The 54026-nt window shown below is 69.7% G+C and carries 60 protein-coding genes and 18 pseudogenes (2 of these 78 cut by a window edge); 33 read left to right on the top strand and 45 right to left on the bottom strand.

Annotation, left to right across the window (positions count from 1 at the left end; all coding sequences use genetic code 11):
• Positions 1 to 824, bottom strand: the 5' portion of a protein-coding gene (locus tag OED01_RS03040) for a cation:proton antiporter (RefSeq protein WP_264156920.1). Its footprint begins 385 nt before the window's first position; only the first 824 of its 1209 coding nucleotides appear in the window; it begins with the start codon at positions 822 to 824; its stop codon lies beyond the left edge, outside the window.
• Between the two features lie 119 nt (positions 825 to 943).
• On the opposite strand from OED01_RS03040, the gene purU reads away from it, so the two are divergent.
• Positions 944 to 1795 (top strand): formyltetrahydrofolate deformylase, encoded by an 852-nt coding sequence (purU, locus tag OED01_RS03035; protein ID WP_264156919.1) that lies wholly within the window; start codon positions 944 to 946, stop codon positions 1793 to 1795.
• 85 nt (positions 1796 to 1880) lie between these two features.
• On the opposite strand, the gene OED01_RS03030 is transcribed toward purU, so the two are convergent.
• Entirely contained in the window at positions 1881 to 2924 is a 1044-nt protein-coding gene (locus OED01_RS03030; protein ID WP_264156918.1) for an NAD(P)H-dependent flavin oxidoreductase, read from the bottom strand.
• 109 nt (positions 2925 to 3033) lie between these two features.
• On the opposite strand from OED01_RS03030, the gene OED01_RS03025 reads away from it, so the two are divergent.
• The 3 genes from OED01_RS03025 (at position 3034) to OED01_RS03015 (ending at position 5265) form a co-directional block, all read left to right on the top strand.
• On the top strand, positions 3034 to 3654 hold the full coding sequence (locus OED01_RS03025) for an FHA domain-containing protein (protein ID WP_264156917.1): 621 nt from the start codon (positions 3034 to 3036) through the stop codon (positions 3652 to 3654).
• 103 nt (positions 3655 to 3757) lie between these two features.
• Positions 3758 to 4261 (top strand): type 2 periplasmic-binding domain-containing protein, encoded by a 504-nt coding sequence (locus tag OED01_RS03020; RefSeq protein ID WP_264156916.1) that lies wholly within the window; start codon positions 3758 to 3760, stop codon positions 4259 to 4261.
• Positions 4258 to 5265, top strand: coding sequence for a cation diffusion facilitator family transporter (locus OED01_RS03015; RefSeq protein ID WP_264156915.1), 1008 nt, complete (start codon positions 4258 to 4260; stop codon positions 5263 to 5265). The genes OED01_RS03020 and OED01_RS03015 overlap by 4 nt, the downstream gene beginning before the upstream one ends.
• A gap of 53 nt (positions 5266 to 5318) precedes the next feature.
• On the opposite strand, the gene OED01_RS03010 is transcribed toward OED01_RS03015, so the two are convergent.
• Both OED01_RS03010 and OED01_RS03005 read right to left on the bottom strand, forming a co-directional pair.
• Complete coding sequence (locus OED01_RS03010) at positions 5319 to 5588, bottom strand: hypothetical protein (protein WP_264158003.1); 270 nt, start codon at positions 5586 to 5588, stop codon at positions 5319 to 5321.
• A 51-nt stretch (positions 5589 to 5639) separates the two neighbouring features.
• Positions 5640 to 6518, bottom strand: a pseudogene (locus tag OED01_RS03005) (SDR family oxidoreductase); the annotation flags it as partial.
• 192 nt (positions 6519 to 6710) lie between these two features.
• Between OED01_RS03005 and OED01_RS03000 the strand changes: the two are divergent.
• On the top strand, positions 6711 to 7199 hold the full coding sequence (locus OED01_RS03000) for a hypothetical protein (protein ID WP_264156914.1): 489 nt from the start codon (positions 6711 to 6713) through the stop codon (positions 7197 to 7199).
• Here the strand turns inward: OED01_RS03000 and OED01_RS02995 are convergent.
• From OED01_RS02995 to OED01_RS02985, 5 genes and pseudogenes are all read right to left on the bottom strand, one after another.
• On the bottom strand, positions 7148 to 8800 hold the full coding sequence (locus tag OED01_RS02995; RefSeq protein WP_264156913.1) for an alpha-amylase family protein: 1653 nt from the start codon (positions 8798 to 8800) through the stop codon (positions 7148 to 7150). The genes OED01_RS03000 and OED01_RS02995 overlap by 52 nt on opposite strands.
• On the bottom strand, positions 8797 to 9414 hold the full coding sequence (locus OED01_RS16430) for an LLM class flavin-dependent oxidoreductase (protein WP_318841127.1): 618 nt from the start codon (positions 9412 to 9414) through the stop codon (positions 8797 to 8799). The genes OED01_RS02995 and OED01_RS16430 overlap by 4 nt, the downstream gene beginning before the upstream one ends.
• Positions 9415 to 9455: 41 nt before the next feature.
• A pseudogene (locus tag OED01_RS16425) lies at positions 9456 to 9560 on the bottom strand (LLM class F420-dependent oxidoreductase); the annotation flags it as partial.
• Positions 9561 to 9571: 11 nt separating this feature from the next.
• Positions 9572 to 9757, bottom strand: a complete 186-nt coding sequence (locus OED01_RS16420) for a hypothetical protein (RefSeq protein WP_318841126.1) — start codon at positions 9755 to 9757, stop codon at positions 9572 to 9574.
• An 11-nt stretch (positions 9758 to 9768) separates the two neighbouring features.
• Positions 9769 to 10227: an SRPBCC family protein gene (locus OED01_RS02985; protein ID WP_264156912.1), complete on the bottom strand. Its 459-nt coding sequence runs from the start codon at positions 10225 to 10227 to the stop codon at positions 9769 to 9771.
• 217 nt (positions 10228 to 10444) lie between these two features.
• Here OED01_RS02985 and OED01_RS02980 point away from each other — a divergent pair, with 217 nt between their 5' ends.
• The 4 genes from OED01_RS02980 to OED01_RS02965 are packed head-to-tail and all read left to right on the top strand — an operon-like array spanning position 10445 to position 12280.
• Positions 10445 to 10843: a carbohydrate kinase family protein gene (locus OED01_RS02980; protein ID WP_264156911.1), complete on the top strand. Its 399-nt coding sequence runs from the start codon at positions 10445 to 10447 to the stop codon at positions 10841 to 10843.
• A gap of 23 nt (positions 10844 to 10866) precedes the next feature.
• Positions 10867 to 11445, top strand: a complete 579-nt coding sequence (locus tag OED01_RS02975; RefSeq protein ID WP_264156910.1) for a 1-phosphofructokinase family hexose kinase — start codon at positions 10867 to 10869, stop codon at positions 11443 to 11445.
• Positions 11442 to 11948 carry a 5'/3'-nucleotidase SurE gene (locus tag OED01_RS02970; protein WP_264156909.1) on the top strand — a complete coding sequence of 169 codons (507 nt, stop codon included), beginning with the start codon at positions 11442 to 11444 and terminating at the stop codon, positions 11946 to 11948. Before OED01_RS02975 ends, OED01_RS02970 begins: the two co-directional genes overlap by 4 nt.
• Entirely contained in the window at positions 11921 to 12280 is a 360-nt protein-coding gene (locus OED01_RS02965; protein WP_264156908.1) for a hypothetical protein, read from the top strand. The genes OED01_RS02970 and OED01_RS02965 overlap by 28 nt, the downstream gene beginning before the upstream one ends.
• Here OED01_RS02965 and OED01_RS02960 read toward each other — a convergent pair.
• Positions 12216 to 12526: pseudogene (locus OED01_RS02960) on the bottom strand (DUF7882 family protein). The gene OED01_RS02965 and the pseudogene OED01_RS02960 overlap by 65 nt on opposite strands.
• A 176-nt stretch (positions 12527 to 12702) precedes the next feature.
• Between OED01_RS02960 and OED01_RS02955 the strand changes: the two are divergent.
• The 3 genes from OED01_RS02955 to OED01_RS02950 are packed head-to-tail and all read left to right on the top strand — an operon-like array spanning position 12703 to position 13413.
• Complete coding sequence (locus tag OED01_RS02955) at positions 12703 to 13020, top strand: CBS domain-containing protein (RefSeq protein WP_318841125.1); 318 nt, start codon at positions 12703 to 12705, stop codon at positions 13018 to 13020.
• Positions 12987 to 13121, top strand: a complete 135-nt coding sequence (locus tag OED01_RS16415) for a CBS domain-containing protein (protein WP_318841124.1) — start codon at positions 12987 to 12989, stop codon at positions 13119 to 13121. The genes OED01_RS02955 and OED01_RS16415 overlap by 34 nt, the downstream gene beginning before the upstream one ends.
• Positions 13122 to 13140: 19 nt before the next feature.
• The gene (locus OED01_RS02950; RefSeq protein ID WP_264156907.1) at positions 13141 to 13413 is read left to right on the top strand and encodes a DUF7218 family protein; all 273 of its coding nucleotides are present in this window, start codon (positions 13141 to 13143) and stop codon (positions 13411 to 13413) included.
• On the opposite strand, the gene OED01_RS02945 is transcribed toward OED01_RS02950, so the two are convergent.
• The 13 genes and pseudogenes from OED01_RS02945 to phnD all read right to left on the bottom strand — a co-directional run bounded on the left by OED01_RS02945 (position 13391) and on the right by phnD (position 20805).
• Positions 13391 to 13753, bottom strand: coding sequence for an EamA family transporter (locus OED01_RS02945; protein ID WP_264156906.1), 363 nt, complete (start codon positions 13751 to 13753; stop codon positions 13391 to 13393). The genes OED01_RS02950 and OED01_RS02945 overlap by 23 nt on opposite strands.
• Positions 13753 to 14001: a DMT family transporter gene (locus OED01_RS02940; RefSeq protein ID WP_264156905.1), complete on the bottom strand. Its 249-nt coding sequence runs from the start codon at positions 13999 to 14001 to the stop codon at positions 13753 to 13755. The genes OED01_RS02945 and OED01_RS02940 overlap by 1 nt, the downstream gene beginning before the upstream one ends.
• Positions 14002 to 14074: 73 nt before the next feature.
• Entirely contained in the window at positions 14075 to 14332 is a 258-nt protein-coding gene (locus OED01_RS02935; protein ID WP_264156904.1) for a DMT family transporter, read from the bottom strand.
• A gap of 51 nt (positions 14333 to 14383) precedes the next feature.
• Positions 14384 to 14797: a hypothetical protein gene (locus OED01_RS02930; protein ID WP_264156903.1), complete on the bottom strand. Its 414-nt coding sequence runs from the start codon at positions 14795 to 14797 to the stop codon at positions 14384 to 14386.
• A 251-nt stretch (positions 14798 to 15048) separates the two neighbouring features.
• Positions 15049 to 15378 (bottom strand): annotated as a pseudogene (locus OED01_RS02925) (alcohol dehydrogenase catalytic domain-containing protein); the annotation flags it as partial.
• An 85-nt stretch (positions 15379 to 15463) separates the two neighbouring features.
• Positions 15464 to 15595: a hypothetical protein gene (locus OED01_RS02920; protein ID WP_264156902.1), complete on the bottom strand. Its 132-nt coding sequence runs from the start codon at positions 15593 to 15595 to the stop codon at positions 15464 to 15466.
• Complete coding sequence (locus OED01_RS02915; RefSeq protein ID WP_264156901.1) at positions 15589 to 16170, bottom strand: HAD family hydrolase; 582 nt, start codon at positions 16168 to 16170, stop codon at positions 15589 to 15591. The genes OED01_RS02920 and OED01_RS02915 overlap by 7 nt, the downstream gene beginning before the upstream one ends.
• Positions 16167 to 17303 carry a TIGR03364 family FAD-dependent oxidoreductase gene (locus tag OED01_RS02910; RefSeq protein WP_264156900.1) on the bottom strand — a complete coding sequence of 379 codons (1137 nt, stop codon included), beginning with the start codon at positions 17301 to 17303 and terminating at the stop codon, positions 16167 to 16169. The genes OED01_RS02915 and OED01_RS02910 overlap by 4 nt, the downstream gene beginning before the upstream one ends.
• The gene (locus OED01_RS02905) at positions 17300 to 18616 is read right to left on the bottom strand and encodes a PhnE/PtxC family ABC transporter permease (RefSeq protein ID WP_413231623.1); all 1317 of its coding nucleotides are present in this window, start codon (positions 18614 to 18616) and stop codon (positions 17300 to 17302) included. Before OED01_RS02905 ends, OED01_RS02910 begins: the two co-directional genes overlap by 4 nt.
• Positions 18580 to 19026, bottom strand: coding sequence for an ABC transporter permease family protein (locus OED01_RS02900; RefSeq protein WP_264156898.1), 447 nt, complete (start codon positions 19024 to 19026; stop codon positions 18580 to 18582). The genes OED01_RS02905 and OED01_RS02900 overlap by 37 nt, the downstream gene beginning before the upstream one ends.
• Entirely contained in the window at positions 19023 to 19838 is an 816-nt protein-coding gene (phnC, locus tag OED01_RS02895) for a phosphonate ABC transporter ATP-binding protein (protein WP_264156896.1), read from the bottom strand. The genes OED01_RS02900 and phnC overlap by 4 nt, the downstream gene beginning before the upstream one ends.
• 38 nt (positions 19839 to 19876) lie before the next feature.
• Entirely contained in the window at positions 19877 to 20128 is a 252-nt protein-coding gene (locus tag OED01_RS02890) for a type 2 periplasmic-binding domain-containing protein (RefSeq protein ID WP_264156895.1), read from the bottom strand.
• The gene (phnD, locus tag OED01_RS02885; protein ID WP_264156894.1) at positions 20125 to 20805 is read right to left on the bottom strand and encodes a phosphate/phosphite/phosphonate ABC transporter substrate-binding protein; all 681 of its coding nucleotides are present in this window, start codon (positions 20803 to 20805) and stop codon (positions 20125 to 20127) included. The genes OED01_RS02890 and phnD overlap by 4 nt, the downstream gene beginning before the upstream one ends.
• Before the next feature lie 173 nt (positions 20806 to 20978).
• Here phnD and OED01_RS02880 point away from each other — a divergent pair, with 173 nt between their 5' ends.
• Positions 20979 to 21722, top strand: coding sequence for a GntR family transcriptional regulator (locus tag OED01_RS02880; protein ID WP_264156893.1), 744 nt, complete (start codon positions 20979 to 20981; stop codon positions 21720 to 21722).
• Between the two features lie 170 nt (positions 21723 to 21892).
• Here OED01_RS02880 and OED01_RS02875 read toward each other — a convergent pair whose 3' ends face one another.
• The 3 genes from OED01_RS02875 to OED01_RS02865 are packed head-to-tail and all read right to left on the bottom strand — an operon-like array spanning position 21893 to position 23085.
• Positions 21893 to 22141, bottom strand: coding sequence for a sensor histidine kinase (locus OED01_RS02875; protein ID WP_264156892.1), 249 nt, complete (start codon positions 22139 to 22141; stop codon positions 21893 to 21895).
• Positions 22122 to 22475: a sensor histidine kinase gene (locus OED01_RS02870; protein ID WP_264156891.1), complete on the bottom strand. Its 354-nt coding sequence runs from the start codon at positions 22473 to 22475 to the stop codon at positions 22122 to 22124. Before OED01_RS02870 ends, OED01_RS02875 begins: the two co-directional genes overlap by 20 nt.
• A 25-nt stretch (positions 22476 to 22500) precedes the next feature.
• On the bottom strand, positions 22501 to 23085 hold the full coding sequence (locus OED01_RS02865; RefSeq protein WP_264156890.1) for a hypothetical protein: 585 nt from the start codon (positions 23083 to 23085) through the stop codon (positions 22501 to 22503).
• A gap of 226 nt (positions 23086 to 23311) precedes the next feature.
• Between OED01_RS02865 and OED01_RS02860 the strand changes: the two are divergent.
• A pseudogene (locus tag OED01_RS02860) lies at positions 23312 to 23542 on the top strand (response regulator); the annotation flags it as partial.
• Between the two features lie 170 nt (positions 23543 to 23712).
• Entirely contained in the window at positions 23713 to 23970 is a 258-nt protein-coding gene (locus tag OED01_RS02855; RefSeq protein ID WP_264156889.1) for a response regulator transcription factor, read from the top strand.
• Between the two features lie 13 nt (positions 23971 to 23983).
• On the opposite strand, the gene OED01_RS02850 is transcribed toward OED01_RS02855, so the two are convergent.
• From OED01_RS02850 to OED01_RS02810, 11 genes and pseudogenes are all read right to left on the bottom strand, one after another.
• The gene (locus OED01_RS02850; protein WP_264157904.1) at positions 23984 to 24364 is read right to left on the bottom strand and encodes an EamA family transporter; all 381 of its coding nucleotides are present in this window, start codon (positions 24362 to 24364) and stop codon (positions 23984 to 23986) included.
• Positions 24365 to 24372: 8 nt separating this feature from the next.
• Complete coding sequence (locus tag OED01_RS02845; RefSeq protein ID WP_264156888.1) at positions 24373 to 24843, bottom strand: EamA family transporter; 471 nt, start codon at positions 24841 to 24843, stop codon at positions 24373 to 24375.
• 337 nt (positions 24844 to 25180) lie between these two features.
• Positions 25181 to 25537 (bottom strand): hypothetical protein, encoded by a 357-nt coding sequence (locus OED01_RS02840; RefSeq protein ID WP_264156887.1) that lies wholly within the window; start codon positions 25535 to 25537, stop codon positions 25181 to 25183.
• 272 nt (positions 25538 to 25809) lie between these two features.
• Entirely contained in the window at positions 25810 to 26226 is a 417-nt protein-coding gene (locus OED01_RS02835) for a DUF11 domain-containing protein (protein ID WP_264156886.1), read from the bottom strand.
• Positions 26163 to 26597 (bottom strand): annotated as a pseudogene (locus OED01_RS16510) (DUF7507 domain-containing protein); the annotation flags it as partial. The pseudogene OED01_RS16510 and the gene OED01_RS02835, both read right to left, overlap by 64 nt.
• A 112-nt stretch (positions 26598 to 26709) precedes the next feature.
• Positions 26710 to 26799, bottom strand: a pseudogene (locus OED01_RS16505) (hypothetical protein); the annotation flags it as partial.
• Positions 26793 to 27950 (bottom strand): annotated as a pseudogene (locus OED01_RS16500) (DUF7507 domain-containing protein); the annotation flags it as partial. The pseudogenes OED01_RS16505 and OED01_RS16500, both read right to left, overlap by 7 nt.
• A 17-nt stretch (positions 27951 to 27967) precedes the next feature.
• Positions 27968 to 28597 carry a DUF7507 domain-containing protein gene (locus OED01_RS16495; RefSeq protein ID WP_462937629.1) on the bottom strand — a complete coding sequence of 210 codons (630 nt, stop codon included), beginning with the start codon at positions 28595 to 28597 and terminating at the stop codon, positions 27968 to 27970.
• Positions 28598 to 28947: 350 nt separating this feature from the next.
• Positions 28948 to 29127 (bottom strand): annotated as a pseudogene (locus tag OED01_RS16490) (DUF7507 domain-containing protein); the annotation flags it as partial.
• 71 nt (positions 29128 to 29198) lie between these two features.
• Complete coding sequence (locus tag OED01_RS02815; RefSeq protein WP_264157903.1) at positions 29199 to 31217, bottom strand: COG1361 S-layer family protein; 2019 nt, start codon at positions 31215 to 31217, stop codon at positions 29199 to 29201.
• A complete protein-coding gene (locus OED01_RS02810; protein WP_264156882.1) occupies positions 31202 to 32761 on the bottom strand; it encodes an isopeptide-forming domain-containing fimbrial protein in 1560 nt (519 codons plus the stop codon). The genes OED01_RS02815 and OED01_RS02810 overlap by 16 nt, the downstream gene beginning before the upstream one ends.
• A gap of 104 nt (positions 32762 to 32865) precedes the next feature.
• Here OED01_RS02810 and OED01_RS16485 point away from each other — a divergent pair, with 104 nt between their 5' ends.
• The 7 genes and pseudogenes from OED01_RS16485 to OED01_RS02775 all read left to right on the top strand — a co-directional run.
• Positions 32866 to 34155 (top strand): zinc-binding metallopeptidase family protein, encoded by a 1290-nt coding sequence (locus OED01_RS16485; protein ID WP_462937628.1) that lies wholly within the window; start codon positions 32866 to 32868, stop codon positions 34153 to 34155.
• A gap of 97 nt (positions 34156 to 34252) precedes the next feature.
• Positions 34253 to 34720, top strand: a complete 468-nt coding sequence (locus OED01_RS02800; protein ID WP_264156881.1) for a hypothetical protein — start codon at positions 34253 to 34255, stop codon at positions 34718 to 34720.
• 18 nt (positions 34721 to 34738) lie between these two features.
• Positions 34739 to 35440, top strand: a complete 702-nt coding sequence (locus OED01_RS02795; protein WP_264156880.1) for a carboxypeptidase regulatory-like domain-containing protein — start codon at positions 34739 to 34741, stop codon at positions 35438 to 35440.
• Positions 35437 to 36111, top strand: coding sequence for a carboxypeptidase-like regulatory domain-containing protein (locus OED01_RS02790; protein ID WP_264156879.1), 675 nt, complete (start codon positions 35437 to 35439; stop codon positions 36109 to 36111). Before OED01_RS02795 ends, OED01_RS02790 begins: the two co-directional genes overlap by 4 nt.
• Positions 36112 to 36169: 58 nt before the next feature.
• Positions 36170 to 36325, top strand: coding sequence for a hypothetical protein (locus tag OED01_RS02785; RefSeq protein WP_264156878.1), 156 nt, complete (start codon positions 36170 to 36172; stop codon positions 36323 to 36325).
• Positions 36326 to 36401: 76 nt separating this feature from the next.
• A complete protein-coding gene (locus OED01_RS02780; protein ID WP_264156877.1) occupies positions 36402 to 37859 on the top strand; it encodes a purine-cytosine permease family protein in 1458 nt (485 codons plus the stop codon).
• Positions 37856 to 38386 (top strand): annotated as a pseudogene (locus OED01_RS02775) (cysteine hydrolase family protein); the annotation flags it as partial. The gene OED01_RS02780 and the pseudogene OED01_RS02775, both read left to right, overlap by 4 nt.
• A 209-nt stretch (positions 38387 to 38595) precedes the next feature.
• Here the strand turns inward: OED01_RS02775 and OED01_RS02770 are convergent.
• Together OED01_RS02770 and OED01_RS16465 are read right to left on the bottom strand one after the other, a co-directional pair.
• A complete protein-coding gene (locus OED01_RS02770) occupies positions 38596 to 38988 on the bottom strand; it encodes an MBL fold metallo-hydrolase (RefSeq protein ID WP_413231622.1) in 393 nt (130 codons plus the stop codon).
• Positions 38989 to 39059: 71 nt separating this feature from the next.
• Positions 39060 to 39305 (bottom strand): annotated as a pseudogene (locus tag OED01_RS16465) (MBL fold metallo-hydrolase); the annotation flags it as partial.
• 454 nt (positions 39306 to 39759) lie between these two features.
• Here OED01_RS16465 and OED01_RS02760 point away from each other — a divergent pair.
• The 8 genes and pseudogenes from OED01_RS02760 (at position 39760) to OED01_RS02720 (ending at position 45686) form a co-directional block, all read left to right on the top strand.
• Entirely contained in the window at positions 39760 to 39900 is a 141-nt protein-coding gene (locus OED01_RS02760; protein ID WP_264156874.1) for a hypothetical protein, read from the top strand.
• A 52-nt stretch (positions 39901 to 39952) separates the two neighbouring features.
• On the top strand, positions 39953 to 40549 hold the full coding sequence (locus OED01_RS02755) for an alpha/beta hydrolase (protein WP_264156873.1): 597 nt from the start codon (positions 39953 to 39955) through the stop codon (positions 40547 to 40549).
• Positions 40550 to 40762: 213 nt separating this feature from the next.
• Positions 40763 to 41017, top strand: coding sequence for an alpha/beta hydrolase family protein (locus OED01_RS02750; protein WP_264156872.1), 255 nt, complete (start codon positions 40763 to 40765; stop codon positions 41015 to 41017).
• 49 nt (positions 41018 to 41066) lie between these two features.
• Positions 41067 to 41922 (top strand): annotated as a pseudogene (gene kynA / locus OED01_RS02745) (tryptophan 2,3-dioxygenase).
• Between the two features lies 1 nt (position 41923).
• Entirely contained in the window at positions 41924 to 42895 is a 972-nt protein-coding gene (locus OED01_RS02740) for an amidohydrolase family protein (protein ID WP_264156871.1), read from the top strand.
• Position 42896: 1 nt separating this feature from the next.
• Positions 42897 to 44110: pseudogene (locus tag OED01_RS02735) on the top strand (kynureninase).
• On the top strand, positions 44107 to 45351 hold the full coding sequence (locus OED01_RS16395; RefSeq protein WP_318841122.1) for a PaaX family transcriptional regulator C-terminal domain-containing protein: 1245 nt from the start codon (positions 44107 to 44109) through the stop codon (positions 45349 to 45351). The pseudogene OED01_RS02735 and the gene OED01_RS16395 overlap by 4 nt, the downstream one beginning before the upstream one ends.
• Positions 45348 to 45686 carry a DUF202 domain-containing protein gene (locus OED01_RS02720; RefSeq protein WP_264156870.1) on the top strand — a complete coding sequence of 113 codons (339 nt, stop codon included), beginning with the start codon at positions 45348 to 45350 and terminating at the stop codon, positions 45684 to 45686. The genes OED01_RS16395 and OED01_RS02720 overlap by 4 nt, the downstream gene beginning before the upstream one ends.
• A 158-nt stretch (positions 45687 to 45844) precedes the next feature.
• Here OED01_RS02720 and OED01_RS02715 read toward each other — a convergent pair.
• The 3 genes and pseudogenes from OED01_RS02715 to OED01_RS02705 form a co-directional block, all read right to left on the bottom strand.
• Positions 45845 to 46231 (bottom strand): annotated as a pseudogene (locus OED01_RS02715) (FBP domain-containing protein); the annotation flags it as partial.
• Positions 46232 to 46246: 15 nt separating this feature from the next.
• Positions 46247 to 46459: a hypothetical protein gene (locus tag OED01_RS02710; protein ID WP_264156869.1), complete on the bottom strand. Its 213-nt coding sequence runs from the start codon at positions 46457 to 46459 to the stop codon at positions 46247 to 46249.
• 241 nt (positions 46460 to 46700) lie between these two features.
• Positions 46701 to 50065: pseudogene (locus OED01_RS02705) on the bottom strand (bifunctional proline dehydrogenase/L-glutamate gamma-semialdehyde dehydrogenase).
• A 166-nt stretch (positions 50066 to 50231) separates the two neighbouring features.
• Between OED01_RS02705 and OED01_RS16460 the strand changes: the two are divergent.
• Together OED01_RS16460 and OED01_RS02695 are read left to right on the top strand one after the other, a co-directional pair.
• Positions 50232 to 51123, top strand: a pseudogene (locus OED01_RS16460) (LysR substrate-binding domain-containing protein).
• 244 nt (positions 51124 to 51367) lie between these two features.
• Positions 51368 to 51715, top strand: a complete 348-nt coding sequence (locus OED01_RS02695; protein WP_264156868.1) for a hypothetical protein — start codon at positions 51368 to 51370, stop codon at positions 51713 to 51715.
• A gap of 15 nt (positions 51716 to 51730) precedes the next feature.
• On the opposite strand, the gene OED01_RS02690 is transcribed toward OED01_RS02695, so the two are convergent.
• Positions 51731 to 52132 (bottom strand): hypothetical protein, encoded by a 402-nt coding sequence (locus OED01_RS02690; RefSeq protein ID WP_264156867.1) that lies wholly within the window; start codon positions 52130 to 52132, stop codon positions 51731 to 51733.
• 149 nt (positions 52133 to 52281) lie between these two features.
• Here OED01_RS02690 and OED01_RS02685 point away from each other — a divergent pair.
• A pseudogene (locus OED01_RS02685) lies at positions 52282 to 53675 on the top strand (MFS transporter).
• Positions 53676 to 53688: 13 nt separating this feature from the next.
• On the opposite strand, the gene OED01_RS02680 reads toward OED01_RS02685, so the two are convergent.
• Both OED01_RS02680 and OED01_RS02675 read right to left on the bottom strand, forming a co-directional pair.
• The gene (locus OED01_RS02680; protein ID WP_264156866.1) at positions 53689 to 53826 is read right to left on the bottom strand and encodes a methionine/alanine import family NSS transporter small subunit; all 138 of its coding nucleotides are present in this window, start codon (positions 53824 to 53826) and stop codon (positions 53689 to 53691) included.
• Positions 53823 to 54026: pseudogene (locus tag OED01_RS02675) on the bottom strand (sodium-dependent transporter); it runs 1424 nt beyond the window's last position. The gene OED01_RS02680 and the pseudogene OED01_RS02675 overlap by 4 nt, the downstream one beginning before the upstream one ends.

Below are 54026 nucleotides of genomic sequence, written 5' to 3'. Positions count from 1 at the left end.
AGGAAGCCGAAGGCGATCGCCTCGATCTTGCTCTCGATCTCCTCGGCGTCCTCCTTCGGGGCACGGGCCATGATGATGCGCCACACCGCACCGGCCACGAACGCGCCGAGCAGCATGTCCAGATCCAGGACGACGCTGAGCGCGACGAGGGATGCGATCAGCAGCAGCACGAAGCGGATGCCGAACTGGTCGGAGGTGTGCAGGGTCGCCCGCAGGAACGCGTGCAGGCGTCCGTGCGGCGTGCGCTGCGCGAAGAACACGACGGCAGCGGCGAGCACGACGAAGGTCAGCAGCACGACCGTCGCGAGCCAGGTCGTGCGCGTGCTGAGGAAGATCGAGATGGCGATGAGCGGCAGGAACTCGCCGACCGCTCCGATCGCGGTCACCGTTCGACCGAACGGCGTGTTCAGCTCCCCCGCGTCCCGCAGGATCGGCATCAGCGTTCCGAGCGCCGTCGAGCTCAGCGCGATGCCGATCACGACCATCCCCTCCCCCGGTGCGAAGAAGAAGCCGAGTCCGATCCCGAGGACGACGCTCAGCACCCACCCGAGCGATGCCCGCACGAGCGGCTTGCCGACCAGCCTGCGGAAGTCGATCTCGGACCCCGCCATGAAGAACAGCATCGCCAGACCGAACTCGCTGAGCTTCTCGAGCACTTCGCCCGCGTCGACCCACCCCAGCAGCGCCGGCCCGATCAGGATGCCCAGCACGAGCTCGAACACGATGACCGGGACACGCAGCACGGGCCGGACGCCCTTCGCCATCAACGGCGCGAGTACGGCCATCAGGGGGACGAGGACGAGGCCTGCTTCGCTCGGGTTCACGCCTGTCAGATTATCCGTCCGCAGAGCCGGCCGCGGGGTGTCCTGTCGCGGACGACCCGGCGATTCGTCACCACCGCCGTCGACGGGGCAGAATCGACGCAGACCTGCAAGGAGCATCCATGTCCCAGCCCGACACCGCCCGTCTGCTCATCGCCTGCGACGACCAGCCCGGAATCGTCGCCGCCGTCGCCGGCGTGCTGGCCGAGCACGGCGCGAACATCATCTCGCTGGACCAGCACTCCACGGATTCGGAGGGCGGACGCTTCTTCCAGCGCACCGTCATCCACCTCCCGGGGCTCTCGGCCGCGCGCCCCGCCCTGGAGGCCTCCATCCAGCAGGTGGCCGATCGGTTCGGCATGGAGTGGTCGCTGCACGACGTCTCGCGCCGCAAGCGCGTCGCGATCTTCGTGTCGAAGTACGATCACTGCCTGATGGAGCTGCTGTGGCGCGCGCAGCGCGGACAGCTGGACATCGACATCACGATGGTGATCTCCAATCACCCCGACCTCGCGGAGTCGGTGCGCAGCTTCGGCGTCCCGTTCGTGCACATCCCGTCCGGCGACAAGCAGGTCATGGAGCAGCGCCAGCTCGACCTGCTGCAGGGAAACGTCGATCTCGTGGTCCTCGCCCGCTACATGCAGATCCTCACCGACACGTTCATCGAGCAGCTCGGCGCCCCCGTGATCAACATCCACCACTCGTTCCTGCCCGCGTTCATCGGAGCGAACCCGTATGCGCGGGCGAAGGAGCGCGGCGTGAAGCTCATCGGCGCGACCGCGCACTACGCCACCGCCGACCTCGACGAGGGCCCGATCATCGAGCAGGACGTCACTCGCGTCACGCACTCCGAGTCGGCGGCCGAGCTGCAGAGCCGCGGCGCCGACGTCGAGCGTCTCGTCCTCGCCCGCGCCGTGCAGTGGCACGCGGAGGACCGCGTGATCGTGCACGGCCGGTCGACCGTCATCCTGTGACCGGCGCGGCCCGAGATCAGGAGGATCGCGCCGGATCAGGACGATCGAGCGCCGATCGTCCTGATCTCGAACACATCGCCTGATCTCAGGACGCCGGCACCCCGGCCACGAGCTCGTCGAACACGTCGGATGCCGCATCCCATCGCGCCAGCGACGCCGACTGCCCGAGCCACAGGGACTGCAGCTCGCCGAGTCCCTGCTGTCCCGCCGGCGTCCGGAACCGTCCGGTGAGCCAGTTCTGCATCGGGAAGGGCGCGATCGTGCCGCTCGCCTCGATCGCGCGGACCGTGCGATTGCGGGCGCCGCGCGCCAGTCGGCCGCTCATCGCACGCGTGAGGACGGTGGCGTCGGCCGATGTGCCGCGGATCGCGGCGCGGTGGGCGTCGTTCGCGGCCGACTCGCGGGTCGCGAGGAACGCCGTTCCGACCTGCACGGCCGATGCTCCGAGCGCGAACGCGGCTGCGACGCCCCTTCGGTCGGAGATGCCTCCCGCCGCGACCACCGGGACGTCGACCGCGTCCGCGACCTGCGGCACCAGCGCGAACGTGCCGACGAGGGACTCCTCGGCGGACCGCAGGAACGACACGCGGTGCCCGGCCGCCTCCATGCCGGTCGCGACGATCGCGTCCACTCCGCCGGCTTCGAGAGCGAGCGCCTCGGCGACCGTCGTCGCCGTCCCGACGACGCGGATGCCCCGGCTGTGCGCCTCGGAGACGATGTCCTCGGACGGCACACCGTAGACGACGCTGAGCACGGCGGGCCGGGAATCCCAGATGGCTTCGAGCTGCTCATCCAGCGACGGGATGTAGCGCTCCGGACGCGAGGGGACGTCCACGCCGACCGCGTCGTAGAACGGCTGCAGCGCCTGAGCGAACACCGCGTGCTGCGGCCCCGGTTCGGCTTCATCGCCCGTGGGCAGCCAGATGTTGAACGCGAACGGGTGCTCCGTCGCCTCCCGCAGAGCGGCTGCCGTCCGGCGGATCCGCTCGCCGTCGTACCCGTAGAGTCCGTACGAACCCAGGCCACCTGCGTCGCTGACCGCGGCGGTCAGTGCCACGGAGGACAGCCCGCCGAAGGGTCCGAGGACGATCGGATGCCGGATGCCGAGAAGGTCTGCGAAGTCGGTCATGCGTCGAGGCTACGCCCGCTCGAGGCATCCGCGCCGGACGGCGACCGGGCTGTCAACCCCCTCTCGCCACGGACTCAGGCGATCTACCGTCGTGGTCAGGAGGTCACCAATGAGCACCGAACCGCACACGCCCACCACGACACATGACGCCTGGGGTGCCGGAGATCCGCATCTGAGGCTCACGAACGGCGACGACCGCCTCGTCTACCACCTTCGCGACGACGTCGTGCGGATCGGATCCGCCGCCGGAAACGAGCTGGTCCTCCCCGGCGGGGATCCTGTGCACGCCACCATCACCCACGATGAGCGCGACGAGTACGTGCTGACGCTGCACGGGCCGGGCGAGACGAACGCCGCCTCGCAGGATGCCTCCGGCGAGCGCACGCAGATACTGCGCACCGGCGCGAGCTTCACCGTCGGGGAGTGGGAGTTGGTCTTCGGCCGAGAGGAGTCCGCCGACCACGGCCGTCCGTACGGCGGTCGGCAGGGCGGGGAGCTCTCGGACCAGGACCTCCAGCCGCCTCGCCCGGACTACTCGGAGGACGCCGCTGCCGCACAGCGCGACGAGCCGGATGCCGCACTCGAGGACCCCACGACCGCGAACGCCTCGGGCCAGGGCGGCTCGGCCGAGGGCGCCGAACGCTCCTCGACGACGCATCGTCTGGCGGGCGACAAGCAGGGCGCGACCGCTCCGGACGAGGACGGCGACCCGAACGAGCCCTGGAGCTGAGCCCGCCGTCGGACCGGCGGTGGTCATGGTCGGCCGTCAGCCGTGGTGGATGCCGCGGTCAACCCGATTGATCGCGGCATCCGCCACGACCGAAGCTGAGTCCATGATCGACCCCGATGTCCCCCGTTGCACCCTTCGCGGCGGCGCCGTGACGTTCACCGCGGCGGTCATCCTGAGCCTGACGGGGTGCCTGGGCACCGTTCCGGTCGACCCGGACGGCACGCTCGACACGGCGACGGCGGAAACCCTCCGCGTCGGCGTGAGCCTGGAGCCGGACCTCGCGGAGGCCGGATCCGCAGCGGACGACGCCCCTCGCGGCCCCCTTGTCGAGCTCGCGACGGACTACGCGGAATCGATCGATGCGCGCATCGAGTGGACGCCCGCGGGCGAGGAGACGCTCGTGAAGATGCTCGAGGCCGGCGATCTCGACCTGGCGATCGGCGGCTTCAGCGACCAGACGCCCTGGGCCGAACGGGTCGGCACGACCCGCGCCTACTCCGACCTTCCCGGCCTGGACGGGCGCACCGTGGTGTGGCTCGTGCCGGCCGGCGAGAACGCTCTGCTGTCCGATGTGGAGCTCTTCCTCGACGGCGAGGCCGCGTCATGACGCGCGCGAAGGAGCACCGGTTCGGCCGGACGGATCTCCCGCAGGAGCAGCGTCGGGCGTTGCAGTCGGCGATCCGCTGGGAGTGGTTCACGATCGGCTACACGACGGTGACGATCATCGTCGTCGCCTTCGTGGTCGGCGGCTCGCAGTCGATGCGCACGGCGTGGATCGAGGACATGCTGTCCCTCATCCCCCAGATCACGTTCCTGATCGCGCTGCTCCTGGTCCGGCGCCGTCCTTCCGTGAACCACCCGTACGGACGCCACCGTGCGATGGGGGTCGGCCATGTCGTCGCCGGAGTCGCTCTGGCGACCGTCGGCGCGAACCTCGCGTTCGAGGCGATCAGCGGACTCGTCACGCAGGACCATCCGACCATCGGAACCGTCCAGCTGTTCGGCCAGACCATCTGGCTGGGCTGGCTCATGGTCGGAGTGATGAGCGTGATCGTGATCGGCCCCGTGTTCTTCTACGGCCCGGCCAAGGCCCGCCTCGCGCCGCTGCTGCACAACAAGCTGCTGTACGCGGATGCCGATATGGCCAAGGCCGACTGGCAGACGAACGCCGCATCGATCGTCGGCGTCCTCGGGATCGGCCTCGGGGTGTGGTGGCTGGATGGCGTGGCCGCGCTGTTCATCTCGGTGGGCATCGTGCGCGACGGGGTGCGCAACGCCCGATCGGCCGTCCGCGATCTCATGGATCAGCGTGCCAGGACCTACGACGACGAGGCGCCGCATCCGCTCGCCGCGGAGGTCGTGCGCTACCTGCGCCGCCTCCCCTGGATCGCCGAGGCCGCGGTCCGCATGCGGGACGAGGGGCAGGTCTTCCACATCGAGGCGTTCGTCCGGCCGGTGCGCCGAGGGGTGTCACTGGCGAAGCTGCGCCGCGCGTCGGAGGGCATCGCGGCGCTGGACTGGAAGGTCCAGGACGTCGTCGTCGTGCCGGTGGAGCAGCTTCCGGATGAGGCGGACCGTGCGGACGACACGGCATCCATCGGAACGGGCTGAAGCCCCACAAGATAGAGGCGGGGCCCCGCAGCGGGCCCGCCTCTGTCAGGGGTTCACTTCTCCGGAGGGAAGTGCGGGATCTCGAACGGACGGGTCGAGCGGTCCTCCTCCGCAGCCGCGACCGCGGCGTCCAGATCGGCGAGCAGTTCGTTCAGGTCGCGATACCGGGAACGATGCGGGCAGGGGCTGCGCAACCACAGGACCTCGATCGCGCCGAGCTCGCTCTTCTCGGCATATGCGACCAGGCGAGCGGCGTCGCTGTGCCCCCGCGTGGCATCGCAGATGCGCCAGCCGGTACGCGGCCCAGCGGAACGATCTCCCAAGCCGGGGTCGCTGCTGACGGAGGGTCTGTCGGGGCCACGATGCTCACAGCGCCTTCCCCCGGTCACGGCGAGGACCGCGCCTGACGTGTACGACGATTCGGCCGAAGCCAGGTACACGTAGGCTCCGGCGAGTTCGGGCGGCTGGCCCGCTCGCCCGAGCGGTGTGTCGAGCCGAAGTTCGACACCTTCTCCTCATCCCAGCCGGTCGCCGGGATCAGCGGTGTCCAGATGGGCCCGGGTGCGACGGCGTTGACACGGATGCCACGGGGGCCCGCCTCCTGCGCGAGCGCCTTCACGAACGCGACCTGCGCGGCCTTCGTCATGGCGTAGTCGATGAGCCCAGGGGAGGGCTCAGCGGCCTGGATGGATGCCGTGACGATGATCGACGCCCCCGGCTCCATCGAGGCGTACGCGGCGCGGGCGGAGAACAGCAGCCCCGCCAGGTTCGTGTCGAACACCCGGCGCATGTCCGCGGTCTTCAGGTTCGCGAACCCGCCGACGTCGTGCTGGTACGCGGCGTTCAGCACGATCACGTCGAGGCCGCCGAGCGCGCGGCGCGCCTCGACGACGGCGTCGGTGGCGAACTGCTCGTCGCGGACGTCGTCGCTACCAGGCTCAGTCCCTTGCGGCCGGCATCTCGGACGATGTCCAGGGTGTCGTCCGCATCTTCCTGCTCTTCCGGCATGTGCACGATGGCGACGTCGGCGCCCTCTCGGGCGTAGGCGATCGCGACGGCGCGTCCGATGCCGGAGTCGCCTCCGGTGATCAGCGCGCGGCGTCCGGCGAGCGGCCGTTGCCGACGTAGCTCTGCTCGCCGTGGTCGGGAGTCGGCCGGGTCTCGTCCGTCTGACCTGGCTGCTCGTCCTGCGACTGGGGAGGGAACGGTCCATCGGTGTGCGCATGGCGGGGGTCTTGGGCGATGTCGGTCATATCATCCTCGCTCTGGGGAAACGGAAGGAAGGTCGTTACGACCATCGCCCGCATCGCCGCGGGTGACCAGGGGGTTGACACTGACGCAGTTGGCATCCTTCGCGTGCGTGAGCGCTCGCGCGCGATCTGTCAACGGGGCTGACCGACGCCCCAGGGTGCGCGAGCGTGGGATCCCGACCGAAGGAGACAGCCATGTCAGGTACGAGAGCCATCCCCGAAGACGAGCACCCGTTCCCGCCCGAGCGCATGCAGGAGCGCGGCGCGGACAACATCGACCCCGCTGACGCCGAGGCGACACCCGAGGATGCCGCGGACGACGAAGAGCAGCCGGAGACCCAGGGCGACGAACCCCTGGAGGCGGACCTCGGCGAGGACGGCCAGGGCGATCTCGCCGGAGGACGAGCCCGATGTCCTCGCCGCGGACGCGTCCGGAGCGGATGCCGAGCCGACCGACCTGCGGGACGAATTGCCGTGAGCGGAGTCGGCGATCAGGGCCTGCGTCCGGCGCACGCAGCCCCAACCGCCGGACGACGACGAGAGCTCGCGGCCGAGGAGGAGGCCCGGTCGGAGCGTCGCCCGCACCGACCGGACGAGCCGCCGATCGAGCCCGCGCCCGAGGCGGCACGGGCTCAGGACCGGCGTGCGCCCGATGACACGCGGCGCAGCCAGCGGAAGCCGTAGCCCTCGAGATCCAGCACGAGTCGGCCGTCCGCGGGGTCGACCGGCGCATTGGACAGCAGGTCGGTGACGGATGACGTGTCGTCATCCGCATCCGGGATCTCGATCTCCACACGGCGTGCGTCCGCGGCGAAGTTGTGCGCCGCGACGAACACGACTCCGTCCGCGCGGCAGGCGTGCGCCAGGACCGCGGGGTCGCCCGTGTCCACGATCGACAGGTCTCCCCAGGCGATCTCCGGCGCCGACCGGTAGCGCGCGATCAGGAGCCGGACGAACGACAGCAGGGAGTCCGGATCGCGGAGTTGGTCGTGCACGTTCACGTGCTCGGGTGCGTAGCCGCCCGTGGGGATCGCCGGGACGCGTGACGGCCTTGCGGTCGAGAATCCACCCGACGGCCCGGCATCCCATTGCATGGGAGTCCGGATCGCCGCCCGATCGGGCATCGTAAGCAGCTCACCCATGCCGATCTCCTCGCCGTACAGCAGCATCGGCGCCCCAGGGAGCGAGAATAGCAGGCTGTACGCCTGCCGGATCCGCCGTGGGTCGCCGCCCATCATCGGCGCCAGACGACGCACGATCCCCCGTCCGTAGACGCGCTGGCGCTCGTCCGGCGCAAGAGCATCGAACACCTCCTGCCGCCCCTGCTCGTCCAGCTGTTCCAGCGTGAGCTCGTCGTGGTTGCGCAGGAAGGTCGACCAGCCCAGCCGCCGATCGACCGCCGGTCGGTTGCCGAGGACATCCGCGAGCGGGCCGGCCTCGTGCCTGACCGCCGACAGGAACACCGCCTGCATGGTCTCGAAGTCGAACTGCAGTTCGAGCTCGGTGCCGCATGAGCCGAAGTAGGCGAGCTGGTCGGCGTGCGGAAGGCCGACCTCGCCGAGCAGCACCGCTCCCCCGCGTCGTCGGCCCACGAAGCGATGCAGCTCCCGCAGGAACTCGTGCGGATCGGTCTCGTCCGCCGCACCCGGCGTACTGATCAGGAACGGGACCGCGTCGAGGCGGAACCCGTCGACGCCCAACTGGGTCCAGAATCCGACGACGCGAGCGATCTCCGCCCGCACCGCAGGCTCGGCGAGGTTCAGGTCCGGCTGATGCCGGTAGAAGCTGTGCAGGTAGTACTGATCGGTGCGTTCGTCGTGCTCCCAGACGCTGTCCTCCTCGCCGGGGAACACCGTCTTCTGGGAGGTCCGAGGCGGGCGATCCCGCCAGACGTAGTAGTCGCGGTGCTTCGAGGTGCGCGAGCGTCGGGCGGAGCGGAACCAGGGGTGGCGGTCCGACGTGTGGTTCACGACGAGGTCCATGATCACCCGGATGCCGCGGTCGTGCGCGATTCGCAGCAGCTCGACGAACCCGCCCAGATCCCCCAGCCGCGGATCGACGGCCGTGAAATCGGTGATGTCGTAGCCGTCGTCGAGGTCCCGCGTCGGCTGGAACGGCATGAGCCACAGGCAGGTCACGCCGAGTTCGGACAGATAGTCGATCCGGTCGCACAGTCCCTCGATGTCACCGACCCCGTCGCCGTCCGAGTCCTGGAACGTCTCGATGTCGAGACAGTAGATCACCGCCGTCCGCCACCACAGATCGCTCGTGTCGGCGGGTCTCACAGCTTGCTCCGAAGCGCAGGGAGCAACTCGCTCCCGCTTCTCTCGAGGAATGCCGTCTGCTCCTTGCCCACGTGATGCAGATAGATCCGGTCGAACCCGAGGGCGACCTCTGCGATGCGCTCGGCCAGGTCGGCGGCGGAATCGGAGACGAGCACCGCTGAGCGCAGCTTCTCGTCGGTCGGATCGGCGAGCGCCTCGAAATCCTCCGGCTGCTCGAGATCCCACGTGCGATCTGCTGGGGCGGTGGCATGCGACCACTGATCGCGCACGATCGCGAGAGCCTCGGCATCCGTCTCGGCCAGGCTCACGTGGATCTGGATCGCGAGCGGCCCAGGGCCGCCTGCTTCACGGTAGGCCTCCCGCGTCCGGGCCGAGGCTGCGGGATCCGTCCCCACCGTGATGAGCCCGTCGGCCCACGCCGCGACCTCGGCCGCCGTCTGCGGGCTGACCGCGGCTGCCAGAAGCTCGGGCGGCGCCGTGGGCCTGCTCCAGACGCGCGCGTCGTGCACGCGCACCTCGCCTGCCCGATCGACCCGCTCGCCGGCGAGGAGCGCACGGATGACCGTCGCGCGCTCTCGCGCAACCGGCGGTCGCGCCGATCCTTGTCCGGCCATGCGTCCCCTGTGACGTGTTCATTCAGCGCCTCGCCGCTTCCGAGCGCCGCCCAGAACCGCCCGGGGAACAGGGAGGCCAGGGTCGCGACCGCCTGGGCCGTGATCACGGGGTGGTAGCGCTGCCCCGGCGCCGTGACCAGGCCCATGGGGAACCGGGTCAGCGCAGCGCCGCGCCGACCCAGCTCCACGCGTATCCGGATTCGCCCTGCGCGCGCGTCCACGGCGCGAGGTGATCCGAACACATCGCTCCGTCGAAGCCGACGGCCTCGGCATCCCTGACCGCCTGCAGAAGCGTCGCCGGATCCACCTGCTCGTGCGAGGCGTGGAAACCGATGAGAACCATGTGCGGTCGATTCAGATCGCGAGATCAGGGTCGGCTCCGACGCGCGCCTCGCCGCCGCCGCCCTCCATCAGCTCCTTGAAGCGACGGAGGTCGGATGCTGCGGCCCGCTCATCGAGGTTGAGCAGGGCGCCCGCCTTCTCCGTCAGTGTCTCCGGCACCCAGCCCATCTCGAGCTCGACGCGGGTGCGCTCGGCATCCACCGGGATGAACCGCACGACACCGGTGTGCACCTTCTCACCGTCGCTCGCCCACGCGATGCGCTGGTTCGGCACGGCTTCGGTCACGACGGCATCGAACTCGCGTTCCACTCCTCCGACGTTCACGACCCAGTGCGTCCTGTTCTCGCTCAACCGTTCGATGCTCTTCACCATCGACATGTAGTGCGGCATGTCCTCCAGGCGAGCCCACTGGTCGTACACCGCCCTCGCGGGTGCTTCGACTTCGATATCGGCCCTGATCACTTCGGTCATTCAGCTCATCTCCTTCTCGTCGTCGGGTGCTCCGTGTGCGAGGACGAGTGGATCCGCACGCGGGGACTTCAATGTACGGACGTCGCGGCGGAGAGCGTCCCGGGGTTGACCACGTCGGATCCAGCGCGTACCGTGCCGCGCGTCGGAGACGTAACCTGTCGCCAGTGCGAGGTCAATCCCCTCTCTCTGCCGCCTCGCCTCCACCTAGCGTGGCCGCATGAGCGATGTCACGGTGTTCGCCCCGTCCCCGACGCTGACCATCACCGTCGAGGATCACCCTCAGGGATCCGAGATCCACGTCCACGCCGGCGGACAGGGTGTCTGGCAGGCGCGGATGCTGCGCCGCCTGGGCTGCGACGTCACGATGTGCTGCGTCCTTACCGGCGAGGTCGGCGGCCAGCTGGGCCATCTGCTTGAGGACGAAGGACTGCGCGTCCTCGCCGTGGAGCGCGCCGGACGAGGCTCCGCCTACGTCCACGATCGCCGCGACGGCAAGCGCGTCGCGATCGCCGAAGAGCAGGGCGACCCCCTCGGTCGCCACGAACTCGACGATCTGTACACGCGGATGCTGGATGCCGCGTCGAAGTCGCGCATCTCGATTCTCAGCGGCCCGTAAGCGACTCGACGGTCCCGGCTGACATGTACCGCATGCGGCTCGCGGCCGACCTGCGAGACGACGAACGCCGAGTCATCGCGGACCTCGCCGGCGACCGCATGCAGGCCGTCGTCGCGGGCGGCGTCGACATCCTCAAGGTGAGCCATGAGGAGCTCAGACAGGACGGGCTGATCGCGGACGATTCGACAGACGGCATCCGCGCCGCGATGCGCACGTTGCGCGGCAGCGGAGCGGGGGCTGTGATCGTGACGCGCTCCTCGGATCCGCTGCTGATGATGGACGACCACGGCACCGTCGAGGTCTCGCTGCCCGCGTTCGCAGAAGCCGAGACCCGGGGAGCCGCGGCGATTCGCTCACGGCGGGAGTGGTGGCAGGACTCGTGCGCGGCGAACCCCTGCGTCGCGCGATCTCCCTCGGCGCCGCCCGCCGGCGCCCTCAACGTCACTCGGCACGGCCTCGGCACCGGTGACGGTGCCGCGATCCGCGGTCTGCGCGATCGCGTCCGCCAGCGCACCATCGACACCGATGAAGCGCCCATCGCTGAGGAGCGCACGAGCCCCGACGGGCTCGCCGCGCGAGCAACGCCGCAGGAGGACTCATGACCCGCGTGCTCGTCACCAACGACGACGGCATCGACGCCCCCGGCCTGCATGCTCTCGCGGCTGCCGCCGTGTCGGCGGGCTTCGATGTCGTCGTGGCCGCTCCCGCCAAGCAGTCCAGCGGGTCGAGCGCGTCCATTCTGGCGGAGGAGGCCGACGGCCGGATCCGCATCGGACGGCGCGAGCTGGACGGCCTGGACGGCATCCCCGCGCACGCGGTCCATGGTGGACCCGGCCTGATCGCCCTCATCGCGGCCCGCGGCGCCTTCGGTGACCCGGCCGACCTGGTGCTGTCCGGGGTGAACCACGGCGCGAACGTCGGCCGCGCGATCCTGCACTCCGGCACGGTCGGTGCCGCCCTGACCGGGGGATCGGCGGCACATGGGGCATGGCGGTCTCGCTCGACGTCGGCATCGAACCGCAGTCGTATCACTGGCGGACAGGCGCGGATGCCGCTCTGCGACTGGTACCGGCTCTCATGCAGCGCCCCCGCGGTTCGGTCGTGAACGTCAACGTGCCGAACACCGCCGAGGTGCGCGGATTCATCGAGGCGCCCCTCGCCCCGTTCGGCATCGTCCAGACCACCCTGACGGAGGCCGACGAGCATTACGTGCGGCTGGCCGTCGAGGACCTGCCCCTGCGGCCCACGGAAGACAGCGATGCCGCGCTGCTCGCCGAGGGATGGGTGACCGTGACGGGCATCGACCCGGTCAGCAGTTGCTCGTTCCCGCTGCCGCCGGAGATCGCGGGTCAGAGCGCGGGGTTCTCCGCCGTCACGGCTCGCCGCCGCCAGCCGGCTCAGGAACGAGGTAGAGCCCGCCGGGCGAGTTCGCGGTGAAAGCCAGCGCCTCGATCCAGGCGCGGTTGATCGCAGGCGAGCGGCTGCCGTAGTACTTGAAGACGAGGGCGCTGGAGGGTGAACCCACACGGTCGTCCGCCCGCCGCCGACGCTGGCGTCCTCGCGCCACGAGAACGGGAAGGGTTCGCCGCGTCGCAGCTTGGCACTGATGACCAGCTGGATGTGCGTGAGAGCACGGTCCTCGATCTCGACCTTGACGCCGCCCTCGTAAACGAACTTGCCCATGCAGCATCCTCCTCTGGTGACGGTCCGATGGTTCGGACAGCGTTGCGAATCGGCCCCCTTGGACAGCGTAGCCGCACGCACCAGCGCCGTCGCGCTGGCGCGTTCCACGGTGTGTCAACCCCCGCTTGTGCACGCGACGGCGAACGTATCGTGGCGCCCAAGCACACGAGAGGAGCATGAGCATGACACTGGTCAGCGACATCATGACGCCGGGGGCGCGATGCATCGGTGAGAACGACTCGCTGCACATCGCAGCGACCGTGATGGCAGAGCTCGACGTCGGAGCGCTTCCGATCTGCGGGGAGGACAGCAGGCTGAAAGGGATGCTGACCGATCGCGACATCGTCGTCAAGGCGGTCGCCAACGGCATGGACCCCGAGACCACGCGCACCGGCGTGCTGGCGGAGGAAAGCCCGTCACCGTCGCGGCGTCCGACGACATCTCCATCGCACTCGCGCGCATGCAGGAGCATCAGATCCGTCGGCTCCCCGTGATCGACGACCATCTGCTGGTCGGGATCGTCAGCCAGGCGGACATCGCCCGCGCGATGCCCGCGGAGGACACCGGCGAGACCGTCGAACGCATCTCGATCTGAGAGACGGAGGGAGCAGGACATGCCACGCAATCAGCGATCGCGCCTGAAGGACCCCGAGCTGTACGAGGAGCTCAGGGAGGACGGCGCCTCGAAGGAGAAGGCCGCGCGGATCTCCAACGCCACCGGCGGCACGCGCAAGGGTCGCTCCGACGTGGGGCGCCGCGGGGGCGAATCGGGCAGCTACGAGGATTGGACCGTCCCGGAGTTGAAGAAACGTGCCAAGGAGCTCGGCCTGACCGGCTACTCCGACAAGCGCAAGAGCGAGCTCATCACGGCGTTGCGGGATCACTGAGCGGTCCGGCGGCCTCCGTCGCCGCTTCGCGCCCGCGGCCGCGTCCGCGTCCGCGTCCGCCTGAGATGCTGACGCCGATGCTCGCGGCGATCACGAAGGCGATCGCCGCGAGCCGCACGGGTCCGGCCTGCTGGTGCAGCAGCAGCCACCCGGCGAGCGTCGCCGTCGCGGGCTCCAGACTGAGCAGGATGCCGAACACCCGTTGCGGCACTCGCCGCAGCGCGGCGAGTTCGAGCGTGTACGGGATGATCGAGCCGAGCAGCGCCGTCGCCGCCGCGAGGAGCAGCAGCGACGGCTCCGCGAACACGACGAGTGCGGCGGGGACGCCGAACGGCAGCATCACGACCGCCGCGACGGCGAGCGCGACCGCGAGTCCCGCGTTACCGGGATCGTCGTCGCGCCGGCGTGGGCTGTGGCACGGATGTACAGCGCCCAGAACGCGGCGGCGATCAGCGCGAACATCACGCCGATCGGATCGAGCGGGTCCGCCCCGATCGCGCCGTCGAGTCCGAGCAGCCCGATGCCGATCACCGCGAGCGCCAGCCATCCGGCATCCCGTACCCGCCGGGTGAGCACAGCCGAGAGCACGAGCGGGCCGAGGAACTCGATCGCGACCGCTGGTCGAGCGGGATGCGCTCGATCGCCGCGTAGAACGCGCCGTTCATCCCGGCCAGGGCGAGGCCGAACAGGAACAGGACCGCTCTCGCCATTGCCCGCGCCGCCAGTGCCGGATGACCGGGCGCACCACCAGCACCATCACGATCGCCGCGATCCCCAGCCGCAGCGCCGTCACGCCCCAGGCTCCGAGTTCGTCGAAGAGTTGCGCGGCCACGGCCGCGCCGAGGACAGACAGCGAGACGCACGAGCCGAACACGAGCGCCGCCCCGGTCACAGGACGGGGCGAGACGACCGGATTCACACCACCAGCCTGGCACGCGCCGAGGGAGCTCCGCACACGCCTGAGTCCCGGTCAGCGCGGAGCCAGTCCGATCCGCAGCGGTGCCCCGGGCGCTGCCGCGGCGGCGAGCGCCTCATCCGCGTCCATCAGCGGGTGGACGGCCCCGACGACGTCGCCGAACGGGTACGCTCTCCCCCGCCCTGCGAGGAACGCCACGGCTGCCGAGAGGTCGGAACCGGCGTAGTTGTGGACCCCGGTGATCGTGACGAGCCGCCGGACGATGTCCTCGGCATCCACTGCGATCGGAGGCGCGGGGAACACGCTGCCCACCAGCACCACGGTCCCTGCGACGTCGACCGCGTCGATGGCCTCCGCCACGGCGTGACCCGATGCCTCGATGACGACCTTCGGTGCGACGGCTTCGGCGCCGGGTTCCGCGCCGAAGCGCTGCGCGAGCGCGCGGCGCCCATCGGAGGGATCGACCACGCTGACCCTCGCCCCGAGGTCCGCGGCGATCGCCGCGGCCGACAGCCCGACCAGCCCGCCCCGTATATGCGCACCGGTACACCGTCGAGGTCGCGGCCGGATCGCGCCACCGCGGCCCACGCCGTGGCGGTCGCGCACGACGCGGGGGCGAGCACCGCGGCGGGCAGCGACTCGGGTGCCCGGACGATCGCCGTCCCGCGTCGCAGGTGCACGTGCGTGGCGAATCCGCCGGTGAGCTCCCATCGAGGTTCGATGCGCTCGTGCCCGTACTTCGCCAGCGACCGGCACTTCTGCGCCGTCCCCGCCACGCACCGATCGCACGTTCCGCACGAGACGGTGACCGACCACACCACCCGGTCGCCGACGCGCAGCTCGCCGCCTTCGACGGTCCGGGCGCCGTCCTCTCCGATCGCGATCACGCGACCGACGCTCTCGTGACCCAGCACGATCGGCGCCGGGGCGCTTCGCACTCCGCGGACCGTATGGACATCCGACCCGCAGATCGTGGACAGCTCCACCGCGACCAGTACGTCACCGGCGGCCAGGGCGACGCCGGGAACGGCGACCGTCTCCAGCGGCATCCCCGCGCCGAGCCACACGCGTGCGGTCGCCGCCGGTCGCAGCGCGATGTCACGCAGCTCGGGGTGGGGCAGCAGCGTTCGCACGTCAGCCGACCAGCACCGGTGCAGCGAGCAGCCCCCGTGCGACCAGCGCCGGAAGGACGCCGGAGACGTCGTCGAGCACGGCGTCGGCGCCCGCATCCGAAAGCGTGGCACGATCGTGGGCTCCGGTCAGCACACCGGCGACGAAAGCCCAGCGCCCGCCCGTCGTCCGGACCGCACGTCGCTCGAGGTGTCGCCGGCGACCGCGACCGCCGACACCGACGAGGCTCCGGTACGCAGCAACGCGGTCAGCACCAGATCGGGTGCGGGTAGGCCGCGACCGGCATCCACCGGCGAGAGCGCAGCGTCCACGAGGTCCCGCCATCCGAGCGTCGAGAAGGGCGTCCCGCGTGACGGGGGCGAATCCGGTGGTGAGGACGACCGCGACTCCGGCGTCCTTGAGCGCGCGGATCGCGTCGCTCGCACCAGGGATCTCCTCGACCCCCACTCTGTGATGATCTCCGCGTACGCCGACTCGAACGCGGCCGTCGCGGCCTCGGCCGCCGGCACGTCACCGCCCGACAGGTGCGTGAAGACATCGATCTTGGACTGCCCCATCGTGTCGCGCACGTACTGCAGTGCGTCGCCCCAGGGCATCCGCTCGGCGACGCCGGTGCGCTCGGCCGCCCGCTGGAACGCCTGTTCGACGACGCCGTCGTCCTTCACCGTGGTCCCTGCCATGTCGAAGACGACGAGCTCGATGGTGGTCATGAGATTCCTCCCTGTGCGGGCTGCGACGCCCGGTCGTATGCGTGGTGGATCGTGTGCTCGGCGAGGCCGAACCCGCAGGTCATGCCGATGCCGGTCGTGGCGGCGATCACGTGCACGCCGGGCTCGGGCTCCTCGATGAGGAACTCCGCAGGTCCCGTCGCGTAGACGCCCTGCCATCGCTCCAGCACCCGCAGTCGATCGACGGCGAACAGTGCCCGCGCCTCATCGAGGAAAACGTCGAACGCAAGCTCCGGCTGGAACGGCCCCGGCTGGACCGCCTTCGCGTGCGAGTCGCCGAGGATCAGCGAACCGTCCGGCAGCTGGGTGTACATCTGATTGAGATCGAGCGCGGCGAGGTCCGGTCGCTCGTCGTGCAGGCGAGCGCGCAGGGCGGCAGCCTCCGGGAGCACTCCGAAGCGTCCGTAGCGCACGAGGGACCAGCCGGTCAGAAGCGGTGCCGTGAGCGGTGCCGGCAGATCGGCGGCCACGCGCATCATGTCCAGGGCGCAGCGCTCGACGCCGACCCGCTCCGCGAGCTCCGGGAGCAGCTGATCGACGTCGTGGTTCACGGCGACGACGATGCGATCGGCGGCGATCGATCCGCGCGTGGTCTCGACCACGCCCGATCGCACGGCGGTCACGGCGGTGCGGAAGCGGAACTCGACGCCGCGGGCGGCCAGATGCCGGACGATCGCGGCGGCCGCCTCACGCGGATCCGTCTGCAGATCCGGTTCGATCAGCGCGCCACCGGTGACGGCGCCGCGGCGCAGCGGTGCGCGTTCCTGCACCTCGGCGGCGTCCAGCATTCGCATCCCGCCGTCATCGGCCGCACGCGCCAGCAGCGCCAGCTCGTCGTCCTCGCGCGCCGCGACGAGCGTTCCCGATGCGCGCAGCCAGAATCCGGCATCCGCGGACAGCCGGAGCCAGTGCTCGCGACCGGCGTCGGCGAAGTCCTCGCCATGCCGGTTTGCGCACCGATGCAGAGGTGCCCGAAATTGCGGATGGTCGCACCCACGGGGGTAGGCCGTGCGGTCGACGACGATGACCCGCAGGCCTCGGCGCGCGGCGGCGTCGGCGGCACCGAGGCCGACGATGCCGCTGCCGACGACGACGAGATCGACGGTGGCGCTCATCGGAACACCCGCCGCATCCACATGGCCAGCCCTTCGACGAGCAGCACGGTCACCAGGATCATGATCACGATGCTTCCGACGAGCTGGTAGTTCGACCCCTGCCCCGCGTTGAGCAGGTAGTAGCCGATGCCGCCGCCGCCCACGATGCCCAGCAGGGTCGCCGCGCGGATGTTCGTGTCGAGCAGGTAGAAGGTGTGACCGATCGCGCGCGAGCCCTGCGGGAACGTCGCACCGGCGAACATCTGCAGCCGGGTCGCGCCCGTGGCCAGCAGAGCACGCTCCGGCCCCCTGGGCACTTCCTCGTAGGAGTCCGCGATGAGCTTGCCGAGCAGGCCGATGCCGCCGAAGGCGAGCGCGATCGTCCCCGCCTGCGCGCCCAGTCCGGTGATGACGATGAGCACGATCGCGAGGATGATCTCCGGGATGCCGCGGATGATGACCAGCAGCAGTCGCGCACCGCCGCGGATGCCGGGGTTCGGCGCGACGTTGCGGGCGGCGAACGACCCGATCACGAGTGAGGCGACGAAGGTGAGCAGCGTCGCGGCGAGGGCGATCATGATCGTGTCGAGCATGGCCTGGAACAGCGTCGCGAAGCCGTAGCTGCCGAAGTTGGGCGGCCAGAACGATGCCGCGACGGCGGGGACCTTCGCCCAGAACGTGAAGAAGTCGCTCCACGTGATGTCACTGACCACGACGCCGGCGATGACGACGACGACCGCGACCCATCCCGCGACGAGGTTGCGCAGCCGGGCGCCGGTCCACGGCCGTCTGGCCGCCGCGGCGACGGACGCGAAGTGCCGCTCGGGTGCGGTCGAGGCGGAGCGGCCGCGGCGCATCCGGGCGAAGAGCTTCACGAACACGCCCTCGCCGGCATCCTTCTCCCCCAGCATCGCGATGCGGACCGACGAGGAGATGATCTCCATCGCGACGCAGAGCAGGAAGATGACCAGCGCGATACCGAGTCCGAGGCCGTAGTTCAGGGATTTGAAGGCGTGGGACATCTCCAGGCCGAGCCCGGCGACGCCCACGTAACCGAGCACGACCGAGCCGCGCAGGTTGATGTCGTTGCGGTGCAGTACGGTGGCGACCCAGCTCGGCAGCACCTGCGGCAGCACACCGGCACTGAACTCCTGCAGCGTACTGCCTCCCGCCGCGCGGACAGCCAGCCGCGGGCCCTCATCGATCTGCTCGATCGCATCCGCGAACATCTTCGAGATCATCCCGATCGAATGGATGCCGATGGCGAGGATGCCCGGCAGCGCGCCGAGCGAGAACATCAGCACGAACACCATGGCGAGCACGACATCAGGCAGCGCGCGGGTGAGGACGCCGATGAAGCGGGCCGCGCGGCCCGCCAGCCGGGGCCGGGCGTCGTGTTGGACGCCGCGAGGAAGGCGATCGGTACGGACAGCACCGCCGCGAGGACCGTGCCGGTGAGCACGAGCCCGACGGTCAGGATCGTCAGCTGCAGGAGTTCGGTCGGCTCGGGGAAGCTCAGTCCTCCCACGCGCGCGAAGAAGCGCTCCGCGTTCTCCCAGCTCGACAGCATGCCCGTGACCGAGATGTCGAGGTCGATCAGCGCGGCGACTGCGAGCCCGGTGATGACGACGAGGGTGAGCGCGGCGCTGATGCGCTCAGGACTCACCCGCCGCTTCGGGGCGCGTGCCTCGAGATCGGCCGCCGATTCCGGGGCGATGGGCGCCCGCGCAGCGGTCAGCGTCATGACACGGACTCCGCGGTCAGCAGCTCGTTCGCCACGGCGGCCAGTTCTGCCGTGCTGGTCGCGACGCGGCCGTAGATCTCCATGACCTGCGCCTTGTCGAGGAGGCCGTCGGTCGTGGTGTCGAGGACGACCTCGCCGTGACGCAGTCCGACGATGCGGTCCGCCCAGTCGATCGCGAGGTCTACCTGGTGCAGACTGCACAGCACGGTCAGGCCGTCGTCGGCGGCGATCTCGCGGATGAGCGCCATCACCTGGGAGCTGGATTCGGGGTCGAGCGAGGCGACCGGCTCGTCCGCCAGCAGCACCTCGGGATTCTGCATCAGTGCGCGGGCGATGGCGACGCGCTGCTGCTGGCCGCCCGAGAGCGTGTCGGCGCGCTGGTACGCGCGGTCCAGAAGACCCACGCGGTCGAGGTGCCCCATCGCCCGCAGCTTGTGCTCCCTGGAGTAGGAGAAGAGTCCGAGCCGCGGTCCGCGCAGGCCCGCGAGCGCTCCGGTGAGCACGTTCTCGAGCACCGTGAGCGACCCGACGAGCTCGAACTGCTGGAAGATGAAGCCCACACGACTGCGCAGTCGACGCAGCGCCCGACCGCGGAGCTCGGGCACGTCGGCGCCCAGCACCGAGACCGATCCGGAGGTGGGCAGTTCGAGCGCGTCGATGTGTCGCAGCAGAGTGGACTTGCCGGACCCCGAGAGTCCGAGCAGAACGACGATCTCACCGCGGTCGACGGTCAGATTCACGTCGCTCAGGGCGGTCGTGGACCCGAAGCGCTTGGTCAGGCGTTCGATGTTCACCACGGTGGATGCGTTCATGTCAGTCTCCCGGGGTCCGATTCACAGGTGGTCGGGCGTCAGCCCTGGCACTGGGTCGCGTTCGTCTCCGCGCAGATGTCGCGGATCAGGTCGTAGTACGCGTCGTCGACGGGGGAGGTGGCGTAGAACACGCTGCGGAAGGCGTCCGAGTCGGCCGATTCGATGCCGGCCTCGATGATCTCGTCGATCGTGACCTCGGACAGGGCATCCGTCAGCGCGGTCTTGACGTCGTCCGGGAGGACCGTGGAGACGACGATCGGCGCACCGGGCACCATGGTCTCGTCGATCACCTTGACGGCGTCCGACTTCTCGACCTCGCTGTCCTCGGCGAAGCCCGCCTCGCACTCGACACCCTCACCGTCTTCTGCACGCTGACGTCGTGCTTGTAGGCGAACACCGGGGTGATGTCTGCCTCGGGGTCGATACCGGCCTCGAGCAGGTTGTAGCTCGGGAACAGGTAGCCGGAGGTCGACGACGGGTCGACGAAGCAGACCTTCTTGCCCTTGAAGTCCTCGATCGAGTCGATGTCGCTGCCCGCGGGGACGATCGCCTGCGAGAAGTAGCCCGGCTCCTGCCCCTCTTCGGTGATGATCGACGAGATCGGGGTGAGCTCCGCGCCGTTGTTCGTGGCCGTGACATAGGTGAAACCGGAGAACGACGCGACATCGATCTGGTAGGCGATCGCCGCCTCGATGAGGGCCGCGTAGTCGGTGGACTCGTGGTACTCGACGGTCTTGCCGGTGACGTCGGCGATGTAGTCCATGAGCGGCTGGTAGTTCGTCTCGGTGTCGACCGAGTCGGGGACGACGCCGAACACGAGCGTGTTCTCGTCGACCGCGAACGTGCCGGAGGACGTGCTGCTGCTTTCGTCGTCGCCGGTGTTCGCATCGGCGCCGGTCGAGCACGCGGCGAGTCCGAGAGCGAGGACGGCGGCGCCCGCGAGAGCGGGCAGAAGGCGGAGCTTCATGAGGACCTTTCAGGGTGTGGGACGGGGTGATCCGCATGTCACTCTGGCATCTGGGACAGCGAGATATATACCTACGTGGCAAGAGTTCAGCCGCTGTTCACCTGCCCGCCAGCCGGATGAACTCGCGAGGAACGGGGGTTCCCTCTCCGGCGGCGGACAAGTAGTATGCCTATGTGGCTGAAGCTGTGTACATCCAGATCGCTGACGACCTCCGCGAGCAGATCGTCGCCGGGCGCCTGGGCCCTGGCGACGACATTCCGACCGAGGCCGAACTGGCAGCGCTCTGGCGCACCTCGCGCGGCCCGATCCGCAACGCGCTGTCCGCGCTGCGCGGCGAGGGACTGATCGAGACGACGCGTGGCCGTCCGGCGCGCGTGGTCGCCCGCAAAGCCGATCAGGCCGTGGACACGTCGGTACCCTTCACCCGCTGGGCGCGCGAGCTCGGTGTGACGCCAGGGGCACGGACCCAGCAGATGGGACTCCGAAGGGCCGGAACGCAGAAAGCCGCAGCGCTGGGCATCGACGAGAACGACATGGTCGTCACAGTCACGCGGCTCCGGATGCTGGACGAGCGCCCGACCATGCTGGAGCGGCTCTGCTACATCGAACAGGTCGGCAAGCTGCTGCTCGACGTCGACACGGATGCCGTGTCGATCACCGAGTTCCTCACCTCGCAGGGACACCCGATCGTCCAGCTGCAGCACGAGATCGACGCGGTGGCCGCGGATGCCGAGGATGCCGAACTCCTGCGCGTGCCGATCGGATCTCCGATCCTGCGTCTGAGTCGCATCTCCCGCGGTCCGGACGGGCGCATCTTCGAAGCCTCGGAGGACCGCTATCTCAGCGATGTCGTGCGATTCACGGTGGCCGCGTCCGGGATATCGAACGACGGTCACTACATGCGCGCCGTCGGATGAGCGGCGATCCCTCGCCGGACACCCCGGAAAACAGAAGATCGCGAGCGCGGATCCGTTTGGAAGCCTTGACCCTGCGCTCGCGATCACGGCGCTGGGGACGCCGTACTCTGGGGAGCCTTCAGGATATGCAGGGCGGATCACCTCCGAATAGCGTCGAAGGTCGAGAGTCACTACGACTTTCGGTCAGACTCCTGCTCCTGCTCCTGCTGCTCGTCCGCTCGCCGCGCGATGGGCAGCCGAGCCGAGACGACCCAACGGCCGTCCGACTCCCCGGCATGGAACTCACCGCTGCCGCCGAGGACCCGCTCCGCCATGCGCTCCAGCCCTGTGCGGCTGGACGACAGCCCGTGCCGTGGTGTCGATGAGAGCGGACTGCTGATCGTGAGCTCGGCCGTCTCGTCAGTGACGCCGAGGTGCACTCTCGACCGTGCCGGCGCCCGCGTACTTGAGGATGTTCGTGGCCGATTCGCGCGTCACTCGCGCGAAGATGATCTCGGCCGAACGCGGAATGCGCTCGTCATCGAGGTCTCCGTCCACGCGGACGGGATGTCCTGCAGCCTCGAGCTCCTCCCTGGCCTCTGCCAGCGCCGCGGCGAGGTCACCGGTCGACGGCTCGGAGGCGCGCGGGCCGTCGTCGGCCAGGTCGATCACGAATCGCAGATCCGTCATGGCCTTCCGCGCCGCGACGCGGATGGCCTCCTGCGAATCCGGGCGCACCTGCTCGTCGTCGAGCATCTGCACGTGCAGCGACACGACGGTCAGGTGATGGGCGATGCTGTCATGCAGCTCGCCGGCGATCCAACGGCGTTCCGCCAGGACGGCCTGCCGCTCCTGCTCGGCGCTGGCCGCGAGCTGCTGTTCGAGTCGTCGCCCGCGTGCGAACGCCATCCGCAGCGCGAACCCGACGCCATGCGGCGACCGTCGCGAAGACGAGGTAGATGCCGACGTTGACGGGGACGTTCGTCGGCCCGTAGGCGAGAACCGCCGCGGCGACGAGGAATCCCCCTGTGTAGGACAGGATCAGCGATGTGCGCCCCAGCCGCATGACCAGAGCCGCGGCCACGGAAGCGGTCGTGAGAACCTGCGCCTCCGTTCCGACCAGGAAGGACAGCACGAAAGCGACGGCGAGCGCGCACGTGGCCGCCAGCGGCGACCAGAGGAAAATCAGCAGGAGTGCGGTCGTCACGATGCTGGTGACGGACCGCAGGATGTCCACGCCCGGCGTGAAGATCAGGCTGAAGAGATCGAGGACCATGATGGCGATGATCGCGCCGATGACGACGCGTTCGATCGTGCTCAGCCGTTCACCCCGACTCAGTCGGAGGATGTCGGATGCACCTCGCGTCGACCGGTCCAAAGCCATAGTTCAGTATGTCCTATCCGCCAGGTAGGCTTAGCGATAGAGACCGAAGAAGCGTCGAACTGTTCCCAAAAAGACATAGTCATTCACCTCCTCGGTTGGTCGTTTGTCCAGGCATGACTTCATCTTCTCGGTGAACTTCACCAGGCACATCTGTCTTATCGGCAGACTTCTCTGGCCAAAGGTCTAAGTCCGCGTCGACGGTCTGCTCAGCCGTTAGGCTTCCCCCATGCCGGAAATCCGCGTCCTCATCGTCGACGACGACCCCCTGGTGCGCACCGCGCTCGCGCACTTCGTCTCCCGCGACCCGGAGATCGACGTCATCGGTCAGGCGGAGGACGGCAAGCAGGCGATCGCCGCGATCGATCGGGACCGGCCGGACGTCGTGATGATGGACGTCCAGATGCCTGAGATGGACGGGATCGAGGCCACCGCAGCGATCACCCGGCGCTGGCCGGACGTGCGGGTGGTCGCCGTCACCACGCTCGACGGCAGCGACACGGTGCTGCCGATGCTCAGCGCGCGGCGCAGCTTGGCTATCTGCTCAAGGACTCGAGCGCCGAGAGCATTCTCGCCGGGGTCCGCGAAGTGCACGGCGGCGGGAGTTCGCTCTCCCCGCGGGTCGCGTCGATGCTCATCCGGCACGTCCGCGAGGCATCGTCCGGTGCCCACGACGCCGCGGCCCTCGAACCCCTCACCGACCGCGAGACCGAGGTGCTCGACCGCCTGGCCGCCGGGATGTCGAACGCCGAGATCGCACAGGCGCTCATCGTCTCGGAGGGCACGGTCAAGGCGCACCTCGGCCGCATCATGTCCAAGTGGCACGTGCGCGACCGGGTGCAGATCCTGGTCACCGCCGCGCGGGCCGGTCTGATCGACTTCCGCTGAGCGCTCCTCGTCGTCACAGCGCGAGGAGGACGATGCCCACGACCACGACCGCGGCCGCGACGATCCGCCGACCCGGGTGCGGTTCCTTCAGCACGAACGCACCGAACAGGCTCACGAGCACCACGCTGAGCTCACGCAACGGGGCCACCAGCGCTACGGGAGCGATCGTGATCGCGTACAGCACCAGGATGTAGGACAACGGCGACAGCACGGCGAACGCGATGATCCTCCGCCACTGCAGCCGGGCGAGTGCGACCGTCTCCGCGCGACGCCTGCGCAGCAGGACGGTGTAGACCAGAACCTCCGCCACGCACGTGCCCACCATGTACGCCACGGGGTTGATCGACCACGTGCGCACGGCGTGGGCATCCCAGATCGTGTACGTCGCGATCATCACGCCCGTCAGCAGACCGAACAGGATCGCCGGGTCGATCCCCGCCTGGGCTGCGACGACGACCGGTCCACGAATCCCAGCGCGACCACGCCGACGATGACGGCGATGACACCGGCGAGCGCGATCGGCGACGGTCGTTCGCCGAGCAGCACGACGGCGGCGATCACCGCGAGGAACGGCCCGGTTCCTCGGGCCGTCGCGTACACGGTCGACAGATTGCCCTCCCGATACCCCCGCTGCAGGACCAGCATGTACACCACGTGCAGGATGCCGGAGACACCGACGCCGATGAGGAAACCGGGCAGGTCGTCCCCCAGTCCGCCGCTCACGGGGATGACGACGCCCCAGACGACCGCCGAGACGGCCGCCCCGCACCACAGGAACGGGATGCCAGCGCGGCTCGTGCCGTGGGCGATGATGTTCCAGGCCGCGTGCGCCAGAGCGGCGGCGAGGACGAGGGACAGGGCGAGCGGGGTCATGAGAGCCTTCTGCGCGTCGCGGGCGCGACGAACGGGCTCCTCCGGGCTTTTGTCCTGTCAGATGACGCCCCCTGCTGGCAGGAGAGCGTGGTGCCGCTCGGACCAGGCGGGCGCGAACCCCGGAACCCTAGGCACTGTCGCGCGACACGATAGCACCCCGTGGTGACGGGCGGGTTCACCCCGCTCGCTATGCTCATCGGCATGAGCATCGGCACCGTCCAGCATCAGTTGTCCACACCGGAGGGATTCGCGAAGGCGGTCACTCCCCGGAGCGCCGTCTACGTCGGCGGCCTCACGAGCCTGATCGCGGGCCTCGCCGGGGTGGCGATGAACATCTTCAGCAACTGGGATCGGCCAGCGACTGGAACTGGCGGCTCATCTTCCGCTTCTTCTTCGACGCCCAGGCGGTCGAGTTCACCGGCAGTCGCGCGGCCGCGCCGAGATGTGGCGTTTCCTGTACGTGTACGGTCCGATCATCCTGATCCCGCTCGGCGTCATCCTGCTCATCGTGCACTTCTCGACGCGCAGCAGGAACGGCGCGAAGCTGTACGAGGACTTCCGGTCCCGTGGCTGGGTGGGGCGTCAGCGCTTCACGGGACTCAAGGTGCAGAACGGACGCGCGCAGGTCGACGTCGTGTACGTGTCGCACCCGAGCCTGCCGGATGAGACCTTCGACGCCATCGTGCAGCAGCACGCGACGCAGATCGCCGCGCTCGACAAGAAGGCGGCCAAGGCGGCATCCGCTGCGGCCGTCAAGGCGGGCATCCTCAAGGGTGGCATCAGCGCGTCGGCTCTGACCCCGGCCTCCCGCCGGAGATCGTCGCCGCGCCTGTCCAGGGCAAGGGCGAGTTCGTCGCCGTCGTCCCGCCGCAGCCCGGAGCATCCGGACGGTTCCAGGTGCTGCCGATCAAGGAGTGACCTCACGACGGAACGGGGCGGAGTCGATCGACTCCGCCCCGTTCCGCGTCACACCAGTCTTGTGCGGCGGATCCGCGCGATCAGCAGCCCGAGCAGCCCGAGCGCGATCAGCAGGATCGCCCAGCCGAGCCCGACCACGACGCCGCCGGTGACGGCGAGTTCCGGCAGCTCGACCGTGACGGAGTCGGATGCCGACACCACCGTCGCTCCCGCGAGCGCCGTCACCGTCGCGGCGTTCGTCACCGCACCGGCCTTCGCCTCATCGGCCGTGATCGTGTACACGACGGGTCCGCACGTGAACGACGCGCCCGGTGCGAGATCCGGAACGTCGCAGGCGACCGCACCGCCCAGCTTCGGGTCGTCGATGGCGATGTCGGTCACGGTCACGGCACCGGTGTTCGTCACGGTGAACCGGAACTGCACGGTGTCGCCGGCGCTGACCGTCGCGTCGCCGTTCGCATCCACGAAGTCACCGCCGGTCTTCTCCACCGCGAGCGCGGGCTGCGCCTCGATCGGTGTGGTGACGCTCGCCTCGGCGGTCGTCTCGATGCCCCCGGCGCCCGTCGCGGTGACCGTGGCGGTGTTGACGATCTCTCGCCGGCGTCGACATCGGCCTGGGTGAGCGCAACCGTCACAGGGCCGCAGACGACCATGTCATCCGGCGCGATCGAGTAGGCCTCGCACACGATGGCGCCATCCACGCGGGCATCGACGATCGTCGGGTCCGAGACCGTCGTGGTTCCCGTGTTCGTGACCGCGAACGTGTAGTCGATGGTGTCGCCGGCGTCCGTGACACCGTTGCCGTTCGCATCCACGATCGCGGCGGCCGACTTCACCAGTGCGATCGCGTCCTCGCGCGGCGACCGGGACGTCCGCGATCGCGACATCCGTGACAGCACCCGAAGCGCCCTGCGCGGTCGCCGTGGCCTCGTTGCGGACGGTCTGCGCGTCGACGTCCTCCTGCGTGAGCGTGTAGGCGACGGGGCCGCAGACGAGCTCGTCACCGGGGCCGGCTGCGCGCCCTCGAGCGCCGGACAGTCGAGTTCGCCGCCGAGCAGAGGGTCGGTGATCGCGAGCTCGCTCAGCACGGTCGTGCCGGTGTTGCGCACGGTGAAGGTGTACTCGATCCCGTCCCCGGCACCGATGCGGCCGTCTCCGTCGGCGTCGATGGGCGCGGATCCGACCTTGTCGAGCGAGACGGCGTCCGTCCCGGCGATCACGACATCCGCACTCGCGTCGTCGCTGATGGCGCCGGAGGCACCATCAGCTGTGACGGTCGCCTCGTTATGGACGTTCTCCGCCTCGACGTCGGCCTGCGTGATCGTGTACGGGTAGGGACCGCAGTCGATCGCGTCGCCCGGCGCGAGTGCGGCGCCGTCCAGGGGCGCGCATTCCAGCGCGCCGCCGAGCCTGTCGTCGACGATCGTCGCGCCGGACAGCGTCACGGTGCCGGTGTTGGTCACGGTGAACGTGTACGACACCTCGTCGCCCGCGCCGATCAGACCGTCACCGGTCGTGTCGGCGATGGCTCCAGGAGTCTTGGTGAGCTCGATCGAAGCCGACCCGTCCACCGTGGTGTCCGCCTGCGCGGTGTCGGTCACTGCGGCAGCCGGCGCCTGCGCGTCGACGGTCGCGGAGTTGCTCACGACCCCGCCGTCGATGTCGTCCTGCGTGAGCGTGTACGTCACCGTGGCGCACGCGAGGCTGTCGCCCGGCGCGAGGGCGGCACCGTCGGCGGCCGGGCATTCGACGACACCACCGAGCATCGGGTCGGTCACGACGACCTCGGTGAGCGTCGTCGTGCCGGTGTTGGTCACCGTGAACGCGTAGTCGATCGTGTCGCCGGCTCCGAGGGCGCCGTCACGGTCCACATCGACCGGCTCGCCCGCGGTCTTGGTGAGGTTGACGCCGTTCGTCGCCGCGATCGTCACGTTCGCGTCGGCGTCGTCCGTGACGGATGCCGAGGGCGACGAGGCTGTCACGGATGCCGTGTTCTCGACCGTCGCCGCGTCGATGTCGGCCTGGGTGAGCGTGTACACGATCGGGCCGCAGTCGACGGCGTCGCCGGGAGCGAGAGTCGCCGCGGCGAGGGTTGCGCAGTCCAGCGCTCCTCCCAGCAGCGCATCCTCGATCGCCGCGTCGGTGAGCGTCGTCGTCCCGGTGTTCGTCACCGTGAACGAGTACGACACCGCATCGCCTGCCCCGATCAGGCCGTCGCCGTCGGCATCCGTCGGAACGCGGCCGTCTTGGCGAGGGTGACCGAGTCGGTGCCGGAGACGACGACCTCGGCGGTGCCCGCATCCGACGCGGAGCCGGTGCCGGATGCCGCGGCGACGGTGGCCGTGTTGGTGACCGAGCCGCTGTCCACGTCATCCTGGGTCAGGACGTAGGTCACCGGTCCGCAGGCGACGTCATCGCCGGGGGCGAGGGCGAGCCCTGCGAGGTCCGGGCACTCGAGCGCCCCTCCCAGCAGAGGATCATCGATGGCGGCGGACGTCAACGTCGTCGTGCCGGTGTTCGTCACCGTGAACGAATACGACACCTCGTCGCCCGCACCGATCAGAGCGTCGCCGTCGGTGTCGACCGGGGCGGTCGCCGACTTCGCGAGCTCGACCTCCGTCGTTCCGCCGATCAGAGTGCGTGCCGTGCCGTCGTCGGTGACCGCGATGCGCCCCTCCGCCTGGACGGTCGCCGTGTTGTCGAGGACAGCGGCGTCGACGTCGGCCTGCGTGAGTTCGTAGACGACCGGGCCGCAGTCGACGTCGTCGCCAGGAGCGAGCGAGACCGCGCCGTCGGCGAAGCATCCGGTGTCACCGCCGAGGAGCGGGTCGTCGATCGCGGTGACCGAGAGCGTCGTGGTGCGGCATTGCGCACGGTGAAGGTGTACGAGACCTCGTCGCCGACGCCGATGAGTCCGTCGCCGTCGGTGTCCGTCGGTCCGGTCGCGGTCTTGATCAGTTCGACGGCGTCGGTGCTGTCCACGGTCGCATCGGCCTGTGCGGTGTCCGTCACGGCACCGCCGGCTGCGTCAGCGGTCACGGCCGCCTCGTTGTGCACGGTTCCCGCGTCGACATCCTCCTGCGTCAGCTCGTACGTGATCGGTGTGCACGCGACGTCGTCACCCGGCGCCAGAGCTGTGCCGTCGAGCTCGGGACAGACCACGGCGCCGCCGAGCATCGGGTCGGAGATCTGCACAGCCGTGATGGTCGTCGTGCCGGTGTTGCTGACCGTGAACGTGTAGTCGATCGTGTCGCCGGCACCGAGCGCGCCGTCGCCGTCCGCGTCGACGGGATCGCCTACCTGCTTCTGCAGGCTGATGGCGCTCGCACCAGCGACCGCGACGGTCGCGCCGTCGCTGTCCGACACCGCGCCGCGCGGCGTCTGCGCCGTCGCGGTGGCCGTGTTGATCACTTCACCGCCGTCGACGTCCGCCTGCGTCAGCACGTCGCGTACGGTCCGCAGTCCACGGCATCCGTCGGCTGCAGCGTCGTACCCTCCAACGCAGCGCAGGTCTGCGGGCCGCCCAGCAGCGGGTCGTCGATCACCACGCCGCTCACCGTGGTCGGCCCGACGTTCGTGACCGTGAAGTCGTACGGGATCTCGTCGCCGACGCCGATCGCACCGTCGCCGTCCACGTCCGTCGGGACCCCGGCCGTCTTGGTGAGCTCGATCGCACCGGTGCCGGTGATCGGCGTCGTCGTGGACGCCGTGTTGTCGGTCGTGTCCGGGTCGGCCGTGGTGGCGAAGACGGATGCGGTGTTGGTCACGCTCGTGGATGCCGTCGCCGGATCCACGGTCGCCGTGTACACCAGCTGCCCACCCGATGCCGCCGGGAATGACGGCACCTCGCAGCGGAACTCGTTGCCGACGAACGAGCACCCGGGGGTGGTCGTGGTCGGATCGATGAGCTCGGCCGGAAGCGGGTCGGAGATGACCATGTCGATCGCCGCGTTCGGACCGGCGTTGTTCACGGTCAGGGTGTAGGTGATCTGCTCGCCCACCTCGACGGATGCCGGGGCGGCGGTCTTCTCGATCGACAGGTTGGCAGCGGCCGCGACCGTCACCTCCGCGCTGCCGGTCAGATCACCCGCGTCCGGATCCGGGGTCTCCGCGGAGGCCGTCGCGGTATTGGTGAACGTACCCTCCGCCGTCGCGACCGCGGAGATCGTGAGCGATTCCTCGGCGCCGGGCTGCATCGTTCCCACGACCCAGCCGTCGATCGACCAGGTGCCCGCGGTGGCTGTGCCGTCGACGAGCGCGATGCCGTCCTCGACGACGTCCGTCACGACGACCCCGGTCGCCGTCGACGGCCCGTCGTTGCGCACGGTGACGACATAGGTCACATCACCGTCGAGTGCGACAGACGGCGTCGACGTCGTCTTCGTCAGCGACACATCCGCGGACGGCGCAAGCGGCACGTCGACCGTGGCCGAGTAGTTGTCGCCGTTCGGATCAGTGGTCGTCGTCGCCGCTGTGACGGTGTTGCTGATCGTCCCGGTCGCGTCGGCGGCGATGACGCCGTTGACCGTGACCGTCCGGGTCGCCCCCGGTTCGAGGTCGCCGAGCAGGCAGGTGCCCACCGAACCGGTGATCTGGCAGCCTTCCGTGGGCGTCGTCGGGTCGATGAACCCTTCGGGGAGGAAGTCCGCCACCGAGACGCCGCGCGCCGTGGAGGGTCCGTCATTGGTCACGGTGATCGTGAAGGACTGGGGCGTGCCCGGCACGCCGGTGGTCGGCGTCGCCGTCTTCTGCACCCCCAGGTCTGCGCTCTGGACGACGGTCACATCGGCGGACGCGGAGTTGTTCGTCGTGTCGGCATCGTCCGCGGGTGAGGCCACGGATGCCGTGTTCGTGAGGGTGCCGGCCGGGGTGTTCGCATCGACCAGCACCGTGATCGTCACGGTCTCCGTCTCGCCCGGTTCGATCGTGGCCCAGTCGCAGCGGATGCCGATCGCCGTCGACGCGCATATGCCGTCCGGTGCCGTGGCGACCGACTCCACCGTCATCCCCTGCGGGACGGTATCGGTGAGCACGGCGTTCTGGGCGACGGACGGGCCGACGTTGCTGACGTCGACCGTGTACGTGAACGTGTCTCCTGCCGTCACGGTCGCGGCCGATGCCTGCTTCGTCACGGCGAGATCCGCCACGATCGTCGGGGCGAAGCTGGTCGAGGAGGCGTTGTTGGTGGCGTCGCCGTCCGAGGCCGACGATGTCGCCGTGGCCGTGTTCTGCACGGCGGCATCGACGTCCGGCGCGAGCGTGACGGTGACGGTGGTCTCGACGGACGAGCCGGGGGCGAGCGTGCCGAGGTCGCACGACACGACGGAGCCGTCGAAGTCGCAGGTCCCGGCATCCGATGTGGCGCTCACGAACGTCGTGGCGGGGTCGAGCGGGTCGGTGATCACGACATCCGTCGCCGACGACGGACCGGAGTTCGACGTCACCATCGTGTACACGACGTTCTCCCCCGCCACCGGCGTCCCCGGCGTGAAGGTCTTCTCGATCGAGACGTCGGCTGCTGACTCGACGATGCCGGATGCGGTGGAGATGTTGTTCGACTGGTCGGTGTCGGTGGTGCTCGACTCGACCTGCGCGGTGTTGACGACCGCGGACCCCGACGGCGCATCCGCCGAAAGCGTTCCGGTGATCGTGATCTCGGCCTCGTCGCCACACCGAGCGGGCCGCCCGCGCAGTTCACACTGCCGGTCACCACGCACGACCCGGATGTCGTCTGCGCCTGCACGTCGGTCAGCGCGGCGGGGATCGGGTCATAGACGGAGAAGTCCGCGGCGGGCTGCGGGCCGTTGTTCGTGACGGTCAGCGTGTAACTGACCGGGCCGCCCGCGACGAGCGGAGATGTGTCGAGGACCTTGGTGATCGCGAGGTCGGCCGCGGGGGCGACGGGTGTCTCGGTCGTCTGCGTCGTCGACACCCTGTTCTGTCCGACCACGTCGTCGCGGAACGCGACCTGCGCCTCGTTGAGAATGGTCGTCGCGGCCGCTTCCTGATTGACGCGCGCCTCGAAGGAGTAGGTGGTGCTGGTACCCGTGAGGATCGCACCGCCAGCGGTGGAGGATCCCTGGTCGCCGAGCCTGACGCGCACCGTCCGTGCAGCCGTGTCGTACTCGCCCCGGTCATCGCCCACGGCATCCGTCAGCGAGCCGGTGCCCGCACCGTTCACGATCTGCAGCGAACCGGGGACGAAGTCCAGCCCCGGATCCAGGACGTCCGTCGCCACGGTCTGCCGTGCGGGGTTGCCGCCGTCGTTGCGCGTGGTGACGGTATAGCGCAGCACGTCGCCGACCTCGGCATCCGCCCCCGCGCTGGTGACGTTGGCGACCGTCTTGTCGCTGATCAGGCACGGCCCGGTACCGAAGGTGATGTTGTCCAGGAGATTGCCGACGCCTAGTCCACCGACGGACGTGACCGCTTCGAACGCGAACCGGGTGGTCGTCTGTCCGGCCGGCACCGTGTACGTGCCGGTATGCGTGCCCCACGCGGTGTTGCCGTCCGAGATGATCGGTCCGGACTGAGTGAGTGTTCCGCCCGGTGTGCCGATCAGCACCCGCATGGTGTCGGTGCCTTGGCGTCCGCGGTGCTGGAGCGACCACGACAGGGTCTGGCCGGGTGTCGTCGGCAGGTCCTGATAGAGCTGGCTTGCGCTATACGCGTTGAGTTCGGCGAACTGCCGGCCCTCGGCCGACGGGACGCCGTTGAACCCGCTGCTCCAGATCTCGATCTTGTTCTGGACGTCGTTGGTCCACCAGCCGGGGACGGCGCTCTCGTCTAGGAGCGAGTAGCGCCCGGCGGGAACGATGGGAGACTCGAACCCGCCGTTCTCGAGCGCGACGGTGTTCTGACAGACGGTGGGATCCTGAACGGCGGCGGCGGGCGGCGCCTGCGCGGTGTCCACGACGATGCCGAGCAGCGACACGGCCAGCAGACCGCTGACCGCCATGGCGAGGCCGCGTAGGCGACTCCTGCGAACGTCCTGGGGCACGTCGATGTCCTTTCGAGAACTAGGGGCCATGCTACTGGGGGGTCCGCGGCGCCCGCACCGGAAGTAATACCATCGAGATGATGCCCGCACCCGGAAGGTCCCGCATGCCCGTCTCCCCCACCGCCCTCTCGCACGCCGAGGACCTCGCCGATTTCGTCGCCGCGTCACCGTCGAGCTATCACGCCGCGGAAGAGGTCGCACGCCGACTCGAAGCGGTCGGTTTCGTCCGGCTGAACGAGGAGCAGGCGTGGGCGCGCGCAGACAGGCGGGCGGTTCGTCGTCGTCCGCGACGGCGCCGCGATCGCGTGGGCCGTCCCGACGGATGCATCCGCCACGAGTCCGGCGCACATCTTCGGCGCGCACACGGACTCCCCGGCTTCAAGCTCAAGCCGAAGCCGACCACCGGAACGCGCGGCTGGCTGCAGGCCGGCGTCGAGATCTACGGCGGTCCGCTGCTGAACTCCTGGCTGGACCGTGAGCTGCGCCTCGCCGGCCGCCTCGCCCTCGCCGACGGCCGGGTCGTGCTCGCCGACACGGGAGCGCTGCTGCGCCTCCCCAGCTCGCGATCCACCTCGACCGCGAAGCGAACAGCGGTCTGGCCCTGGACAAGCAGTTCCAGACCCAACCGGTGTGGGGTCTGGGTGACCCGTCGGACGAGGACCTGCTCGGAGAACTCGCGGCCTCCGCCGGTGTGGATGCCGCCGACATCCGCGGTTTCGACGCCGTCGTGGCGGACTCCGCGCGGGGTGCCGTCTTCGGCAAGGACGACGCGTTCTTCGCGTCCGGGTAAGCTCGACGACCTCGCCTCCGTGCACGCCGGTGTCGTGGCGCTGGAAGCCCTCGCCTCGAGTGGGCTGGCCACGGGACCGATCCCGGTCCTCGCCGCCTTCGATCACGAGGAACTCGGCTCGGCTTCCCGCTCAGGGGCCGCCGGACCGTTCCTCGAGGACGTCCTCGTGCGCGTCTACGCCGGGCTGGGCGCCGACGCGTCCGAGCAGCGCCGTGCGTTCGCGGCATCCTGGTGCCTGTCCAGCGACGTCGGACACTCCGTGCACCCGAACTACGTGCACAAGCACGACCCGGTCGTGCAGCCGCTGCTGGGCTCAGGGCCAATCCTCAAGGTCAACGCGAACCAGCGGTACGCCACGGATGCCGTGGGCGCCGCGGCCTGGGCCGCCTGGTGCGAGACCGCGGGCATCCCCTCGCAGGAGTTCGTCTCGAACAACGGCGTCCCCTGCGGCTCCACGATCGGACCGATCACCGCGACGCGCCTGGGGATCCGCACCGTCGATGTGGGCATCCCGATCCTGTCGATGCACTCCGCTCGCGAACTCGCCGGCGTGAGCGATCTGCATGACCTCGCCCGCGTCGCGGAGGCGTTCTTCTCGGCTTGACCGTGCCCCGTCGAAGCGATGTGACGCCGCGGTATATCGCAACGCGCGCCCAGCCGCTACATTGAGGTGGCGTCCGTCGTCTTCCGGGGGAACATCCATGTCACGTACGAGCACGGTCCGATTCGAGCGCCGAAGGGGCCGGAGCACGGTTCTCGCGATCCTGGCGGCGGTGATGCTGATCGCGACCGCCGCGAGCGGTGCACTGTCCGCCTCCGCGGCAGCCACTGTGACCTGGGCCAGCTGGGCACCGCTGGGAGGCGGCGCCAATGCCTACACGACGGCGATCTCGTTCGTGGATCGACCGGCCCTGAGCGCAACGGTCGCGAGTGACTCCCGTGCCGGGTCGGTCGGTGTGATGACGGGTGCGTCGGTCTGGTTGTCCGAGGGGACGCCGGTCGGCGCGAAGTACGGCTCGAGCCGGAACAACCCGTACCTCAACCTGCGTCCGAAGGCGGACACCGCCACCTCGCCGTCCACGACGACCTATTCGTTCGACCGTCCGACGCCGCAGCATCCGGCTGGGCCTTCACGCTCGGCGACATCGACGCCGACGCGGTCCGCCTGAGCGCGGTGACGGCGACCGGTGCGCGCGCGACCGCCGCGGACCTCGGCTACCAGGACAGCTTCAACTACTGCGCCGCCGGCTGTCGCAGGAAAGCCGTCGTGCACGGGCGACGCCGCCGACGTTCCGACCTGGGATCCCGACGCGCTCACCCTCACCGGCAACACGCAGGCGATCGACACGTCGGGTGCCGCCGCATGGTTCGAGCCGACCGTCTCGCTGTCGTCACTGACGATCGAGTTCACGCGCCGCTCCGGATTCCCCGTGTACCAGACCTGGTTCTCCGTCTTCGCCCGCGACATCACGGGCACGGTGACCGACACGGATGCCGCAGCGCCCGTCGAGGGTGCAACCCTCACGTTGACAGACGCGAACGGCGACACCCTCGCCACGACGACGTCCGGGCCCGGCGGCGCCTATGCGTTCCCTGGTCAGATCGCGACCGACGGCTACACCGTGACGGTGACGCCGCCCACCGGCCAGATCGCCGTGGTCGGCTCCGGTACGGCGGACCTTCGCAGCGCGGATGCCGTCGTCGACCTGTCCGTCCGGGACATCGTCCCCGTGGCTGTCTCCGGAACGGTGCGGGACTCGGACGGCAACCCTGTTCCCGGTGCGACCGTCACGATTCCACGGACGCCGGTGCTCTCACGATCACGACGGGCCCTGACGGCACGTACCTGTTCGACGAAGTGCCGGTCGGCACATGGCAGCCCGAGGTGACACCACCGGCGGGGTACACGGTGCAGACCGCCCCACCGGCGATCACGATCGACATCGGAGACACAGCGCCGATCGAGAACGTCGACGCCGTGCTGAACGAGAACCCGTCGCTGTCCGGACAGGTGACGATCGGCGCAGGCGTCCCGGGTGTCACCCTGCAGCTGCAGGGACCGAGTGGACCGCTGACGACCGTCACGGACGCGAACGGCGAGTACACGTTCCCGAGGCTGCCCGTGGGCGACTACGTCGTCAGCATCACCCAGGACGACATCCCCGCCGGGACGTACATCTACACGGCATCCCGGTCGCACCCGGTCGAAGGCGACGTGACCGACGCCGACTTCGCTCTGGGCCGGTACGGCACGGTGCTCGGCGCTGTCCTGGATGACACCGGCGCTCCGGTACCCGGTGTGACCCTGGACGTCACCTCGGTCGGTGAATCGTCCTCGGTCACGACCGGCGGAGACGGCACCTACAGCGTCAGCGATCTGCGCACCGGCCAGCACACCATCGCGGTCGCCGCACCCGAGGGATGGGAGATCCAGGGCCCCGCGACGATCACCGTCACGGTGACGGGACGCCGGCGAGATCTACGTCGATCAGAACTTCACTCTCGTCGCCGTCGATCCCGGCGGGGCGGATGCCGCGGCCGACGCAGGAGCCGGGGCTGATGCCGGAGCCGGAGCAGGTGCGGCAGCCGACGCGGGCGCGGGAGCCGACGGAGGGATCGTGCCTCCGGCCGAGGGCGGCGCGGACGCGACCGACCCGGATGATCTCGCCACGACGGGAGCTCCGGTTCCGTTCGCCCTGCTCGGCCTCGCCGCAGCCGCGATCGCCATCGGTGCCGTGCTGACGATCCGCTGGAGGCGCGCCGCCGACCGCTGATCCCTGCGGTGCCCGACGGTGCCATGATGAATTCCAGCGGGTGGCTCGACGCAGCAGCCGCCGTCGGGAGGCAGTCATGTCCGAGAAGATCGCCACGGCACCGGCCCTGATCGAGCGCGCCGGCATCGAGATCATCCCCGAGTCCGACCGGACCGCGCGACCGCGCGATCTGTTCTGGCCGTGGTTCGCCGCCAACGTGTCGGTGTTCGGCATGTCGTACGGGTCGTTCGTGCTCGGCTTCGGCATCTCGTTCTGGCAGGCGACGCTCGTGGCGATCATCGGCATCGTGGTGTCGTTCCTGCTGTGCGGGCTGATCGCGATCGCCGGAAAGCGGGGGTCGGCGCCGACCATGGTCCTCTCCCGCGCCGCCTTCGGCGTGCAGGGGCAGAAGGTCCCCGGCATCGTGAGCTGGCTGACGTCTATCGGGTGGGAGACGTTCCTGGCGATCATGGCGGTGCTCGCCACCGCCACGATCATCACGCAGCTCGGCGGCGACGGCGACAGCCTGTGGCTGAAGATCGTCGCCACCGTCGTCGTGGCCGCGCTCATCGTCGCGGCATCCGTCCTGGGCTATCACACGATCATGCGGATGCAGTCGGTGCTCACCTGGATCACCGGCGTCGTGACCATCCTGTACATCGTCCTCGCCTCCTCGAGCATCGACCTCGCCGTCGTCATGGCACTGCCCGCCGGCAACGTCGGTCAGGTGACCGGCGCACTCGTCATGGTGATGACCGGCTTCGGCCTCGGCTGGATCAACATCGCCGCCGACTGGTCGCGCTATCAGAAGCGGACGGCCTCGGACGGCGCGATCGTCGCGTGGAACACGATCGGCGGTTCGGTGGCACCGATCATCCTCGTGGTGTTCGGCATCCTGCTCGCCGGCTCGGATGCCGAGCTGAGCGCCGCGATCGCGGCCGATCCGATCGGCGCACTCTCTCGCAGCATCCTGCCGACCTGGGTCCTGGTGCCGTTCCTGCTCACCGCGGTGCTCGCTCTCGTCTCCGGCGCCGTGCTGGGCATCTACTCCCTCGGGCTGACGCTGCTGAGCCTCGGCATCCGCATCCCTCGTCCGTCCGCCGCGGCGATCGACGGCGGCGTGATCCTGACGATCGGAACCATCGTCGTGGTGTTCTTCGCGACGGACTTCCTCGGGCCGTTCCAGAGCTTCCTCATCACACTCGGCGTGCCGCTCGCGTCGTGGGCTGGCATCCTCATCGCAGACATCCTGCGGCGGAAGAAGGACTACGACGAGGCCGCCCTGTTCGACGGTTCGGGGCGCTACGGCGCGTGGGACTGGGTCTCGATCGGCACGATGATCGTGACGAGCCTGATCGGCTGGGGCCTGGTCGTGAACAACTTCGCCGACGCGGCGCCGTGGAACAACTGGCAGGGGTATCTGCTGTTCCTCATCGGCGGTCGGGAAGGCGAGTGGGCGTACGCGAACCTCGGCGTCTTCTTCGCGCTCGTGCTGTCGTTCGTGGTCACGTGGTTCGCCCGCGCCGGGCGGATCCGTCGGCAGGAGCAGGCATGACCGACCCCGACTGGCTGGTCGTGATCGACCCGCAGACGATCTTCGCCTCGCCGAACTCGGCGTGGGGCTCGCCGTTCTTCAGCCAGGCGATGCCGCGGATCCGCGCACTCGCCGGCGCCTTCGGCGAGCGCGTGATCGTCACGCGCTGGATGCCGACCGCCGACCGCACGACGTCCTGGGGCGCCTATTTCGACGCCTGGCCGTTCGCGGACCAGTCGCCGAGCGATCCGCTGTTCGACCTCGTCCCCGAGGCCGCCGAGCTGTCGCCGCATCCGACCCTCGATCTGCCCACGTTCGGGAAGTGGGGTCCTGCGCTCGAGGAGATCGTCGGGCGCGGTGCCCGCGTGGTTCTCGCCGGGGTCTCGACGGACTGCTGCGTGATCTCGACGGCGCTGGCCGCCGCGGATGCCGGAGCACACGTCACCGTCGCCGCGGATGCCTGCGCGGGGTCGACGGCCGAGAATCACGCCGCGGCGCTGCACGTGATGGGGCTGTATCCGCCGCAGATCACGGTGAGCGATACGGCGCGGCGGTGCTCGCGGCGGGTGAGAGGGCGGACCGCAGGGCGTGCCGGGAGCGCCGGTTCTCGGTCGGGACGGATGTCAGGAGACTTCCCGGATGCGGGAGACTTCCCGGATGTCGGGAGAAACGCCGCGCTGTCGACTGCCGTCCGTGAAGCGTCTCGACCTCTGTACCGCATGCGGTCCGCGACCGGAGCCTGAACAGGCGACGCGGGTCAGGCGGCGCGCACCGCGGCGACCAGGTCTGCCGGGCTCCCCTGCCACGGCGCACCGTGCCCCGGCAGCACCCAGGAGGCCGGGACATCGGCCAGCCGGTCGAGCGAAACGTCCGCCACGGCCGGCTCGTCCGTGAACGGCGGCTGCGGCTGCGCGCCCTCGCGTCCCGTCAGCACATGGCGCGTGGTCAGCGCGTCGCCCACGCACACGGCATCCGCCGGAGGGATGTGGACGGCGATGCTGCCGGGCGAGTGTCCCGGCATCCCGATGATCACGGGAGAGCCGGGGAGATCAGGACGTCGCCGTCCGCGATCTCGACGAGGTCCTGTACGTGCCGGGTGCGCATGCCGTTCTTGCGCAGCCCATAGGCGAGGAAGCCGAGCGTCGGCCAGAACCGCGCCGGCCCCATCGGCGTCTTGGGCTTCTCGCCTGTGTGCGCGCGGTGGGCGTCAGCGGCGTGGACGAAGATCGGGACGCCGATTTCCCGGCGCAGCCGCTCGGCGAACCCGACGTGGTCGCTGTCCCCGTGCGTGAGGATGACACCCCTGATGTCCGACAGCGACCGCCCGATGAGCGCGAGCTCATCCTGCAGGTCGTCCCAGTGGCCCGGCAGCCCCGCATCGACGAGAGTGATCCCCTCTGGTAGGTCGATGAGGTATGACGCGACGATGTCGTTGCCGAGGCGATGCAGATGCGGCGCGAGTTTCATTTCCATCCCTTCCGATGACACGGCTACGATATGTAGCTATCATGGCTAATGTCAATAGCTTTGGAGGATCCGATGCCGACACCCGAACGCACCTCGTACGCCGAAATCGTCGCCGCAGGACGAGAACTCCTCGAGCAGTCCGGGCCGTCCGGACTCACCATGCAGGCCGTGGCGACGAGGGTCGGCGTGCGCGCCCCTCGCTGTACAAGCGCGTGAAGGATCGGGATGCGCTCCTCGTCGCGGTCGCCGAAGCCGTCGTCGACGATCTCGCCGGGCAGCTGAATGCCGCAGGTGACGATCTCGCGGCACTCGCCACGGCTTACCGCGAGTACGCGCAGGAGAATCCGGCGGGATTCCGACTGATGTTCACGGCAGCGGCGCCTCTGGCGTCGCTCGACCGCGCAGCCGCCCCCTCCTCCGCGCGGCGGCCGCATTCGTCGGCGAGGATGCCGCCTTGGAGGCCGCGCGCCTGTTCACGGCCTGGGCGACAGGCTTCCTGCAGATGGAGCTGTCCGGCGCCTTCCGCCTCGGCGGCGACGTCGACCGGGCGTTCGGCTACGGTTTGGAACGCATCATCGCCGGGCTGCGGGCGTGACGCGGCACCACCGCTGCCCGACCACCTGCCACACTGAGCGCAGGGAGGTTCCATGACCACGCCGGATGCCGAGACGACCGAACCCGAGGCCGCGAAGCCGCACCGCCGCTGGCGGAAGACGACCATCGCCCTCGGCATCCTGATCGCCGTCGTCCTCGTCGTCACCCTCGTGACCTCGCTCACACCCTGGCCGAGCGCCATGGCGATCCGAGCCGTGTTCACACAGGGCGGCGACGCCACGGCGGCGGAGATGGAGAAGCACGTCCCCGACACCGCGCTCACCGAGACGCTCGATGTCGCGTACGGCGACGACGGCGTCGATACGACGATGGACGTGTTCACCCCGGCATCCGCCGACCAGCCGCTGCCGACGATCGTGTGGATCCACGGCGGTGCATGGGTGTCCGGGTCGAAGGAGAACGTCGACCCGTATCTGCGCATCCTCATGCGGCGAGGGTACACGACCATCGCGGTGAACTACACGCTCGGCCCGGAGGGCCACTTACCCCACCGCTGTGCACCAGGTGAACGAGGCGCTCGCCTACATCGACGAGCACGCCGACGACCTGGGGGTCGACGAGTCGCAGATCGTCCTGGTAAGCGACTCCATGCGGCGCCCAGCTGGCCAGTCAGATGGCGACCATCATGACGAGTCCGGACTACGCCGAGATGATGTCGGTGAAGCCCGCCCTGCAGCCCGACCAGCTCGTCGCGACGGTGCTCAACTGCGGCGTGTACGACCTGGCCGCGCTCGCGGCGCTGGACGGCATCGTCGGGTGGGGTCTGAAGTCCTCGATGTGGGCGTACGTACGCCGGCACGAAGAACTGGGCGGAGGACTCGTCCGGGGCGACCATGTCGACCGTGAACTGGGTGACCGAGGACTTCCCGACGACGTACATCTCGGGCGGCAACGGCGACGGACTCACCTGGCTGCAGTCGATCCCGATGGCCGACCGGCTGAACGAGCTGGGCGTCGACGTCACGACGCTGTTCTGGCCCGCCGCGCACGAGCCGGCGCTGCCGCACGAGTACCAGTTCCATCTGGACATGCCGGATGCGCGGACGGCACTGGCGAAGACGATCGACTTCCTGGACGCGCACACGCGGTATCCGTAGGTCGATTTCACTTCTGTGACGATCGTCACGAGAGTGATATCGTTCGAGTGTGAGCTCCGAAGAGAACGAACGCGCCCTGGAAGACGGCATCGTCACAGATCTCCGTGATCGCATGACGTACGGGTCGTACCTCGAACTGGACCGGCTCCTGTCGGCCCAGCATCCGGTGAGCCGACCCGAGCATCACGACGAGATGCTGTTCATCATCCAGCACCAGACCACTGAACTGTGGCTGAAGCTGCTGCTCCACGAACTCACCAGCGCGCGCGACCTGCTCGCGAGCGACGATCTGCGCGAGGCGCTCAAGCGCATCGCGCGGGTCAAGCGCATCCAGGACGTCATGACCCAGCAGTGGTCGGTGCTGGCGACGCTGACGCCGACCGAATACGCGCAGTTCCGCGGCGCGCTGGGCAACTCGTCCGGCTTCCAGTCGGTGCAGTACCGCGCGGTCGAGTTCGCCCTCGGCAACAAGAACGAGCGGATGCTGTCGGTCTTCCGCGATCACCCGGAGAACCTGGCGCTGCTCACGACCGAGTTCGAGCGGCCCACGCTCTACGACGAGTTCCTGCGCTTCGCCGCTCGGCGCGGCCTGCCGGTGCCGGACGAGATCCTCGACCGCGACGTCCGCGAGCGCGTATCGCCCGCATCCCGAGCTGGTGCCGGCGATCCGCGAGATCTACCAGGACCCGCAGACCTACTGGGATCTCTACGAGGCGTGCGAGGACCTCGTGGATCTCGAGGACAACTTTCAGTTCTGGCGCTTCCGACACCTGAAGACGGTGACGCGCACGATCGGCATGAAGACCGGCACCGGCGGATCCTCCGGCGCTGCGTTCCTGCAGCGCGCTCTGGAGCTGACGTTCTTCCCGGAGCTGTACACCGTCCGCACGGAGATCGGCGGCTGAGATGCCCGCGTTCAGACGGGTGCCCGGGGGTGTGATCTGCGGCGGCTTCACCGACCATCACGTGCATCTGCAGTTGGTGGATGCAGCCGGTCTGGAGGGCTCGCTGCTCGGTCGCGTGGTCGACCTCGGCGGCGATCCGGCGGTGCTGGCCTCGGTCGCCGTTCGCAACTCCGGCAATTCTTCGGCGGCCGGGGAATCGACGACCGGAATCACGCGGGACGCGAACCCCGCGGGCCGCGGTTCGCAGGAGTTGCGTACATCTCCTGGCGGGCACGGGGTCGAGATCCGGTTCGCCGGAGCCTTCCTCACCCCGCCGGGTGGGTATCCGTCCGATCGGGCGTGGGCTCCTGCGGGCTCCGTCCGCGAGATCGACGACGCGGATGCCGCGGCCGCAGCCGTCACCGAGATGACCTCCGTCGGGGCGTCGTTCATCAAGGTCGCCAGCAACAGCACCGCGGGACCAGTCTTCTCCGATGACCTGTTCCGCACGATCGTCGACATCGCCGCGGCGAGCGGCCTGCCTGTCGTCGCCCACGCCGAAGGGCCGGGTGAGGCCGAGCGGGCCGCCCGCCTCGGCGCCCGGATGCTCGCGCACGCGCCGTTCAGCGAGCGCCTGACCGACGACGAGATCGCCGCGCACGCCGCGTCGGTGCAGTGGATCTCCACCCTGGCGATCCACGACCCGGCCGCCTACGGCATCGCGATCGACAACGTGCGACGCTTCCATGCCGCCGGCGGCCGGGTGCTCTACGGCACCGACATGGGCAACGGACCGACGCCGGTCGGCCTCAACGCCGGCGAGATCCAGACGTTGCGCGACGCAGGACTCGACGACGCCGACCTGCTGCGCGCGCTTGCGCCGCAGGATGTCGACGACCCGGCGTCCCTGCTGCTCTTCCTTCCCGGCGCCGACCCGGATTCCGCAGATCCGCTGCTCGCCCGACCGCTCACCCCTGCCGATCCGGAGGCCTGACATGACCGACCTGCTCGCCCTCGCGCGCGACCTCGACGCCGCCGATCCCCTGGCCCAGCACCTCGACGCGTTCGCCGCAGCGCCCGGTGTCTCCGCCTATCTCGACGGCAACTCGTTGGGTCGCCCCCTCGCCGACACCGCGGACCGCATCGCCGCGTTCGTGCGGCACGACTGGGGCACGCGCCTGATCCGGTCGTGGGACGAGCAGTGGATGGATCTTCCGATGCAGCTCGGTGACCGGATCGCCCGTGTCGCGCTCGGCGCGGCTCCCGGGCAGACCGTCGTCGCTGACTCGACGAGCGTGTTGATCTACAAGCTCATGCGCGCCGCGGCCGGGCACGACCGGGCACGGACGGAGCTCGTGATCGAAGCGGGCAACTTCCCGACCGACCGCTTCCTCGCGGAGGGTGTCGCGTCCGAGAGCGGCCTGACCGTGCGCTGGCTGGAACCCGACCCCACCACGGGCGTCACGCTCGGCGACCTCGCCGATGTCGTCTCGGAGCGCACCGCGCTCGTCTGCCTGAGCCACGTGGACTACCGCTCCGGCGCCGTGGCCGACATGCCTGGGATCACCGCTCGCGTGCACGAATCGGGCGCCCTGATGATGTGGGATCTCTGCCACTCCGTCGGCGTCATCCCGATGCACCTGGATGCGTGGGGCGTCGATCTCGCCGTCGGCTGCACGTACAAGTACTTGAACGGCGGCCCTGGTTCGCCCGCGTTCGCGTATCTGCGCAGCGGCCTGCAGGGGCTGCTGCGCCAACCGATCCAGGGATGGTGGAGCGCGGCCGACATCTTCGCGATGGGCCGCGAGTACGTGCCGTCGCCGGATATCCGCCAGCTGCTCAGCGGCACTCCCCGGTGATCTCGATGCTCGCGATGCAGGGCATGCTCGATCACATCGAGGACGCGGGGATCGACGCGATCCGGGCCAAGTCGATCTCGCTGACCGACCTCGTCGTGCAGGCGTTCGATCAGGAGCTCGGTCCGCTCGGCGTGCGGCTGCTGAGCCCACGGGATGCCGCAGTGCGCGGCAGCCACGTGACGATCGGGCATCCGGAGTTCCAGCGGGTGACGCAGGAGCTGTGGGCCGACGGCGTCATCCCGGATTTCCGGTTCCCGGACGGCATCCGGCTCGGTCTGTCTCCGTTGAGCACCTCGCATGTCGAAGCCCTCTCCGGCGTTCTGGCGGTCCGGGACGCTCTGCGCGCATGAGCGAAGAGGCCGTCGTCCTCGACGACTTCGACGCGCGGCCGGGCAGCACGGCCTCCCTGCTGCGCACGGTCGTCGGGCTGTACGTGCGCCCGCTCGGTGGATGGATCTCCGCGGCCGTGCTCGTACGTCTGGCCGGCGACCTCGGCATCCCCGCGGACCGGGCCCGCACCGCGATCGCACGGCTGAAGCAGCGCGGGCTGCTGCTGGCTGAGCGTGCGGATGCCGCGGGCTACCGCCTCAACCCTGCGGCACTGCCGATGCTCGAGCGAGGCGACCGCCGGATCTTCGACATCCGCACCATGAGTGAGGACGAGCCGTGGTGCCTCGTGTCCTACTCGATCCCCGAGTCGCGTCGCGGGCTGCGGCATCGGCTGCGGCGCGGACTGCAGTGGCTCGGAGCAGGGGCTGTCTCGCCTGCGCTGTGGATCCTCCCCGGCCATCTCGAGGATGAGGTCGAGGAACTGCTGCGCGATGTCGGCGTCCGCGAGGAGGCGGTGCTGTTCCGCTCGGATGCCCCGTCGGTAGCGGGTTCCCTCGCCGATGCGGTGCGCACCTGGTGGGATCTGGACGCCCTACGGGGCGAGCACGAACGCTTCCAGGCGGCCGTAGTGGAGCTCCCGTCTGCTGCCACGGACCGCGACGCGTTCGTCGCGTACGTCCGGCTCATCGACGCGTGGCGGACGCTGCCCTACCTCGACCCAGGGCTGCCTCCTTCGCTCCTGCCCGCGGACTGGCCCGGCGAGCGCAGCTTCGCCGTCTTCGCGGAGCTGTCCGTCGCGTTGGGCGCACGAGCGAGGGGGCACGTCGCCGCGGTGGGCGGCAGATCCCGGCGCTCTAGGATGGTCATCGACCCCCGCCGCCCACCGGATCGGAGACGCATGTCGACCCCGCGTCGTTTCCCCGCGGCCGTCTATCGTCACGGCGAAGAGCCCGACCCCCGCTTCACACTCGCGAACGAGCGGACGCTGCTGGCCTGGATCCGGACCTCGCTCGGGCTGATCGCCGGTGGCGTCGCGCTCGAGGTGCTCGGCCTCGATCTGCATCCGCAGCAGCTGCGCCTGATCGCCTCCCTCGTGCTCATCGCCGCCGGCATTGCGACGCCGCTGCTCGCCTGGCTCGGATGGATCCGCAGCGAACGCGCCATGCGGCTCGCTGCGCTTCCCGGCTCGCTGCTCGCGCCGGTGGTGGCGATCGCCGTCACGGTCGCGGGGATCCTGGTGCTCGTCGCGGCCCTGCTGTGACGCAGTACGACCCCGGGCTCCAGCCGGAGCGGACCCAGCTCGCGTGGCGCCGCACGGCGCTGTCGATCGCGGTCGTGTCGCTGATCGCGGCACGGGCGCTGCCGATGATCCTCGGGTCGGGAGTGTGGATCATCCCCGGCGTCGTCGGCGTCGCGGCATCCGCCGTGTTCTGGGTCGCAGCGGCACGACGAGCGCATGCCGTCGATCACGCGCTGTCGCCCGCCCCGCACCCCGAACGGATGCCCGACGGGCGACTCATCGCCGGGCTGGTGGTGTTCGCGACGGCCGCCGGCCTGCTCGCTCTCGCCGTCCTGCTCGGGGCCGTGCTGGCCTGACGCCGCGTACGGGCGCCGGTGCGGCGCGCGGAGCGGTCGCGCGCCGCTCGTCCGGGTCGCGAAATCTGCCGGAATTCGCGCGCTGATGCGACGGATTCCGCGACCTGGAACGGCCGGGCAACCCTCGAAGCGGCAGAATCCGCGACCCAGAGCTCGGGTCAGCCGCGGATCTCGCGCAGGAACGCCGCCACGTTCTCCTGCAGCTTCAGGATGCGCAGTTCGCGGGCCGTCTCCCGGTCGTAGCCCTCGTACGCCAGGGGCGGAAGCATCCGGACGTTGCGCGAGCAGCCGAACTCGGCGCACGCCAGCGTGCCGATCGTGTCGCCGTTGCGACCGCGCGGGCCTGCCAGGCGGGCCGCATAGAATGGACGTCGTTGCGCAGCGTGACGTCCTCGCCAGGAGCACTGGGCGCGCGTCTGCACCCGCTGCTCGGCACGCTGCAGCAGCGCGCCGGTGAGCACGCCGTCGACCTCGGTCACGATGAACGCACGGCGCGGATGCTTCGCATCCGTCCAGCCGAGATAGTCCAGCCGTTCGAAGTCGAGGTCGGCGAAATCGGCCTACAGCGTGAGGGTGGCGGTCTCCTTGCGGGAGGCGTTGATGAGGGATGCGCGGATCTCGCGCTCGTCGATGGGACGCATGATGATGAGCTTTCGTACGGGGCCGTGCTGGCCGGAAGAAGATGGGGGCGGCATCCGCTCAGAGGGATGCCGGGTACGACGCGTCACCGGCGACGGGGGTTCCGCCTCCGGCTGGTGGTCAGCCTCTGCCATGCGGCGCGAAGCGCGCCTGCGGCCTCCTTCCGCGCCGCGAGGGCGCTCATCGTGAACAGCACCCGACGATTTTACACCCGTGTCCTGAGCGGAGCCCGGCACGCTGCTGTCTCCGGACGCCCCGGGGGTAGGTTAAGCATCCAGGTCGCAGAATCTGCCGTCATCCGCGCCCGAAAGCGGCAGGTTCTGCGACCTAGAAGGGCTCGGGCACGTCGGAACGGCGAGTTCTGCGATCCAGTCCTCAGCGCACCGGCGCCAGCACCGGCACGTCGTACCGGCGAGGGGTGCCGAAGCGGTGGGCGGTGATCGACACCGCCTGTTCGCGCAGGAACGTGAGCAGCTCGACTCGGCCGGCTGCGACCACGGGGTTCGCATACACGGCGAGGCTCGGCGCCCCTTCGACGGCCTCGGCCGTCGACGAAGCATTCGCGCCGATCAGGCGGACGCGCCCGTCCGATGCGGCGAGCCGTCGTGCCCGCGCGGCCCACCGGTCGGCGTCCTCGACGATGACGGTCACGTCATGCGCACCCAGCCAGGTGACCACGGGCGACGGCAGAGGCGTCGCCACGCTCGCCGTCACACGAGCCCTGGCGCGGCGCCCGGCTGCTGCGACGCGGAGGAGCTCGACCACACGCTCGCCCTCGAAGCGCAGCGTCACCGGCACCGCCTGGTAGCGGAGGACGTTCTGCTCCGTGAGGAGACCGGTCGCGTCGCGCACCACGCCGAACTCGGCTGCCCAGGCGTCGATGTCGGTCGCGAGCGCGCCGCGCAGCCAGGAGGCATCGGCCCCATCGACCAGGGCGACCGCGGACGAGGCGAGCTCGTCCAGGGCGGTGTCCGTTCGCACTTCGGCATCCGTCCAATCCGACAGCCCGATCAGATAGTTCGGCCCGCCCGCCTTGGATCCGGCACCGACGGCGGCCTTCTTCCACCCGCCGAACGGCTGGCGCTGCACGATCGCACCCGTGGTCCCGCGGTTCACGTAGACGTTGCCCGCCTCGACCGAGGCCAGCCACTGCTGGATCTCTTCCTCGTCGAGCGAGTGGATGCCGCTGGTCAGCCCGTAGTCGATGTCGTTCACGATGTCGATCGCCTCATCGAGGAGTCGGCCGTCATGATGCCGAGCACCGGCCCGAAGTACTCGACACGATGGAATTCGCTTCCGCGTGCGACACCGTCGCGGATGCCGGGGCGCCAGAGCTGTCCGGCTTCGTCGAGCTTCTCCGGCTTCATCAGCCACGATTCCCCCGGGTGCAGGGTCGTGAGCGCGCCGAGAAGCTTGCCCTCAGCGGGACCGATCAGCGGGCCGATGCGGTTCGAGCCGTCCACGGGCGATCCGACGTCGTAGGCCCGAACGGCGTCGACGAGCTGTCGGCGGAACCGCTCGGATCGTGCCGCGGATCCGACGAGCACGACCAGCGAGGCCGCCGAGCACTTCTGGGGGCGGCGTGGCCGAACGCCGAGTAGGCGACGTCCTTCGCGGCCAGGTCGAGGTCCGCGGAGGGCGTGACGATGATGGCGTTCTTGCCGCTCGTCTCCGCGAGCAGGGGCAGGTCCTTTCGGAAGCTGCGGAACAGCTCGGCCGTCTCGAATCCGCCGGTGAGGATGACACGGCCGACGGCCGGGTCGCTGATGAGCTGCTGTCCGAGCTCCCGGCCGTCGAGCTGCACGTACTGCAGCACGTCGCGCGGGACTCCTGCCTCCCACAGCGCCTCGATCATGACGGCGCCGGAGCGGCGGGCCTGACGGGCGGGCTTGATGATCACCGGAGAACCGGTGGCGAGCGCGGACAGGGTCGAGCCAGCCGGGATCGCGACCGGGAAGTTCCAGGGCGGCGTCACGACGGTGAGGCCGACCGGCTGCATCGTCGCGCCGTCGACGTCGGCCAGCGCCCTGGCGGATTCGGCGTAGTAGTGCGCGAAGTCGATCGCCTCGGAGACCTCGGGGTCGCCCTGCTCGATGACCTTGCCCGCTTCGGACCCCATCACCTCGAGCAGGTCGGCGCGTCGAGCCTCGAGCACCTCGCCGGCGCGGTGCAGGATCGCCGCGCGCCCTCGGCGCCGAGCTCGCGCCAGGCCTCGCCTGCGGCCACGGCCTTCGCGATCGCCGCACTCACCTGTTCCGGCGTCGACAGCGTGTTGTCGGCGACCGTCCCGTCCCCGAGGGTCGAGGTCGCCATCCGAGAGCGAATGCTGTCGGCCCAGGCCCGGTTGGCCGCGAGCGACGGGTCGGTGTCGGAGTGTTCTCGAAGGCGTCGGTCGGCGCGGCAGGTGCCGACAGCTGACGGTTCTGGGTGCGATTCGGACCGGGGACCGTGGACGGCAGCGAATCGATCGATGCGAAGAAGCGCTGCTGCTCGCGCTCGAACAGCGCGGGATCCTCGTCGAGGTCGAACACCGCCGACATGAAGTTCTCCTGCGACGCGCCCTCTTCCAGCCGTCGGATCAGGTAGGCGATCGCGACGTCGAACTCGTCCGGGTGCACGACCGGCGTGTACAGCAGCAGGGAGCCGACCGTGCGCTTGATGACCTGCGCCTGCGCGCTGGCCATGCCCAGCAGCATCTCGAACTCGATGCCGTCCGTCACGCCGCGGCGCTCCGCGAGCAACCAGGCCAGAGCGATGTCGAACAGGTTGTGTGACCGGCGACGCCGATGCGGACGTTCCCGATGTGCTCGGAGCGCAGCGCGTACTCGAGCACCGCCTTGTACGAGGCATCCGACTCCTGCTTGGTCGACCAGGTGGCCAGCGGCCAGCCGTGCGTCTCGGCATCCACCGTCTCCATCGGCAGGTTCGCGCCCTTGACGACGCGCACCTTGATGGGTGCGCCGTCGCTCGCGACGCGCGCGCGCCCACTCCTGCAGGCGCACCATCGCTCCGAGCGCGTCCGGCAGGTAGGCCTGCAGCACGATGCCGGCCTCGAGCCCGCGGAACTCCGGACGATCCAGGATGCCGGTGAACACCGCGATCGTCAGATCGAGGTCCTTGTACTCCTCCATGTCGAGGTTGATGAAGGTGTCCTTCGCGGCAGCCAGCTCGTACAGCGGGTGCAGCGCCTCGGTGGCGTGCGCGACGGCCTCGTCGAACGCCCAGGGGCTGTGCGGCGCGACGGTCGATGACACCTTGATCGAGACGTAGTCGACGTCGTCGCGCTCGATCAGGCGACGTGTGCCCTCCAGGCGGCGGGATGCCTCCTCGCGGCCGAGGATGGCCTCGCCGAGCAGGTTCACGTTGAGCTTCACGCCCTGCGTCTCGCGAATGTGCTTGATCGCGGCGCCGAGCTTCTCGTCGCGGGCGTCGACGATGAGGTGGCGCACCATCTGCCGCAGCACCGCCCTGGCTGCGGGGACGACGACACCGGGGAGCATCGTGGAGGTGGCGCCGCCGAGGCCGATCGCCGCACGCATCGGGGCGGGCAGGAACGCCGGTGTCAGCGGCACGAGCTCCTTGAGCTTGCGGGCGGCGACCTTCGTGTCCTCGGGGCGGACCACCCCGTCGACGAAGCCGACCGTGAAATCGAGGCCGTGCTCATCGCGCAGCACGCCGGCGAGGCGCTCGCCCGCGGCATCCACCGGCACGTCGCGGCTCTCGATGAGCCACTTCCTCACCAGCGCGACGGCGTCGTCGGCGAGGTCTGCGAGGTCGGAGAACGGATGCTTCGGTCGAAGGCGCGGCGGAGCTCATGCTCCCAGTGTGCGCCGGAGTCATTGGTCGCGAAAAGCACACGTTTACGATGGATACTGTTCGTATTCATCGATGCTTTTAGGAGGTGACGTGTTCGAACTGAGACGCCTGCGCCTGCTGCACGAATTGGCTCTGCGCGGGACGATCGCCGAGGTCGCCACCTCGCTCGGATACAGCGCTTCGACCGTGTCGCAGCAGCTCGCGCAGCTGGAGCGCGACGCCGGGGTCGCGCTGCTCGAACCCGACGGACGGCGCGTGCGCCTGACCGCGCAGGGGCGGGTGCTCGCGCGCGCACGCGGCGCGGGCCCTCGAGCTGGACGAAGCCGCCCGCGCTGAGCTCTCGTCGTCCCAGAACGCACCGGCGCGCGTACGGATCGCGGTCATGCCGACCGCCGCGGAGGCGCTCGTCCCGTCCGCTCTGACGGTCCTGGCGCAGCGGATGCCCGGGCTGCGCGTCGAGATGCGCGAGCGGCACCGGAGAGGTCGCGCTGTTCGAGCTGCAGGCCAGAGCCTTCGATCTCGTGGTGGCCGAGCAGTATCCGGGGCACACGCGCCCGGTGAGCGAGGGCATCGAGCGAACGCTCCTCGGCCGGGATCCGATCCGCCTGGCGGTCCCGCGCGACGATGCGGCCACCGAGCTGGCGGACCTGCGCGACCGGGCGTGGGTGCTCGAACCGCAGGGCGCGGCCGTGCGGCGGTGGGCCGTTCAGCAATGCCGTGCGGCGGGTTCGAACCCGACGTGCGCTTCGAGGCGACCGATCTCGTCGCGCACGCCCGGCTCGTGGCCGCGGGGCACGCCGTGGCGATGCTGCCCGACCTGGTGTGGACCGGCGACCGCGCGAGCGTCCGACTGCTCGAACTGCCGGGGTCGCCCGTGCGCGAGATCTTCGCGGCGACCAGGGCGTCATCGCGCGACAACGCCGGCGTCGCCGCGGTGCGCGACGCGCTCGCGGATGCTCTGGAGGCGCACGCTCCGCACTGACGCCGCCGGTCATGCGGCTGTTCGGTCGCGCTTCCGGCGGCATCCTGCGCATCCACGTCGCTCCGGCCGTGACCGTTCGCCGAGTCGGTCACGCCCCTGTGCGGCATCCGACGTGTCCCACCCACCCGAAGCGTGACCGCACAGCGAGAGCGAGCGCTTTGTTGCGTCGCGTGTCGGCCCCGGTTCCGGTGCGGCGGAGGCCGACCTACGCTTACGGGAACACCCCGACCGTCAGGAGAACATCGTGACCAGCCCGCAGCCCGCCTTCTCGCCCCTCTCGGTGCGTGAGCGTGCGGCGTGCATGTGCGATCACGGTGATGTCTGCTCGTCGTTCGCTCCGGGCCACGCGCTGCACCTCATCCAGGCACGGCTGGCGTCGGCGACGCCGAGCGATTGGGTCGACGCGATCGTCGAGTCATCGGATGCCGTGACGGGCGACTTCGTCGTGCGAGACCTCGACGGCACGGCGCACGCGCTGTGGAACGGTTCCGGCGCCGCACTGGAAGCCGGAGCGGGCGCCCCGGTGGCGCTGCACCGCCGCTATCACGTCCTCGCCGTCGGCCGTACGCAGTTCAACGTCGCGACCGCATGAGTTGAGCGCCGACCGTCAGGCCGCCGCCATCATCATGTTCTTCATCGCCATGCAGGCGTCCATGCAGGCCTGGCACGACTGAGCGCACATCTTGCAGACCTCGCTGTGATCGGCGTGCTGCACGCAGGCGTCCATGCACATCCGGCACATGGCGATACAGGCGTCGAGCATCGCCTCCATGCTGGCGACCGTCATGCCCTGCATCCGCATCATGGACCGCATCATCGTGCCTGCCATGTCGGCACAGTTCATGCACGCCGTCGAGCAGTCCATCATCTGCGTCGAACAGACCGTGCACGCCTGCTCGCACGCGGCGCAAGCATCCATGCACGCCTGCATCACGGCCATGTCCATCGTCTGCATGCCGGGCATCGACATCATGTCCTCGGACATGGCGCCCATCATCATCGAATCCATCTCGCACCTCGCTCGTCGTTGCGGCTCTCGCCGGTGAGAAGCGGGCAGGAGACCCGCCTTTTCGCCAGAGTAGCCCCCGAGACGGCGCGAGTCGATGACGAATCCGGAGGATCGGCCCCGGTGTCCCCGCTCGGGCGTAGTCTCGCGGTGTGACCTCGGCATCCCTGACCGGCACGCAGCGACTGGTGATCTCCATCGCGGTGCTCGCGTCGTTCGTGACCTTCCTCGACGGCACCGTGGTGACGGTCGCGCTACCCGCCATCAGCGACGAGCTCGGCGGCGGGATCACCACGCAGCAATGGGCCGTCGACGCGTATCTCATCACGTTGAGCGCGCTGATCCTCTTGGCCGGTTCGGTCGCGGATGCCTACGGTCGCGTGTTCGTGATGCGCATCGGGCTCATCGCGTTCGGCGTCTCGTCGGTCGCCGTGGGCCTCGCGTTCGATCCGGTCATGCTCATCATCGCCCGCGCGGCGCAGGGAGCCGCCGGAGCACTGCTCGTCCCCAGCTCGCTGGCTCTGATCACCGCAACGATGCGCGGAGAAGTCCAGGCCCGCGGAATCGGCGTCTGGACAGCGTTCACCACGTCGGCCCAACTGGTCGGCCCGCTGCTGGGAGGCCTGTTCGTCGACTTCCTGTCCTGGCGGTTCGTGTTCCTCATCAACGTCCTCCCGATCGCCGTGACCCTCGTCCTGCTCGCCCGATTGCGGCTGCCCGAGCATCAGCGCGACATCCGCGTGGACTGGCTGAGCGGTGCGCTGTGCGCCACCGGCCTGGCCGGGGTCGTGTTCGCACTCATCGAGCAGCCGAACCTCGGCTGGGCGTCGCGGCGATCTGGATCTGCCGGCGGTCCTCGGCATCCTGTTCCTCGGCGGGTTCCTGCTCCGCCAGCGGACCGAGAAATCGATGATGCCGCTGTCGCTGTTCCGCATCCGCAACTTCGGCTGGGGCAACCTCGCGACGCTGTTCGTCTACGCCGCCCTGTCGTTGAACGGCTTCGTCATCGGCGTGTACCTGCAGCAGGGCAGCAAGCCTCAGCGCGACCGCGGCGGGACTCGCGAGTCTGCCGATCACCATCCTCATGATCCTGCTGAGCGCCCGCGCAGGAGCGTGGGCCGGACGATGGGGCCCGCGCCTGTTCATGACGGCCGGGCCCTTGATCATGGCCGTCGGCGCTCTGCTGCTGCTGACCGTCTCGGACGATTTCGACTACTGGTGGCAGGTCCTGCCGGCGATGATCGTGCTCGGCGTCGGGCTGTCGCTGACGGTCGCGCCCCTCACGGCCGCCATCCTGGGCGCGATCGACGAGCGCCGCAGCGGCATCGCATCGGCGATCAACAACGCCATCTCGCGCGTCGCGGGACTCCTCGTCGTCGCGATGCTCTCCACGATCGTCGGCGGCATGCTGGACCTCGACGGCTTCCACAACGCCGCGTGGGTGACCGCCGCGCTGTTCGCGATCGGGGGTCTCGTGTCGTGGATCGGGATCCGTCGGCCCGTCACCGAGGTCGCAGAACCCGTCGTCGCCCCGCCTGCCGCCTGAGCCTCGCCGCCGATCAGAGCTCGACGGGCGGAGCCTCCGGCTCATCGTCGGCGACCTCGGGGTGCCGGGCGAGATTCACGATCGCCGCAATCAGCCCTCCCCACACGGTCAGCATCGCGATGATCATCATGATGATGGCTGTCGTGGTCATGCGCCCGCTCCCCTCTGCTCGGCGGCAGGCAATCGCAGTGCGGCGGTCTCAGGATCCGCGTCGTAGCGCTCGTCGGCGAGGAACTCGTCGTACTCGGGATCGTCCTTCGCGTGCGAACGCCCGCTCCACGGGATGAGCGAGAGCAGGATCGCGAGAACCACGAGCCCGATCACCATTCCCCAGCCGAAGATCCCGAGGAA

It is taken from the genome of Microbacterium sp. M28 (assembly GCF_025836995.1).
Lineage (GTDB): Bacteria > Actinomycetota > Actinomycetes > Actinomycetales > Microbacteriaceae > Microbacterium.
This window is presented reverse-complemented; position numbering and strand designations above follow the sequence as displayed.

Excerpts from the sequence above, each read along its gene's own strand:
- purU (WP_264156919.1), top strand. The coding sequence starts at position 944 with ATGTCCCAGCCCGACACCGCCCGTCTGCTCATCGCCTGCGACGACCAG.
- OED01_RS03030 (WP_264156918.1), bottom strand. The coding sequence starts at position 2,924 with ATGACCGACTTCGCAGACCTTCTCGGCATCCGGCATCCGATCGTCCTC.
- OED01_RS03025 (WP_264156917.1), top strand. The coding sequence starts at position 3,034 with ATGAGCACCGAACCGCACACGCCCACCACGACACATGACGCCTGGGGT.
- OED01_RS03020 (WP_264156916.1), top strand. The coding sequence starts at position 3,758 with ATGATCGACCCCGATGTCCCCCGTTGCACCCTTCGCGGCGGCGCCGTG.
- OED01_RS03015 (WP_264156915.1), top strand. The coding sequence starts at position 4,258 with ATGACGCGCGCGAAGGAGCACCGGTTCGGCCGGACGGATCTCCCGCAG.
- OED01_RS03000 (WP_264156914.1), top strand. The coding sequence starts at position 6,711 with ATGTCAGGTACGAGAGCCATCCCCGAAGACGAGCACCCGTTCCCGCCC.
- OED01_RS16430 (WP_318841127.1), bottom strand. The coding sequence starts at position 9,414 with ATGGCCGGACAAGGATCGGCGCGACCGCCGGTTGCGCGAGAGCGCGCG.
- OED01_RS16420 (WP_318841126.1), bottom strand. The coding sequence starts at position 9,757 with ATGGTTCTCATCGGTTTCCACGCCTCGCACGAGCAGGTGGATCCGGCG.
- OED01_RS02985 (WP_264156912.1), bottom strand. The coding sequence starts at position 10,227 with ATGACCGAAGTGATCAGGGCCGATATCGAAGTCGAAGCACCCGCGAGG.
- OED01_RS02980 (WP_264156911.1), top strand. The coding sequence starts at position 10,445 with ATGAGCGATGTCACGGTGTTCGCCCCGTCCCCGACGCTGACCATCACC.
- OED01_RS02975 (WP_264156910.1), top strand. The coding sequence starts at position 10,867 with ATGTACCGCATGCGGCTCGCGGCCGACCTGCGAGACGACGAACGCCGA.
- OED01_RS02970 (WP_264156909.1), top strand. The coding sequence starts at position 11,442 with ATGACCCGCGTGCTCGTCACCAACGACGACGGCATCGACGCCCCCGGC.
- OED01_RS02965 (WP_264156908.1), top strand. The coding sequence starts at position 11,921 with ATGCAGCGCCCCCGCGGTTCGGTCGTGAACGTCAACGTGCCGAACACC.
- OED01_RS02955 (WP_318841125.1), top strand. The coding sequence starts at position 12,703 with ATGAGCATGACACTGGTCAGCGACATCATGACGCCGGGGGCGCGATGC.
- OED01_RS16415 (WP_318841124.1), top strand. The coding sequence starts at position 12,987 with ATGCAGGAGCATCAGATCCGTCGGCTCCCCGTGATCGACGACCATCTG.
- OED01_RS02950 (WP_264156907.1), top strand. The coding sequence starts at position 13,141 with ATGCCACGCAATCAGCGATCGCGCCTGAAGGACCCCGAGCTGTACGAG.
- OED01_RS02945 (WP_264156906.1), bottom strand. The coding sequence starts at position 13,753 with ATGCTGCCGTTCGGCGTCCCCGCCGCACTCGTCGTGTTCGCGGAGCCG.
- OED01_RS02915 (WP_264156901.1), bottom strand. The coding sequence starts at position 16,170 with ATGACCACCATCGAGCTCGTCGTCTTCGACATGGCAGGGACCACGGTG.
- OED01_RS02910 (WP_264156900.1), bottom strand. The coding sequence starts at position 17,303 with ATGAGCGCCACCGTCGATCTCGTCGTCGTCGGCAGCGGCATCGTCGGC.
- OED01_RS02900 (WP_264156898.1), bottom strand. The coding sequence starts at position 19,026 with ATGACGCTGACCGCTGCGCGGGCGCCCATCGCCCCGGAATCGGCGGCC.
- phnC (WP_264156896.1), bottom strand. The coding sequence starts at position 19,838 with ATGAACGCATCCACCGTGGTGAACATCGAACGCCTGACCAAGCGCTTC.
- phnD (WP_264156894.1), bottom strand. The coding sequence starts at position 20,805 with ATGAAGCTCCGCCTTCTGCCCGCTCTCGCGGGCGCCGCCGTCCTCGCT.
- OED01_RS02865 (WP_264156890.1), bottom strand. The coding sequence starts at position 23,085 with ATGGCTTTGGACCGGTCGACGCGAGGTGCATCCGACATCCTCCGACTG.
- OED01_RS02855 (WP_264156889.1), top strand. The coding sequence starts at position 23,713 with ATGCTCATCCGGCACGTCCGCGAGGCATCGTCCGGTGCCCACGACGCC.
- OED01_RS02850 (WP_264157904.1), bottom strand. The coding sequence starts at position 24,364 with ATGATCGCGACGTACACGATCTGGGATGCCCACGCCGTGCGCACGTGG.
- OED01_RS02845 (WP_264156888.1), bottom strand. The coding sequence starts at position 24,843 with ATGACCCCGCTCGCCCTGTCCCTCGTCCTCGCCGCCGCTCTGGCGCAC.
- OED01_RS16485 (WP_462937628.1), top strand. The coding sequence starts at position 32,866 with ATGCCCGTCTCCCCCACCGCCCTCTCGCACGCCGAGGACCTCGCCGAT.
- OED01_RS02800 (WP_264156881.1), top strand. The coding sequence starts at position 34,253 with ATGTCACGTACGAGCACGGTCCGATTCGAGCGCCGAAGGGGCCGGAGC.
- OED01_RS02780 (WP_264156877.1), top strand. The coding sequence starts at position 36,402 with ATGTCCGAGAAGATCGCCACGGCACCGGCCCTGATCGAGCGCGCCGGC.
- OED01_RS02755 (WP_264156873.1), top strand. The coding sequence starts at position 39,953 with ATGACCACGCCGGATGCCGAGACGACCGAACCCGAGGCCGCGAAGCCG.
- OED01_RS02740 (WP_264156871.1), top strand. The coding sequence starts at position 41,924 with ATGCCCGCGTTCAGACGGGTGCCCGGGGGTGTGATCTGCGGCGGCTTC.
- OED01_RS16395 (WP_318841122.1), top strand. The coding sequence starts at position 44,107 with ATGAGCGAAGAGGCCGTCGTCCTCGACGACTTCGACGCGCGGCCGGGC.
- OED01_RS02710 (WP_264156869.1), bottom strand. The coding sequence starts at position 46,459 with ATGGCAGAGGCTGACCACCAGCCGGAGGCGGAACCCCCGTCGCCGGTG.
- OED01_RS02690 (WP_264156867.1), bottom strand. The coding sequence starts at position 52,132 with ATGGATTCGATGATGATGGGCGCCATGTCCGAGGACATGATGTCGATG.
- OED01_RS02680 (WP_264156866.1), bottom strand. The coding sequence starts at position 53,826 with ATGACCACGACAGCCATCATCATGATGATCATCGCGATGCTGACCGTG.